We start from the raw sequence: 56418 nt of genomic DNA, 5'->3' as shown, positions 1-56418 counted from the left end.
CGGCCGGGCGCTGGCCCCGGATCGTGGCCGTGATCGACGAGTTCCAGTTCCTGTTCACCGAGCGGGACGCGGTCACCCGCGAGGCCGTGTCGCTGCTGGAGGACGTGGCCCGGCGCGGCCGCTCGCAGGGCATCCACCTGGTGCTGTCCAGCCAGGACGTGTCCGGCATCGAGGCGTTCTGGGGCCGTCCGGCGATCTTCGAGCAGTTCGTGCTGCGGGTGGCGCTGCCGCGCTCGCGCCGGGTGCTCGCCGACCTCAACGACGAGGCCCTGTCGCTGCCGCGCTGGCACGCGGTGCTCAACCACGAGTCCGGGATCCGGCACGGCAACGACATCGTCCGCATCCCCGACGCCACCGCCAAGGGCACCCTGGACGCGCTGCAGGCCGAGCTCTGGCTGCGCAACCAACCGGGCCGCTCCGGCTCGCCGCCCGTACCCCGCCTGTTCGACGCCTCGCGCGCGCCCCGGCTGGCCGACCTGCTGCCCCGCGAGTCGGGATATTTGTCAGGGCGAGTCGGGAAATCTGTCAGCCCGATCACCGAGGCCCTGGCCGGTGTGGGCCGGGTGGCGACGCTGTCCTCGGGCCTGGCCAGGGCGGGGGTCGCGGTGCTCGGGCAGGTGGTCGACGTTGCCGGCAGCGCCGCGTCCGTACCCATGACCGCCACCCCCGGCCGGAACATCGCGGTGATCTCCTCCTCGGTGGCGGACGCCGAGGCGGTGCTGGGCGCGGCCGCGCTGTCGCTGGCCGGGCAGCACGCCCCGGCCGACCACGAGCCGGACGATCCGCACGAGGCGGGCGGGGTCTCGCTGGCCACGGCCGGGGCGCGGTTCACCCTGGTCGCGCTGGTGCCGGAGGCGGTCGGGCCGGTCGCGGAGCTGGCCGAGCGGCTGGCCGGGTCCGGGCACCGGGTGGACACCGCCGGGCTGGACGGGTTCGGCGCGCTGGTCGCCGGGCTGGCCGCCGACGTGTCCGGCCGGCTGACCGGCGGCGAACCCCGGCCCGAGCCGCACTACCTGCTGCTCTACGGCGTGGACGGCGCCAGCGGCGTGCTCGACCAGAAGGACCCGGACACCTTCCGCAGCGGCCTGGACGGGCTGCGCCAGGTGCTGCGCGGCGGCCCGGAGACGGGGCTGCACGTGCTGGGCTGGTGGCGCAGCGTGCAGCGGCTGCGCGCGGTGCTCACCATGGGCGCCGGCGTGGACGACATCGGCTGCTGGGTGGCGTTCGACGTGCAGGGCAGCGAGCTCGGCCCGCTGGCCCCGGGGCCGGTGAGCTGGTCGCCCCGCCCGGCGCGCGGGCTGGTGTTCGACAGGTACACCCAGCAGCGCCCGGACGTGCTGATCGTGCCGGACATCTCGCCGGGGGGCCGGCCGTGACCGCGCCGGGCCATGGAGGGGACGCGGCCCGCCGGTACAAGGACATCACCGGCGGGATGAACGACGCGGTGGTACGCATGCGCCAGGCGGACGCCGCGCGGGCCGTCGAGCTGGAGGCCACGCTGGCCGACCTGCACGACGCCATGGAGGCCGCCGCCGAGCGCGAGCGGCTCACCGTGCTCGGCGTGGCCCTGCAGTGGGAGTCCGCCCTGGAGTCGCTGTGGAGCGAGGAGTGGCTGACGCTGCGCCCGCTGCCCAAACCCGACCCGAACGCCGCCCCCCGCGAGCTGGACTACCTCGACGCCGTGGTGGCCCAACGCTACGAGGCCCTCCGCGAGGCCATCCGCCGCCGCCCCCTCCTACGCCGCCGCTAACCCCGCCGCCACCCCGGCACCGTCCGTACCCGGCCGCCGCCGCCATTCCGCTCGCACACCCCGTTCGTACGCCGCACACAGGTTGTGGAGTGTGTGCGGCGGCAACTCTCGTTGTGCCGCCGGCGGGTTAGTCGTCGGGGTCGTCGTCGCGGGCGAGGAAGGTGGCGAGGCGGTCGATGGGCACCTCGAAGTCCGGGTTGAGGTCGACGAACGCGCGTAGGCGCTCGGCCAGCCAGTCCAGGGTGACCTGCTCGTCGCCCCGGCGTTGTTCGAGCTCCTCGATGCCCCGGTCGGTGAAGTACACGCCGACCTTATTACTACAGCCGGTGAGACCGGTGTGGCCAGGGTATGCTCACGCCCGGCGGTCTGTTTGGCCCGCCGAGCGGCTTGACGGTGGTTGGGGGCCGACGCTACCGTCCAGTAGGTCGATCAATGGGGCCTGTTGCTGTCGACGCGCACCAGGTCAGGTTGGGCGATGCGGTTTCTCGGCGTGACGGCGACCGTCGGGAAGGGGGACTCGCGGGTAGCGCGACGAACCGTTCGTTGAGCATGCATATACGCGGTGGGGTGGTCCGCGGTGACCGCCCGCGACCGCCCCGAGACTCCGGAGCCCGACCATGTCGCCACCCAGCCGGGATGAGCTCCGCGAGCAGCTTGCGGTCGTCGCCGAGGCCGCGCGGAACGCATCTTCCCGTGCGGCCGGGCGGCTGCGCGAGTTCGTCGAGTCCAGGCCGGGGGCCGGGCGGCTGGCCGCCATCTGGGCGGTCGTGGTGATCGTGGCGCTGGCGCTGGTGGGGATCGCGCTCGGACGGCGCGGCGCCTCCGAACCGGACAAGGGCGCCCAGGTCGCGCCGCCGGCGGTCACCTCGACCACCCGCGCGCCCGAGCGCGACACCTCCCCGGGCACCGGCGCGCCGCCCACCCCGGGCGCACCGCCCGAGCCGGGCCCGACCACGACGAGCTCCGCGCGGGCACCCGAGGGCGGCGGCCCACCGAGCCCGACCGACCGAACAGCTCCCTCCACCTCGTCCGCTCCGCCGCAGTCCGCCCAGCCGCCGTCCGCCCAGCCGCCGTCCCGGGTGCCGGGCGAGGGCGCCGAGCACGTGGTCGCCCGGGGCGAGACGCTCGCCGCGATCGCGGTCCGCTACGACGTGCCGTTCGAGCAGATCGCCACCGACAACGGCATCGCCGACCCGAACGAGATCCGCGCCGGCCAGCGCTTGTTGATCAAGGCGAAACCGGCCGGTGTCGTAGTCATCCAACCAGGCCGTACCCTGAGTGACTATGCGCGCAGCTCCGGTCGTGGGTTGGACGAGTTGGTGCGGATGAACCCACAGCTCACGAACCCGAACCGGATCCTGGCCGGCGGCAGGCTCAATGTCTGAGTCCCCGCCGGTGCCGCCGCCCGACCGGCCACCGCCGCCACCGCGCCGCCGGCCGCCGAGGGGCGCCCCGCCGCCCCCTGCCGAGCACAACGGCAACAGCAACGGAAATGGAAACGGCGAGGCCCGAGGTGGCGTGCCGCTGAGCAAGGCCGCCCGCCCGACCCCGCCGCCGCAAGGCCGCCCGGTCCAGCCTCCCGACATCCCCCGACCCGGCGGACGCCCCGACCCGCCGCCGCGCCAGCAGGACGGGCGCACCCCCAGACCCGGCGGGCGCCCACCCAGGCAGGACGGACCGCCCCGGCAACGCGCCGACGGGGCCGACGACGGCCGCCGCCCGACCAGGGCGCCGATGAACGGTGCCCCACCGCGCCGCCGCCCACCGCCGCCGACGCCGCTGGGCCCGGCCGCGCAGAGCGGCCCCCCGCCGCCCCGCCCCCCTGGCGCCCCACCCGGCCATCCGGGAGTCCCGCCCCAGGCCGCCCGCCCCGCCGCACCGGCCAGAACGCCCCCGGCACCCCGACCCGCCCAGCCCGACCGCGCCCGCCCGGCCGCCGCCTGGACCGACACCCTTCGCTCCAGGTTGGCCGCCACCGGCCAGGGCAGGCTGGTGGAGACCGGCCGCATCCGCCTCGCCGAGGGCAGGGCCAGGCTGGCGCAGGTCGGACAGTCCCGCCTGGCCACGGCCGGCCGGGCCAGGCTCGCGGAGGCCGGCCAGTCCCGGTTCGCCGAGCTGGGCAGGGCCGCGCTGGAGGCCGCCGGGCAGATCCGACCCGGCCCGAGGGTGCGCGGCGCGATCAGCGTGGCCAGCCTGCTCACGGTGGCGATCGTGCCGGGCGCCGCGATGGCCGGCGGGGCGATCACGGTGGCCGCCGACGCGTACTGCACCTACGGCTCGTTCTGCCTGTACTCCGGCCCGAACTTCAACGGTGCCAAGGTCGAGTACACCCGCGACCAGATGTTCTGCCAGGACAGCCTGCCCGCGCTGGACGTGCGCAGCGTGCTCCCGGACGGCGCGCGGTCCGTGGTCAACAACACCCGCACCGCGACCACCGGCCTGGGCGTGAAGATCTACAGCGCCCCCGGCAACCTCGTACTGACCACCGTGAGCCCCGGCGGCGAGATCAGGGACCTGGACGGCAACACCGCGCGCGCCATGCAGTCCCTGTGCGCGTACCCCAAGGGCAACTAGGACCCGAGCACCTCACGCAGCGTGCGGGCGAAGGCCTCGGGCTGCCCGGGGTAGCCGAACTCGTCTCCCGCGAAGCCGCCGTGGTGGCTCGGGAACACCGTCGCCTTCTGGCCGAGCAGCGCGGCCGTCGCCTCCGAGGTGCGCGCGGTGATGGTGCCCTCGGACTCTTCGCCCACCCCGATCACGACCCGCGTCGGGGCAGCGGTGAGCGCGTCGATGTCGGGTCGGTAGCTGCTGACCGCCCAGGACCGGTCGGAGAGCAGGGGGTCGTCGCGGGAGCCGTCGTCCTCGGTGGGCATCCCGAAGGCGGCGGGGTCCGGCGCGGGCTGGGCGAAGTACTCGTCGGTGAACTCGCCCCGCCAGGACGTCCACGCGATGAACGCCGCCATGCCGGCGTTCGAACCCCGTGCCAGGTAGGCGTCCCGAAGGCCGGCGCGGGCGCGCTCGGCGGCCTCGGCGTCGGGGAGCACCGGGATGAGCGGCGGCTCGTGCGCCACCAGGGTGGTCACGTCGTTGGGGTGGGTGGCCACGAGGGCTAGCGCGACGATCGCACCGCCGCTGCTGGCGAACAGTTCCACCGGGCCGGCGCCGAGCGCCTCGATGAGGGCGTGCACGTCGGCGGCGTGGAGCTGGGGCGTGTTGTCGACCCGGCCGTCCTTGCGGGTGCTGCGGCCGAGGCCGCGCGGGTCGTAGGTGACCACCGTGCGGTCGGGGAGGTGCGAGGCCAGCGTGGTGAAGCCGTTGGCCTCCATGGGAAAGCCGATCATGACCAGCGGCGGGCGCCCGTCGGCGGTCGGCAGCGGGCCGTGGACGTCGTAGGCGAGGTCGGCCTCGGGGGTCTGGAGGATCTGTGTAGTAGCCATGCCGGGTAGACCAGCCTCACGCCGAGAACTCATCGGGTGGCGCCGACGGACTAGGCCTGATCGTCCGCCCGCCGCCGCGCGTCGTACTCCGCCCGCGCCAGGACGATCTCCTTCTGGTGCGCCTCGGTCCAGGTGACCAGGGACTGGATCGTCTCGTGCAGGGTCACGCCCAGCGTGGTGAGCTCGTAGTCGACGCGCGGCGGCACCACCGGGTGCACGGTGCGCCGGACCAGGCCGTCGCGCTCCAGGTTCCGCAGCGTGGTGGTCAGCATCCGCTGGCTGATGCCGTCGATGCGGTTGCGCAGCTCGGTGAACCGCAGCGTGCTGCGGTCCAGCAGCGCGATCACCAGCAGCGACCACTTGTCGGCTATCCGGTCCAGGATCTGGCGCACCTCGCAGTCCTCCCGGGTGTCCCACTGCAGGACGTCGTACGGGTCGTCCGCGTCGGTGTCACCGAGGTGCGTCGGTGAGCCGAAAGTGCCTTCTTCCACGAACGCCGATGTTGCCGCAGGATGACCCATGGTTACAAGAGGGAACCGACCCTCACCGGCGTAACCAACAGTCGTCACGCAAGGAGCCGAGCCGTTGTCCACGTCCCCGCGTGCCTGGGGTGCGCTGCTGGTGCTGTGCGGCGCGATCTTCCTCGAGACGATCGACATCACCATGCTCAACGTGGCGCTGCCGGCGATCCGGGCGGACCTCGGGCTGTCCACCGGGATGCTGAGCGGGATGGTGAGCGCGTACGTGCTCGGCTACGGCGGGCTCATGCTGCTCGGCGGCCGGGTCGCCGACCTGTTCGGCCGGCGCCGGGTGTTCCTGGTCTCGCTGGGCGTGTTCGGGGTGTTCTCCGCGCTCGGCGGGTTCGCCGGCGAGGGCAGCGCGCTGCTGGTCGCCCGGTTCGTCAAGGGGGTGGCCGCCGCGTTCATGACCCCGGCCGGGCTCTCGATCATCACCACCAGCCTGCCGGAGGGGCCCAGGCGCGACCGCGCGGTGCTGGTGTACGCGGGCGTGGGGGCCGGCGGTTACGCGCTCGGGCTGGTCATCGGCGGGCTGCTGGCGGCCGTCGACTGGCGCTGGGTGTTCCTGGCCCCGGCGCTGCTGGCCGCCGTGATCCAGGCCGCCGCGCTGCCGCTGCTCGACGACGGCGGCCGGGGTGCCGATGCGGCCGGCCGGACCTCGGACGTGGCCGGCGCGGTCACCATCACCTCGGCGATGATGCTGCTGGTGTACGGGGTGGTGCGGCTGGAACACGCGGCCAGCGCGGACGCCGCCGGCTGGGCGCTCACCGCCGGGGTGTTCGCCGCCGGGCTGGCGCTGCTGGCGGTGTTCGTGGCGATCGAGCGGCGGTCGGCGGCGCCGCTGGTGCGGCTGGGCATCCTGCGCTCCGGGCCGCTGGTGCGGGCCAACGCCGGCGCGCTGCTGTTCGTCGGCTCGTTCTTCGGGTTCTTCTTCCTGGTCACGCTCTACCTGCAGGAGCTGCGCGGCTGGACGGCGCCGCAGACGGCGTTCGCGCTGCTGGCGGCCGGCATCGACGCGATCCTCGCGCCCACGCTCACGCCCCGGCTGGTGCGCCGCTTCGGCAACGTGCGGGTGATCTTCGGCGGGATGCTGCTCGGCGCGCTCGGGTACGCGCTGTTCCTGCCGGTAGGCCTGGACTGGACGTACCCGGCGATGTTCCCGACCATGCTGCTGCTCGGCCTGGCGTTCTCGCTGATCTACGGCCCGCTCACGATCGCCGCCACCGACGGCGTCCCCGACGCGGAACAGGGCCTGGCCAGCGGCCTGGTGAACACCTCGTTCCAGTTCGGCACCGCGCTCGGCCTCTCCATCGCCACCACCGTGAGCGTGGCCGCCCTCGGCGACGGCCGCACCCCCGACGACGCCCTGGCCGCCCTCCGCACCGCGCTCCTGGTTCCACTGGCCGGCGCCCTCCTGGCGCTGACCGTGACAGCGCCCGGCCTGCGCAGGCGGCACGCGGCGCTGGGCCGGGGGCCATGGCGCCAAGCCCCGGGCCGCCGGCCGGGCCTATGAACAGCCGGTGCTCGGCACGGTGAGGCCTTCGCTCGTCGAATCGGCCAGGCTCTGCTTCTCGAACCGGTCCAGTCGATATCTGGGTTTGGTCTCGGAGAAGGTGTGGTCGAGCGCGCAGTGGGAGGTGACGAGATCATGGACCTCGTCGCCGGTCACCGGGCAGGTGTGACTCTGAAATCGGCCATGGACTATCAGTAGTACACCGTTCGGCGCGAGCGCCGATTCGAAGGTGTCCCACGCGCGCAACAGAAGATCGCGATTCCAGTAGTAGAGAACCTCCGAGCACAGGATCAGATCGAACTGCCCGTCCGGCATCTGCTCGGGCAGCGTCGACCGATGGACGCTGACCTCGGGAAAGTCCGACAGGCGCCGGCGAGCGCGCTGAACGGCCAGTGCGGACGTGTCGACCGCGACGACCTCGTCACACCGTTGCGCCACCATCCGGGTCAGGACCCCGATGGAGCAGCCGACGTCCAACGCCCGCCTGAACCTGCGGCCGTCCAAGGAATCGATCGTCCGCTCGTACTTGGCGCGCTCGTACTCGCGTGTCTCGTAATCCCATGGATCCTCGTTGCGGGCGTACAGATACTCGAAATACCCCCTGTATACCCGAGGGACAAGACGCTGGGCCAACGTGGCTCCTTGGGGAGTAGATAATATAATGATCACCTCATGGGCGCCACGAGTGTGCCCGACCGATCTACCGAGTCGGTGGGATTTGTCTACGGTTTTTCTTCGGTCGAGTCGGCTCGATCGTGATCAGTGCGTAATATGCGACAGTTATACGCCCGTGATACGCGTGAGACGACTACTCGCGCGCGGGCACGGAACCAGGGCCTGCCGGGTCGCGGCCGATGCCGCGCAGGTCCAGGCCGGTGACCACGATGGCGAGCAGGGTGAAGATGAGGTCGCCGCCGCCGCGCTGCTGCAGGTGTGGGTCGATGATGGTGAGGACCAGCAGGAAGCGCCAGACGATGTCCAGGCAGGAGGCGGTGGCGCCGAACGGGCCGGGGTGTCCGAGCACGGGCTTGAGCGAGCGCAGGATCCGCAGCGACAGCCAGCCGAAGGCGAGCAGCAGGGGTATGCCGCCGACCCAGACGAACCACAGCACGCCGGATTCCAGGTAGATGACCTTGCGCCATCGTTCCGGGGCTTGGAGCACCCAGTTCGGCGAGACGCCGATCAGGGTGGTCAGCCAGTCGAAGTGCGGCAGGTACATGTGCAGCAGGTTGTCCAGCCGGCCCTGTTCGGGCTCGGGCAGCCAGGACAGGGCCGAACCCGTGCTGTACTCCCCGATGCCGCCGAGGCGGCCGAGGAACGCGGGTGCGCCGATGACGAACGCGACCAGGGCCAGCGGGGCGAACTTGCGGGACTGGCGGCGCAGCTCGGGGAACCGCCAGGCCAGCAGCGCGAAGCTGACCGCGGCGGCGATCCAGGTGGAGAACTGCCCGGCGGCCAGCACGCCGGTGCCGAGGATCACCGCGAGGATCAGCCGCTCGCGGCGCCCGAGCAGGCCCCGGGTGCCGCAGCACAGCACCAGGATCAGGCTGATGATCACGAAGTCGCCGGTGGCGATCGGCGAGCCCAGGGTGGCGGTGCCGCGTTCGCCGAGGGCCTCGTTCGGCGCGGCGGCGTTGCTGTCCGAGCCCGCCCACAGGGTGGTCAGCAGGGCCAGCACCGGGCCGAACTTCAGCGTCTGCAGCACCGCGATGAGCGCGATCGTGGCGCCGGGCCAGACGATGAGCCGGATGGCGCGCAGGATCCGCGCTTCGGTGGTGATCGTGTAGCGGACCAGGAAGTAGATCCCGACCAGCTTGGTCATCGGCAGCAGCGAGGCGTACTCCTCGCCGGTCGGGACCAGCCCGCGCAGCGTCAGCGAGGCCAGCGGCCAGACGGTGGCCATCAGCAGGAACACCGCCAGCGGCACGTCCACCGGCGGGTAGAACCGCGGCCGGATCGCATCGCCCCGGAGCAGCCGCAGGTACCCGCCCGCCATCGCGCCGCCCATCACCATGACCAGCAGCGCCTCGTTCGGCCGCAGCAGCGGCAACAGCGCCTCCCGGCCGATCCCGGCCAGGAACGGCAGCGTGGCCAGGTAGGCGTAGGTGGCAAAGCTCGGGTACAGCCCCGACGTCACGGCCACGAGCAGCGCCAACATCCCGCCGACGAACCCGTACGCCGCGACCGGGCTCACCGCTCCGCCCAGTACCGCCGCCACGCCCGTCGCGAGCACCGCAACGACGACCAACCAGGTCGACCGCCGATCCTCGGCCGCCGCGCCGGTCACACCCACCGAAGGCCGCAGACCCGCCTCACTCATCGGGCAACCGCGTGAATCGTTCCAGTTCGGGCCGGTCCGTGGTGCGCACGCGGGGGAGTATCGCCTCGGACGGTCCGGGGATCCTGCCGTGCTTCTCCGGTATTTCTTCTCTTTCCGCTCTATCTAGCGCGGATTGTCTGTTTGACCGACAATGCTGCGAACTCCTGCCCCGGCGTGTCGAGGCAGAGATCGAGAGGACGGGATCCGCCCTGATGTCGTGGCACGGCGCGTGGCCAGGAGTGGACCGACCGGTCGACGGGCAGGGTGCCCGCCCGGCGCCGACGAGCGTCCTCGCGGCGCGCGCGAGGTTGTGTTCCGACCAGATCGTCCACTAGGCGTCCAGGTCATCGTGGAACGAGGGAGACTTGTGACGGCGGACAACGAGGTGTGCGGGCCCGGTCGGCCGCGCTACCGCGTGCTGGGGCTGGTCACGGTGTGCGGCGAGGACGGTCCGTTGCCTCGGCTCGCGCCGAAACCGCTGGCGGTGCTGGCCGCCCTGCTGCTGCGACCGAACCGGGTGGTGGCCTACGAGCGGCTGATCGGGCTGGTGTGGGGGACGCGGCCGCCGCCCAGCGTCCAGGGCCGGCTGTACGGCTACGTGTCGGAGCTGCGGGCCCGGCTGGGACAGGATGTGATCGTCCGAGCCGGTGGCGGTTACCTGGTCAACGTCGGACCCGGTGAGCTGGACCTGCAGGTGTTCACCGATGAGGTCACCGAGGCGCAGGCCGAGCTGCGGGCGGGTCACGCGGCCGAGGCGGCTCGGCGGCTGCGCTCCGCGTTGGCGCTGTGGCACGGTCCGGCACTGGGCGGGGTGACCGCGCCGCTCATCGACAGCGAACGTCCAGGGCTGGAGGAACGCCGGCTCACCGCGTTCGAGGAGCTGTTCGAGGCCGAGCTGGCCGCCGGACGCCCCATCCAGGTGGTCGACGAGCTCCGCCAGCTCGCCTCCGAGCATCCGTTCCGGGAGCGGCTGGCGGCCCAGCTCATGCTCGCCCTGCACCGAGGCGACCGCCGTACCGAGGCCCTGGGCGTCTACGCCGAGATCCGCCGTCGCCTGGTCGACGAGCTCGGCATCGAACCGAGCCAACGGCTGCGTGACATGCAGGTTCAGATCCTCAACGGCAGCACCGACGAGGCACGGGTGGCCGAACCGGACGCGAGGGAGCAGGTGCGGCCCGCCACCCTGCCCCGGGACGTGGACGGCTTCGTCGGCCGGGCGGACGCGATGGCCACGCTGACCGCCCGGCTCACCACCGACGGCGGCGGCATCTGTGTGATCAGCGGCCTGGCCGGGGTCGGCAAGACCGCGCTGGCGGTGCACTGGGCGCACACCGCGCGCGAGCACTTCCCCGACGGCCAGCTCTACCTCAACCTGCGCGGCTACGACCCCGATCACGATCCGCTCGCCCCGGCCACCGCGCTGGGCCAACTGCTGACGGCGCTGCAGGTGCCGCCGGCGCACATCCCGAGGACGGTGGATGAGCGCGCCGCGCTGTACCGGTCCATGCTCGCCGACCGGAAGATCCTGGTGCTGCTCGACAACGCCCGCGACCCCGGACACGTGCTGCCGCTGCTGCCGCCGTCCGGGTCGGTCATCGTCACCGGCCGACACCAGCTCACCGAGCTCATCACGCAGACCGGTGCCCAGGCGCTGCGGCTGCCGCCGCTGACCGACAGCGAGTCCCGCGCCCTGCTCGCCGCCGCGCTGGGGTCGGATCGGGTGGTCGCCGAATCGGTCTCGGCCACCGAGCTGGTCCGGCTGTGCGCGGGGCTGGCGCTGGCGTTGCGCATCGCCTCCGCCAACATCGCCGCCAGCCCCCGGGCCAGCATCTCCGGGATGGTCGGCGAGCTCACCAGCAGCGACCGGCTCGCCGCGCTGGCCCTGGACGGCGCCGAGCAGAACGTCGTCGCCTCGGCGTTCGCCGCCTCGTACGACGCGCTGAAGCCCACCGAGCAACGCCTGTTCCGCCTGCTCGCGCTGATCCCCGGGCCCGACTTCACCGCACCGGAGGCCGCCGCGCTCGCCGCCGTCCCGCTGGACGAGGCCGTCCGGCACCTCCGAGCGCTGGTCGCCGCCTGCGTCGTCGAGCACCACACCGACGGCCGGTACCGGTTCCACGACCTGATCAGGCTCTACGCCGCCCAGCGGGCGCGCACGAACCCGGACCACGAAGCGGCATGGGCACGGCTGGTCGAGTACCACCTGTGCGGGACGACCGTCGCCACCGTGCGCGACCAGCCCGGCATCATGCCCCTGCTGCGAAGCCGCCTCACCGTGCCGGACTGCGCCCACGCCGAGCACCAGGCGCCGGATGCGGTGGGCACGGAGGAGCTGGTGAACACGGCGGCGGTGGCGCTGGGCGCGGCCACCGCGGGCCCGCATCCCGCCGCCTGGCTGCTCATCGACCACCTCCGCATCCGCTACCACCGCACCGGGCAGCGCCCGGAGTGGCTGGAGATCGCGCCGGCGCTGCTGGACGCGGCCCGCGAGCACCGCGAGCTCGACACGCAGGCGCTGCTGCACCGCAGCATCGGTACCTCGTCGTTCCGGACCGGGCGGCAGGAGCCGGCCGTGGACCACCTGCACGAGGCGATCCGCATGGCCAGGGACTGCCGCTGGACGGAATGCGAGGCCGTGTCGCTGGCCGACCTCGGCGTGGTCCTCGCCTGGACCGGGCGCCTTGCCGAGGCCCGCGAGCACACCGAGCGCGCCCTTGCCCTGTTCTCCGAGCTCGGCTCGGCGAGCGGGGAGTGCCGGGCGTTGCGGAACCTCGGCGGCCAGTACTTCTTCCTCGGTGACCTCCGGTGCGCCGAGGAGTACTACCGGCGCGCGCTCGCCGTGAGCGAGCGGCACGGGTTGGAACTGGCACGGGCCGCCGACCTCATGCACCTGGGCTCGGTCCGGATGTGGCGCGGCCACCTCGCCGAGGCCGAGGACCTGTTCATGCGTGCGCTGGAGCTGTTCGGCAGGTTCGAGTCCCTCGGTGGGCTGGCGGCCGTACACCCCCGGCTGGCGCTGCTGTTCCGGGAGACCGGCGACCACCCGAGGGCACAGCGGGAGGCCACCACCGCGCTGCGGCTCAGCCGGGAGAGCGGCGACAAGATCCTCGAAGCCAGCGCGTTCACGCTGCTCGGCGACGCGGAGATGAACCTGGGCGAGTACGCGACCGCCCACGGCCACCTGCAGGCCGCCATGGACATCGTCCGAGGCGGCGACTTCTACTGGCACCAGGCCGAGACGCTGTCCGTGCTCGCCCGCCTCAAGATCCGCACTGGGGACCGGCCCGGCGCGCTGGACTGCGCCGAGCGGGCCTCCTCGGCCGCGCGGCGGGGCGGCTACGTCCAGGCCAGGGCGGCCGCCCTGGTGACACTGACCGAGGCCTACCTCCACGCCGGCGAGCGCGAGCTCACCCTGGCCACCGGCCGCGAGGCCCTGGCCCTGATCCGGCGCTGTGACCTGGGCAACGACGAACGCCGGCTCCAGCGACTGCTCACCGAGGCCGGCCTCTCCACCCCGTGACATAAGGCCTGGTCAGAACCCGTGAGTGGTTAGCGTTGCTATGACAACGCTAACCACTCACGGGTGGTGAGCTGGGGTTTTAGTCGTCGGCGAGGGCGGCGGCGATGAGCTCGGCCTGTTCGACCTCGTGGACCTTGCCGGAGCCGGCGGCGGGCGCGGCCATCCGGCGGCGGGAGATGCGCTTGATGCCGGCCAGGCGCTCGGGGTAGAACTCCGGCAGCGCCAGGCCGAAGAACGGCCACGCACCCTGGTTGGCCGGTTCCTCCTGCACCCAGCGGATGTCGGTCACGGTGGGGTAGCGGTCCAGGGCGGCGCGCAGCTTGCGCTTGGGCAGCGGGTAGAGCTGCTCGACGCGGATGACGGCGATGTCCTCCCGGCCGGCCTTCTCCAGCGCGGCGACCAGCTCGTAGTAGAGCTTGCCCGAGCACAGCAGGATCCGGTTCACCCCGGAGACCGGCCCCTCGCGGCCGGCGAACTTCGGGTCGTCGAGCACCGAGCGGAAGTGGCCCTCGGTGAACTCCGCGAGCGGGCTGACCACCTGCTTGGCCCGCAGCATCCACTTCGGCGTGAACACGATCAGCGGGCGCCGGATACCGTCCAGGGCGTGGCGGCGCAGCAGGTGGAAGTAGTTCGCCGGGTCGCTGGGCAGCGCCACGGTCATCGACCACTCCGCGCACAGCTGCAGGAACCGCTCGATCCGCCCGGAGGAGTGGTCCGGACCCTGGCCCTCCAGCCCGTGCGGCAGCAGCAGCACCACGTCCGAGGTCTGGCCCCACTTGGCCTCGCCGGACGAGATGAACTCGTCGATGATCGACTGGGCGCCGTTCACGAAGTCGCCGAACTGCGCCTCCCAGAGCACCAGCGCGTCCGGGTTGGCCACCGAGTAGCCGTACTCGAAGCCCAGCGCGGCGAACTCGGACAGCGCCGAGTCGTACGGCAGGAACCGGCCCTGCTCGGGCGAGAGGTTGCGCAGCGGGTAGTACTCGTCGCCGGTCTTGCGGTCGATCACCACGGAGTGCCGCTGCACGAACGTGCCGCGCCGGGTGTCCTGGCCGGCCATCCGGATCAGCCGGCCGTCCATGGCCAGCGAGCCCAGCGCGAGCAGCTCGGCGAACGCCCAGTCCACGTTGCCCTCGCGGGACATCTTGTAGCGCCGCTCCAGCACCGGCTTGACCCGCGAGTGCACGGAGAAGCCCTCCGGCAGCTCCACGTGCGCGTCGCCGATGCGGTGCACCACCTCCAGCGGCACGGCCGTCTCCAGCCGGGGCGGCAGCGCCTGCTCCTCCTCCACGGACGGGCTGGGCGTGATCGCGCCGCGCTCCAGCTCGCGCACCTCGTTGAAGACGTGTTCGAGCTGGTTGGAGAAGTCCTTGAGCGCGTGCTCGGCCTCCTCCATGGAGATGTCACCGCGCCCGATCAGCGACTCGGTGTAGCTCTTCCGGACGCTGCGCTTGGCGTCGATGATGTCGTACATCGCCGGCTGGGTCATCGAGGGGTCGTCGCCCTCGTTGTGGCCCCGGCGCCGGTAGCAGATCATGTCGATCACGACGTCGTTGTTCCACCGCTGCCGGTACTCCACCGCCAGCTTGGCCACCCAGACGCAGGCCTCCGGGTCGTCGCCGTTCACGTGGAACACCGGGGCGCCGATCATCTTGGCCACGTCGGTGCAGTACTGGGAGCTGCGCGAGTGCTCGGGCGCGGTGGTGAAGCCGACCTGGTTGTTGACGACGATGTGCACGGTGCCGCCGGTGCGGTAGCCGCGCAGCAGCGCCAGGTTCAGCGTCTCGGCGACCACGCCCTGTCCGGCGAACGCGGCGTCGCCGTGAAGCATCGCCGGCAGCACGGTGAAGCCCTCCGGGCCCTTGTCCAGGATGTCCTGCTTGGCCCGGACGATGCCCTCCAGCACCGGGTCCACGGCCTCCAGGTGCGAGGGGTTGGCGGTCAGGGACACGGTGGTCTCGCCATCGCCGAACATCCGGAAGTACTTGCCCTCGGCGCCGAGGTGGTACTTCACGTCGCCGGAGCCGTGCGCCTGGCCGGGGTCCAGGTTGCCCTCGAACTCCCGGAAGATCTGGCTGATCGGCTTGCCCACGATGTTGGCCAGCACGTTCAGCCGGCCCCGGTGCGGCATGCCGATGACGACCTCGTCCAGCTCGTCGGCCGCGGCGGAGTCGAGCACGGCGTCCAGCAGCGGGATGACGGTCTCGCCGCCCTCCAGCGAGAACCGCTTCTGGCCGACGTACTTGGTCTGCAGGAACGTCTCGAACGCCTCGGCGGCGTTCAGCTTGGAGAGGATGTACTTCTGCTCGGCCACCGGCGGCTTCTGGTGCGGGCGCTCGATGCGCTCCTGCAGCCAGTCGCGCTGCTCGGGGTCGGAGATGTGCATGTACTCGGTGCCGATGGTGCGGCAGTAGGCGTCGCGCAGCACGCCGAGCACGTCGCGCAGCTTCATGTGCGCCTTGCCGGCGAACCCGCCGACCGCGAACTCCCGGTCCAGGTCCCACAGGGTCAGCCCGTGGGAGAGCACGTCCAGGTCGGGGTGCTTGCGCTGCCGGTAGTTCAGCGGGTCGGTGTCGGCCATCAGGTGCCCGCGGGTGCGGTAGGACTCGATCAGCTCCAGCACCCTGGCGGTCTTGTCGACGGCGCCCTCGGGGATGTCCTGCACCCAGCGGATCGGCTCGTACGGCACCCGCAGCGAGGCGAAGATCTTGTCGTAGAACGCGTCCTCGCCGAGCAGCAGCTGGTGCACCCGGCGCAGGAACGCCCCGGACTCCGCGCCCTGGATGATCCGGTGGTCGTACGTCGAGGTCAGCGTGATGATCTTGCTGACGCCGAACTGCGAGAGCTGCTCGTCGCTGGCGCCCTGGAACGCCGCCGGGTACTCCATGGCGCCGACGCCGATGATGGTGCCCTGGCCGGCCATCAGCCGGGGCGTCGAGTGGTTCGTGCCCAGGGTGCCCGGGTTGGTCAGGCTGATCGTGGTGCCGGCGAAGTCCTCGGCCTTGAGCCCGCCGGTGCGGGCCTTGCGCACCATGTCCTCGTAGGCGGTCCAGAACTGGGCGAAGTTCATCGCCTCGCAGCCCTTGATGGAGGCCACCACCAGGGTGCGCGAGCCGTCCTTGCCGGGCAGGTCGATGGCCAGCCCGAGGTTGACGTGGTCGGGCTGCACGACGGTGGGCTTGCCGTCCTGCTCGGCGAAGTGCCGATTCATCACCGGGAACTCGGCCAGCGCCTGGACCAGCGCGTATCCGATCAGGTGGGTGAAGGAGATCTTCCCGCCGCGGGTCCGCTTGAGCTGGTTGTTGATCACGACGCGGTTGTCCGCGAGCAGCTTGGCCGGCACCGCGCGCACGCTGGTGGCGGTGGGCACGCCCAGCGAGGTCTGCATGTTCTTGACCACCACGCTGGCCGCGCCGCGCAGCGGGCTGACCTGGCCGCTGGCGCCGGCGGGCGCGGGGGCGGGCTTGGCGGCGGCGCGGGAAGTGGTGCCGGCGGCAGGCTTGGAGGAGGGGGGTGTGGTGGGCGGGGGTGTTGTTGGTGCGGGGGTGGCGGTGCTGGTCGGTGCGGGGGCCACCTGGCCGTTCGCGTCCGCGGCTGTGGTCGTGGGGCGCTGGCCGGCCTCGGCGCCCGCGCCGGGGCGGTAGTCGGCGAAGAAGTCGTGCCATGCCGGGTCGACGGACTGGGGGTCGTCGAGGAAGCGCTGGTACATCTCCTCCACGAGCCACTCGTTGGTGCCGAACTGGGCGGTCGGGAACGGCGGGTTCGACGCGGCTGACGAACTGCTGGTGGACACGGTTGGAGATCGCCTCGCTTGACTAGTTCGGGTTGCCTGGCCAGCGACCCCAGGTTAGTCGCTTCGGGTGGATCCGCGTAGCGACCGAGCGCGCGGTGCCGGCACCCCCGCGTTCACCAGGGCGACCCGAGGTACTCGAAATATTTCGTATAGAAGAGTTTAATCTTCACGGTTCGTTCGCCGGTCTCCGCCCGGACAAGGAGGCGACGTGGACGCCGCTGATGGGGTCGAGAGGTTCGGTTACCGGCAGCAGTTGAGGCGTTCGCTGCGGTTCGGCGACCTGCTGGTGTACGGGCTGATCTTCATGGTGCCGATCGCGCCGTTCGGCATCTTCGGCAGCGTGTTCTCCGGGTCCGGCGGGATGGTCGCGCTCGCGTACCTGGTCGGCATGGTGGCGATGATGTTCACCGCGAGCTCGTACGCGCAGATGTCGCGGGCGTTCCCGATGGCCGGCTCGGTGTACACCTACGCGGGGCGGGGGATCGCGGCGCCGGTCGGCTTCCTGGCCGGCTGGGTGATCGTGCTGGACTACGTGCTGGTGCCGGCGCTGCTGTACCTGGTGGCCGGGGTGGCGATGAACACACTGGTGCCGGTGATCCCGGTGCCGGTGTGGCTGGTCGCGTTCGTGGTGCTCAACACGGTGGTCAACTACCTGGGCATCGAGATGACCGCGCGGGTCAACAAGGTCATGCTGGCGGCGGAGCTGGCGGTGCTGGTGATCTTTCTCGTGGTCGGGGTGGTGGCGCTGGCCTCGGGGCGCGGGGGCGGGTGGTCTGCGCTGTCGCCGTTGTACAACGCCGCGACGTTCTCCTGGCCGGTGGTGTTCGGGGCGGTGTCGCTCGCGGTGCTGTCGTTCCTGGGCTTCGACGGCATCTCGATGCTCGCGGAGGAGAACAGGGACGCGGCGCGGTCGCTGGGGCGGGCGATGGTGGCCGCTTTGTTGCTGGCCGGGGTGTTGTTCGTGGTGCAGACCTGGGTGGCATCGCTGCTGGTCGCGGACCCGGACCGGCTGCTGGCGGAGGGCGACCCGGGGAGTACCGCGTTCTACGACGCGGCGCGGGTGGCCGGCGGTGGGTGGCTGGCCGGGCTGACCGCGGCGGCCACCGCCGTGGCGTGGGGGTTCGCCAACTCGCTGGTGGCGCAGGCGGCCACCTCGCGGCTGCTGTTCGCGATGGCCCGGGACCGGCAGCTGCCGGCGGTGCTGGCGCGGGTGTCATCCTCGCGTCAGGTGCCGGTGAACGCGACGTTGCTGGTCGCGGCGGTGTCGTTGGTGCTCGGGCTGTACCTGAGCAGCCGTGACGACGGCATCCCGCTGATGACCTCGTTGGTCAACTTCGGTGCCATGACGGCGTTTCTGGTGCTGCACGTGTCGGTGGTGGTCCACTTCGTGATCCGGTCCGGGAGCAGGGACTGGCTGCGTCACCTGGTGGTGCCCGTGCTGGGGTTCGCGATCCTGCTGTACGTGGTGATCAACGCCAAGGTCGCGGCCCAGGTCCTGGGCTTCGTGTGGCTCGGCGTCGGCGTCCTGGTCCTGCTCGTCCTCCTGGCCACCGGCCGCCGCCCTGCGCTGTCCGGTATGTCCCCAGAGTCCGACCCCGCGTGAGCTCGCGCCGAGACTGCGCGCCGCACACCCGGTTCGTGGCCCGCACAACTGCTTCAGTGCGTGTGCGGGGTACGGAGTGGGTGTGCGACGCCCGAGTCAGGCCTCCGGGGTGCCGGCGCGCCAGAAGGCGGCGTAGCGGCCGTTGGCGGCCAGCAGGGCGGCGTGGGTGCCTTGTTCGACTATCTGGCCGTCGGCCAGGACCAGGATGCGGTCGGCGCGGGCGGCGGTGGCCAGGCGGTGGGCGACGATCACGGTGGTGCGGCGGCGGTGTTCGGCCCCGGCGCCGGGCGCCCGGCCGGTGAGGCGGTCGCTGGCGGCGAGCACAGCGGCCTCGGTGGCCGGGTCGAGCGCGGCGGTCGCCTCGTCGAGCAGCAGCAGGTCGGGGTCGACCAGCTCGGCGCGGGCCAGGGCGACCAGTTGGCGCTGGCCGGCGGACAGGCCCTGGCCGCGTTCGCCGACGGGCTGGCGGAAGCCGGCGGGCAGGGTGGCGATCATGTCCAGGGCGCCGACGGCCCTGGCGGCGGCCTCGATCCGCTCGGGCGGGGCGTCCGGGCGGCCGTAGGCGATGTTGGACGCCACGTCCCCGGTGAACAGGTGCGCCTCCTGCGGGACCACGCCGAGCCGCTGCCGGTACGCCGAGAGCGGGTAGCGGCGCAGGTCCACCCCGTCCACCAGCAGCCGGCCGGACGTCACGTCGTAGAACCGCCCGAGCAGCTTGACCACCGTGGACTTGCCGGCCCCGGTGGCGCCGACCAGCGCGACCGTCTCGCCGGGCGGGATCCGCAGCGAGACCTCACGCAGCGCGTCCCGCTCGGCCGCCGGGTAGCGGAACCCGACGGTGTCGAACTCGACCTCGCCGCGCAGCCGCGCCGGCACCTCCACCCGGTCGTCGGGCGCGGCGGCCGGCACCGAGGTCGGGGTGCGCAGCAGGTCGCCGATCCGGGTCAGGCCGACCCGCGCCTGCTGGTAGCCGTCGAACACCTGGGAGAGCTGCTGCACCGGGGTGAAGAACATGCCCAGGTAGAGCAGGAACGCGGCCAGCACGCCGGGGGTCAGCTCGCCGGCCGCCACCCGGGACGCGCCGACCCCGAGCACCGCCGCCTGGGCCAGCTCGGAGAGCAGCGTGACGAACGGGAAGTAGGTGGCGATGTAGCGCTGCGCGCGCAGCCGGGTCACCCGGTAGGCCATGCTCAGCGCGCTGAACTCGGCGGCGCTGTAGTCCTCGCGCACGTACGCCTGCGAGACCCGCAGCCCGGTCACGTTCTCCTGCAGGTCGGCGTTGACCGCGCTAACCCGCTCGCGGGCCTGCGCGTATGCCTCGGTGGCCAGCTTGCGGAACACCACGGTGGCCGCCGCCAGCACCGGCAGCCCGGCCAGCGCGACCAGCGCCAGCCCGGGGTCGGTGAGCAGCAGCGCGCCGGCCACGCCGAGGATCGTGAGCAGGCTGACCACCGCCTGCGCCAGCCCGGTCTGCAGGAACGTGGACAGCGCGTCCACGTCGGTGGTCATCCTGGTCATGATCCGGCCGGACAGCTCGCGCTCGTAGTAGTCCAGCCCGAGCCGCTGCAGGTGGGCGTAGCTGCGCACCCGCAGCAGGTAGAGCACGCTCTCCCCGGCCCTGGCCGTCACGATCGTCTGCGCCCTGGTGACCAGCCAGTCCGCCGTCACGACCAGCACGCCGATCACCGTGGCCAGCAGGAGAACGCCGGGCGCGTGGCCGACGATCCCGCCGTCCACCGCCAGCCGGGCCAGCGACGGGTACGCCACGCTGGCCATCGCTCCCGCCGCGACCAGCACGATGCTCAGGGCCAGCAGCCCGCGCACCGGGCGCAGCAGCCGGCGCAGCGTGAAGCCGGGGTCCGGCGCGGTGGCGTCCGCTCCGTTCAGCACCGGGCGGTCGGTCGGCTCGGGCAGGGCGTTCACCGAGGCCAGCAGCGCGGGCGACGGCGGAACCGAGCCCACCCCCGGCCACTCGCCGGCTTCGGGCCGCCGCGTCGGCGCGTCGCCCTCCGGGGGTTCCGGCCACAGCTCCGCGCCGTCGCGCGGGCGGCCGGACCGGTGGCCGTTCCCGCTCACCGACAGCAGCGCGCCCCGGGCGTCCAGCTCGGCCTCGGTGCCGGCGTCGACCACCCGGCCGCCGTCCAGCACCACGATCCGGTCGGCCAGCGCGAGCGTGGAGCGGCGGTGCGCGATCAGGATCGTGGTCCGCGCGGCGGTGACCGTGCGCAGGGTGGCGTGGATGGCGGCCTCGGTGGTGGCGTCCACCGCCGAGGTGGCGTCGTCCAGCAGCAGGATGCGCGGGTCCGACAGCAGCGCCCTGGCCAGCGCGATCCGCTGACGCTGCCCGCCGGACAGGGTCAGCCCGCGCTCGCCGACCACCGTGTCGTAGCGATCCGGCAGGTGCTCGACGAACTCTTCCACCTGGGCGGCGCGGGCGGCGGCGCAGACCTCCTCGTCGGTGGCGTCCGGGCGGCCGTAGGCGATGTTGGCGCGGATGGTGTCGGAGAACAGGAACGCCTCCTCGAACACCACCCCCAGCTCGCGGCGCAGCGCGGACCTGCGCAGCCGGTCCAGCGGGACGTCACCGATGCGGATCTCGCCGGCCTGCGGGTCGTAGAACCGGGGCAGCAGCATGGCCACCGTGGACTTGCCGGACCCGGCCGAGCCGACCAGCGCGACCGTCTCGCCCGGCTCCACCCGCAGCGAGACGCCGTCCAGCACCGGCTCGTCGCGGGTGTAACCGAACCGCACGTCGGCCAGCTCGACGGACAGTCGACCCGCCGGCAGCTCCTCAGGGTCGTCCGGGTCGGTGACCTCGGGCTGCGACTCGATCAGCTCGTACACCCGCTCCACGCCGGCCCGCGCGAGCTGCCCGGTGACGATCAGGCTGCCCATCATCCGGGCCGGCCCCACCAGGTTGCCGACGTACGCGGAGAACGCCAGGAAGGTGCCGATGGTGATCTGCTCGTTCAGCGCCAGCCAGCCGCCGAAGCCGAACACCGCGATCAGCCCGAGCGAGGGCAGCGCGGCCAGCGGCGGGGACAGCCGCGCGGTCAGCCGGGCCGAGCGCAGCCGCTCGCCGAACAGCCGCAGCGCCTGCCGCCGCAGCGTGCCGACCTCGCGCTCCTCCTGCCCGAACCCCTTGACCACCCGGACCCCGGTGACCGTCTCCTCCACCTGCTGGGCCACGTCGGCGGCCCGCTGCTGCGCCGACCAGGTGGCCGGGAACAGCATCCGCCGGGTCCGCGCGGTGATCAGCAGCGACGCCGGCACCATGACCAGCGCGACGGCGGTGAGCAGCGGCGACAGCCAGAGCATGGCCACGAACGAGGCGAGCAGCAGCACGGCGGCGCCGGTCACCATGGGCACGAACGAGAGCAGCCCCTGTACCTGCTGCAGGTCGCTGATCGCCCGCGACACGATCTGGCCGGTGCGCATGGCGTCCTGCTTGGGTCCGTCCAGGCGCTGCACCGCCGCGAACACCGCCCGCCGCAGGTCGTGCTGGACGTCCAGGGCGAGCCGCCCGCCCAGGTAGCGGCGCAGGAACGCGGCCACGAACCGGATCACGGCCAGCCCGAGCAGGGCGCCGACCAGCGCGGGCAGCGCCTCGGTCTGGCCGCGCACCGAGTCGTCCACCGCGACCTTGCTCAACAGCGGCCAGGCCGCCTCCAGGCCGACCCCGAAGATCGCCGACGACATCGCCGTGATCGTCACCCCGGGGTGGCGCCAGCAGGCCCGGGCCAGCCGGCGGATCCAGCCGGGTTGGCCGGGCGCGCGGTCCGAGGGCTGTTGGGCCGGTTGGGGGAGCCACTCGCGCCAGGACAGCGCGGTGCGGCGCGCGCCGGTCGGGGCAGGCCGCTGCTCGGTTGTCGCGTCCGTGTGTTCGTCCTTTCCGCTGACAGGCCCAGGTACGCACCCGGGCCTGTCAGCCAGGTTATGTCAGCCCACCGACAACGGCCCGTCGCGCGAGGGCGACCGCCCGTCGCACCAGGGGGCCCCATGCTGCGTTCCCGAGGGCCACCCCCTACGGTCGGGGCGATGTTGGCAATCACCGAAAACGCAGCACAGGCCATCAACGCCCTGGTGTCGCGGGGCGAGATGCCAGAGGGATCGGGAGCCCGGATCGCCGCGGACGACGCGGGGCAGGGTCTCGAGCTGGCCCTGGTGCCGGGGCCCGCCGCGGACGACGCGGTGGTTCAGGGCGCCGGCGCCACCGTCTACCTGGAGCCCGGCGCGGCGCAGGTCCTCGGCGACAAGACGCTCGACGTGGAGCGGTTCACCGAGGCCGACGGGGAGGAGCAGTTGCGGTTCGCCATCGTTCCGCAGCACCCCGACCCCGCCGGGCAGGCCTGACAGACCTTCAGACGTCAGTTGGTTCGGGCTCGTCGCCGGTGGCCTCCCGGTCGCCGGCGGCGTCCCGGAATGCGGCGGTGACCTCGGACACCCTGGGGTCGGCGCGGAGTTCGTCCAGGGTGGACGGCAGCGGCAGCCGCCAGTTCGGGTACTCGTCCACGGTGCCCGGCAGGTTGGGCTGACGCGGCTCGCCCAGGACGTCGTAGGGCGAGATCAGGCGGAGTCGGCACGGGGTGCTTGCCAGCATCCGGTGCATGGCCAGCGTGATGTCCCACTCGGACGGCTCGGGGCTGACGGAATCCGCGACTCGCCCTGACAAATCTCCCGACTCGCGGAGGTGTTGGACCCACTCGGTGCGTTCGTGGGCGGCGTGCGCGTGCGCGGAGTCGGGGTCGGTCAGGATGCCGAGGTGGGCGCGGGTGCGGACGTGGTCGGCGCGGAGGAAGCCGGCGACCGTGGGCAGGTCGTGGGTGGAGAGGCTGGCGGCGGCGCGTTCGGGCCAGGCTGCGGGCGGTAGGAGCTTGTCGTCGTGGTCGTCGCGGGCGAACCAGGCGACGGCGCAGCCCAGCATGCCGCGCTCGGCGAGGGCGGTGGTCACCTCCGGTTCGACGGTGCCCAGGTCCTCGCCGACGATCACCGCGCCGGCCCGGTGTGCTTCCAGGGTGAGGGCGGCGAGCATCGCGTCGGCGTCGTAGCGGACGTAGGTGCCTCGGTTGGGCTCCTCGCCGGGCGGGACCCACCACAGGCGCCAGAGGCCGGCCACGTGGTCGACACGCAGGCCGTCGGCGTGGGTGAGGACCGCGCGGAGCATGTCCCGGTAGGCGGCGTAGCCGGTGGCCGCCAGGCGGTCCGGGCGCCAGGGCGGCAGGCCCCAGTTCTGGCCGCGCGGGGTGAAGTCGTCGGGGGGTGCGCCTACCGTCACGTTGGTGGCGAGGACGTCGGCGAGCGCCCAGGCGTCGGCGCCTTCCGGGTCCACGCCGACGGCTAGGTCGTGGAGGATGCCTACGGGCATGCCGGCGGCGGTCTCGCGTACGGAGGCGAGCTGGCGCGCGCACTGCTCCTGGACCCAGGCGTGGAAGGCCACCCTGGGCGCGAGGTCGCCGGCCGCGGCGCGGGCACTCGACGGGTCGCGGTACTCCGGCGGCCAGTCCGTCCAGCGGGCGCCGTGGCGTTCGGCCAGCGCGTTGTAGACGGCGAAGTCGGGCGGATCTTCCGGTGACGGACGACCAGTCGCGCGCCAGAGCAGCTCCAGCGCGGACCGCTTGGCCGCCCACACCAGGTCGTGGTCGATGCGCGCGCCCGGCGGCGCCACCCGCAGCGCGTCCACCTCGGCCCTCGTGGCGGCGTCCGCCTGGTGATACGCGTCGACGTCCTCGATGCGCAGCGCCAGCGGGTTGGCGAACCGCCGGCTGGACGGGGTGTACGGCGAGGGCTGCACCGGATGCGTCGGCCCCGGCGCGTGCAGCGGGTTGAGCAGCACCGCGCCCGCGCCGTGCTCGCGGGCCGTCCAGGAGACGAACTCGCGCAGGTCACCGAGGTCGCCGATGCCCCAGGAACGGTCCGAGCGCAGCGCGTACAGCTGCAGCTGCCAGCCCCAGGCCCTCGGCGCCTCCGGGGCTCGGGGCGGCGCGACGATCACCGTGACGTCATCGCCGGCACCCGAAGCGCGGTACCAGCCGGGGGCCAGGTCGGCGGGCAGTTCGTCGCGCACGTCCCGGCGGGTGCCGTCCTCGGCGACCAGCTGGCGCGCCCCGGGCAGCGGGCGCGGCGGCTCACCGGTCCGCACCGCCACGGTGGCCGGCGCGGCGGCGCGCTCGGCGACGGCGGCCAGCTCGCGGCGACGATCCGCCGCGGTCGCGGAGTCCACCCCGAGCAGGCCGAGCACCCGCACCACCACGTCGGGGTCGACGCTGACCGGCCGGCGGCGGTCGTCCAGGTACTCGGTGGCCACACCGTGCGCGGCGGCCAGCCGGCGCAGGGCCTCGTCCACCCTCAGGTGACGTCGCGGCGGCGGGCGGCGGCGATCCCGCCGAGCACGGCCAGCGCCGCGTACCCGGCGAACACCAGCAGCGCGCCCCACCAGGGCAGCGAGCCCCTGGTCAGGGAGGCGCCGAACAGCCCGTCGCCGGCCAGCTCGGCCAGCGCGGCGGTGCCCGACCCGGCCGGCAGGTAGTCGCCGATGTTGCCGAGGTCGCTGAGCGCGACGAACAGGTTGATGATCCGCTCGCCGAGCAGCACGTACAGCAGCAGCAACACGATCGCGCCGAGCTGGTTGCTGATCAGCATGCCGACGCCGACGCCGAGCACCGCCCACAGCGCGAACACCGGCAGCGAGGCGGCGCTCACCGCGAACACCGGCCCGGTGTCCACGCCCGCCAGGTTAGCGCCGCCGATCAGCGTGCCGAGCAGCCCGAACACCGAGGCCACCAGCCCGTACACCGCGCCGACCAGCGCGGCCACCGCCGCCTTGGCCACCACCACCTGGCCCCGGCCCGGCGCGGTGAGGAACGTCGTGGTGATGGTGCGGTGGCGATACTCCGCCGTGGCGCAGACCGCCCCGAAGACCATGGCGAACTTCGAGGCGAAGAAGTCGAGGCCGAACACCTGGGTCAGCGCGGGGCTGAACGACAACCCGGCGCTGGCCGCCGCCGCCAGCGCGTACAGCCCGCTGAGCAGCGCGGCCGGGATCAGCAGCCCCCACCATGCCGAGGTGGACAACGTCTTGCGCAGCTCCGCGACGATCAGCCCGCGCAGCGCCGGCACCGACCAGGGTCCGGCGTCGACGGTCCGGGCGGCCGGCACCGAGGGCGCCGAGGGCAGCGAGCTCATCACCGGGCTCCTTCCTGGCCGGACTCCGCCGGTCGGCCCGACGACACCGGCTCGGCTGGGGGCGGTGCGGCGGGCGGTGGCGCGGCGGGTGGCACCGGCGGCGTGAGCTGGCCGGCGGTCGGCGCGTTCGGCTGGAAGTGCCCCGAGGTGAGCTGCAGGAACCGCTCCTCCAGGTCGTTGCGCTCCCCGGTCAGCCCGTAGATCGCCACCCCGGCGGCCAGCGCCACGTCCCCGACGACCGTGCTCGTCGTCCCGGTGACGGTCAGCCCACCGTCCGCCCCGGACTGGATGTCGGTGATGCCGCGCTCGGCCAGCGCGGTGGCCAGCTTCGCCGGGTCCGCGCAGCGCACCTGCACCCGCTCGACCCCGTTGCCGCCCAGCTCGTCCGGCCGCCCCTCGTACACCTGGGCGCCCTGACTGATGATCACGACCTTGTCCACGACCTGCGAGATCTCCGCCAACTGGTGGCTGGAGATGAGCACCGTGCGCCCGGCCCCCGCGAACGAGCGCAGGAACCCCCTCAGCCACGCGATCCCCTCCGGATCCAGGCCCGCGCCCGGCTCGTCCAGCATCAGCACCTGCGGGTCGCCGAGCAGCGCGGTGGCCAGCGCCAGCCGCTGGCGCATGCCCAGCGAGTAGCCGCCGACCTTGCGATCGCCCGCGTCGGTGAGCCCGACCAGCGTGAGCATCTCGTCCGCCCGCTGGTCCGGAACCCCGATCGCGGCCGTATACCCGAGCAGGTGCGCGCGGGCCGACCGGGCGCGGTGGAACCCGTGCGCATCCAGCACACCGCCCACCACCCGCCCCGGGTTGGCCAGCGCGTCATAGCGCGCACCGTTGATGGTGACCTCGCCCTCGGTGGGCGTCACCAACCCCAGCGCCGCGCGCAGCGTCGTCGTCTTGCCGGCCCCGTTCGGCCCCAGGAAACCCGTGACCTGCCCAGGCTCCACGGTGAAGCTGAGGTCACGCACCGCCTCGACCGGGCCGAACCGCTTGGTCAGGTTCCGGACCACCACGCGTCCGCTGCCGTCGTTGATACTGCGGCCGTTCATCGGGCCCATACTGCCTGATAGCAATACCCGTGAGTGGTTAGGGTCGTCATAGCGGCCCTAACCACTCACGGGTTGAGCGCGGCGGCGAAGACCTCGCGGGCGTGCGCGCCGATGCGGTCCAGCACCGTGCGGGCGTGCGCGACCGCCCCGGTCATCCAGCAGAAGCCGTGCGCCATCGTCTCGTTGCGGCAGTCCAGGACCTCGACCCCGGCCCCGGCCAGGGCCGCCGCGTAGGCAAGGCCCTCGTCGCGCAGCGGGTCGAACCCGGCGGTGACCAGCGCGGTCGGCGGCAGGCCGGTGAGGTCGTCGGCGCGCAGCGGGGACACCCTCGGGTCGGTCACGTCCTCGGCGCCGGTGAGGTAGCGCGCGCCGAACAGGTCCAGGTCCGTGGCGGTGAGCAGATAGCCGTCGGCGTGCTCGATCCGCGACGGCCACCGTCCGGCGAAGTCCAGCACCGGGCACAGCAGCAGCTGCCACGCCAGCACCGGGCCGTCCCGCCTGGCCTGCTGGGCGACCACGGCGGCCACCGTGGCGCCGGCGCCGTGCCCGGCCACCCCGATCCGCGCCGGGTCGCCGCCCAGCGCGGCGGCGTGCTCGGCGAACCAGTCCGTGGCCGCCGCGCCGTCGCGCACCGCGGCCGGGAACGGCGAGTCCGGCCCCGACCGGCACCGCACCGAGGCGACCACCGCGCCGGTGGCGTTGGCCAGCGCGCGGCACGGCCGGTCCGCCAGGTCCAGCCCGTCGTCCCCGCCACCGCCGCCGTACCCGAGCCCGTACCCCAGCTCACCGCCGTGCAGGTACACCAGCACCGGCAGCGGGTCCGGCCCGTCGCCGATCGGGCGGTAGGCCCGCGCCGGCAGCCCGGTCTCCGGCCCGGGCACTGTCAGCCGCCACACGTCGTCCACCGGCTCCGGATCGCCCTGCAGCGCCATCACCGTGGCCATCACGTCGTCGTCCGCCACCTGGGCAGGCGCCATCGTCAACCCGTCCGCACGCAGCGTGTCGATCACGCGGCGGACCTGGGGGTCGAGCGCCATGGCACCGCCTCCCGGCGACGGTGGGGTGGCTCGGGACCGAACCATGCCGGGTCCCGCCAGGTCAACCAAGTCACCCGTCCGAGAATCCGCTGCCCGGAAGGGGGTCGGCCGCCAAACCAGACTGGTTTTGTGGTGAAATAGACGCATGCGTGACGCGGAGCTCCTCGACCCGTTCTGGGTCTCCCGCCGCGCTCACCACTTCGACCAGTGCTGTCGCCAGGGCTGATTCGTCACCCGCCCACTCGCGACACCTGGAGCCCGTCGAAGTGATCACCCGCTCTGCCCTGCACGAACTGCGCCAGCTCACCCGCCGCGTCGCCGCCGAGGTCCGCGACGGCCGCCACGAGGTCCACGTCGACCCGGAGCACCGCTGGTACCGCCTGCTCTCCAGCGACGGCTACGTCGACGTCTGGCTGATCGGCTGGGCCCGCGAGCAGTCCGCCGAACTGCACGACCACGCCGGCTCGCTGGGCGCGCTGACGGTGGTGCGCGGCGCGCTCACCGAACACCGCTGGGTGCCCACCGACCGCGACCTCCGCACCCGAACCCTGCGCACCGGCGCCAGCGTCGGCTTCCCGGCCGGCTACGTCCACGACGTGACGAACACCGCCGTCGAACCCGCAGTCAGCGTGCACGCCTACTCCCCGCCGCTGACCGCCATGTCGTACTACCGTGTCGAGCCCGGCGGCCTGCTCCGCCGCACCCGCAGCGTGCTGACCACCGAGCCGGAAGCCGTGACCGCATGACCATCGACGAGATGCTCGCCAACGCCCGCGCCCGCCTGCACCGCCTCCCCCCGCACGCCGCCGCCCAGGCGGTGGCCGACGGCGCCCTCCTCATCGACATCCGCCCCGACTGGCAGCGCTCCTCCGAAGGCAGCATCCCCGGCGCCATGCTCATCGAACGCAACCACCTGGAGTGGCGCCTCGACCCGACCAGCGACTCCCGCATCCCCGAAGCCGTGAGCCACGAAGTCCCCGTGATCATCGTCTGCTCCGAGGGCTACACCTCCAGCCTGGCCGCCGCATCCCTCCAAGACCTGGGCCTACACCGCGCCACCGACCTGATCGGCGGCTTCCAAGCCTGGCGCGCCGCCAACCTCCCCACAAACCGGTAAACCCCGCCCAAACCCGTCCGCGAGTCGGGATTTTTGTCAGGGTGAGTCGGGATTCTTGTCAGACCCGCCCCGACGCGTCACCTCCGCCCCGCCCGCCGCCGCCTCGAACGTCGCCGACCCCGCCACCGCGCGAGGTAGTACGCCAGATAGTCCCGCCAGCGCAGCCGCCCATAGTCGATCACGGCCGCCCCCGCTCGGCGGCGTCCGGAACCCGGGCGGCACACCGGAAGCACGGCATGCCCGTCCCCGGGCCGACGATGTCCATCTGGTCCACCCGGATCGGCTCGCCGCACCGCGCGGTCACCGCGTCGCCCGCCCGAACCGCCTCCCCCGGCACCAGCAGGAACACGTGCGTCACCCGCCGCGTGTCACCGATGCCCGGGATATCCGCCAGATACCGCCCCAACAGCCGGACCGGCGCCCCCAGCGCGGGATGCGCCATCCAGCACACATCGGTGATCTCCGGCCGCCGCACCAGCCGGTCCACGACCCGCCGCGCCTGGACCGGCGTGGACGCCGCGAGTTCGAGAACGGGGCTCCCCCGCCGCCGCACGCGCACCAGGAAGTCGCACTTGCGGGGCTCGGCCATCGCGTCCTCGCCGGTCGGTGGGAGTGGGTGACGGCGGCCCCGGCCGGGGTTCGGGGCACGACGGGGCCGCCGTCGGCTGTCGGGCTCACCGGCTACAGTGCTCGGCACCTCGGTGAACCAGCTCATGCGGAGTAAGCTACGACTGAGCGCGCTCAAGAAGCGAACGTTGTAACCGCACCACTACTCACCGTCACTCCCAAGGGAGAAAACCGTGGTCGCCCCGTCCAGCAGTCCCACCGCGCTCAAGTGGTGGTTCGCCGTCGAGATGCGCCGGATGCGCGAGAACCGCAACCTCACCCGCGACCAGGCGGCCGCCGCCATCAAGGGCAGCCCGCAGAACGTCGGCCACATGGAGACCGGCCGCATCCTGCCCAAGCCGCTGGAGCTGGACCGCCTCCTGGAGCTCTACGGCGTGCCCGAACGCGCCGGCTTCTTCCAGGACCTGCGCCTGCGGGCGAAGCGCGGCACGGACTGGTGGATCGACTTCGCCGGCTCGGTGCCGGAGAACTTCGACCTGTTCTTGGGCTTGGAGACGACCGCCGTGCAGATCGAGAGCTGGGACGCGCACGTGGTGCGTGGCCTGTTCCAAACGCCGGCATACGCGGAGGCGCTCATCCACGCCGGGCGTCCCGAGCTGCCAGCGGCCGAGGTCGCCGGCCTGGTCGAGCTGCGCATGGGCCGCCAGCGCGAGGTTCTGGAACGCGACGACCCGCCGCTGGTCTGGTCCGTGATCGCCGAGCCGGCGCTGCGCTGGCGGGTCGGCGGCCGAGAGGTGTTACGCGCCCAGCTCGACCACCTGGTCGCACTGGTCGAGCGGCCGAACATCGAGGTGCAGGTACTGCCCCTGGACGTAGGCGCGCACGCCGGCACCGAGGGCACGTTCCACCTCTTGTCCGCCCCGCCGGAGCTGCGGAACTACCCCGGCTGCGTTTATGTCGAGGACCGCATCAGGAGCCACTACTACGAGGACCAGGAGCAGATCACCACCTACCGCAACATCCTCACCCGGCTGCGAATTCAGGCCACCAAACCCGAGGACACTGTGCCGTACATCCGGCAACTAGCGGAGGAGCTGTGATCGGCCATGAGAGATCGGGACGCCTTGACCGCCGCCACGAACTGGCGCAAATCCAGCCATAGCGGCAAAGCGGACGGGGGCTGCGTCGAGGTCGGAACGGCGCCCGGCCTGGTTGGCGTCCGTGACACCAAGCTCGGCGCCGCCAGCCCGGTCCTGGCGTTCGCCCGCGCGGAATGGGCGACGTTCGTAGCGGGCGTCAAGGCCGGTGAGTTCGACGCGTGAGCACAGGGCTCCGGGCAGCCGTTACCTGCCCGGAGCCCCGAGCATTCTCCGGAACGCCGCCCGCTCGGCGCATCTGTCGTAGCCGGTCCCGCACGCTCGGTCACCGCGAGGCCGATCGAACGCTGACAAAATCCGCGACTCACCCTGACAAAAACCCCGACTCGCGGGAGGATGCGCGCGAACGTGGGACGCCGACGACGACGCCACCCGGGGGCCAGTATGAGCACGCCGACTAACTCGCCCGCGAGCATGCACGAAGTTCTCACCCGGTGGGCGGCCGCGCGGCCGGAGGAGGAGGTGCTGCGGTACGAGGGCAGCGTGCGGACCTGGGCAGGGTTGGCGGAGCGGGTGGCCAGGTGTGCCGGCGCGTTGCGGGCGGAGGGGGTGCGGCCGGGGGCCAGGGTCGCGGTGCTGGACCTGAACCATCCGTCGTGCCTGGAGCTGACGCTGGCATGCGCGCAGGTGGGCGCGGCGAACACGGTGGTCAACTTCCGGCTGGCGCCGGCCGAGGTGGCGTATGTGATCAACGACAGCGCCGCCGAGGTGCTGTTCGTCGGCCCGGAGTTCGCGCCGCTGGTGGACGGGGTGAGGGACAAGCTGCCCACGGTGCGCCGGGTCGTGCGGATCGCCGACGAGTACGAGGACTGGCTGGCCGCCGAGCCCGACCACGAGGTCCACCCGGCCGGCCCCGACGACTGCTTCCTGCAGCTCTACACCTCGGGCACCACCGGCTTCCCCAAGGGCGCGATGCTCACCCACCGCGGGATGCTGGCGCACGCCGAACACGTGGCCACCGACTCCGACGCCGGCCCCGGCAGCACCCTGCTGGTGGCGATGCCGCTGTTCCACGTGGGCGGTTCCAGCTACGCGCTGGTCGGCCTGTACGCCGGCGCGCGGATGGTGATGACCCGGATGCCGGACCCGGCGCTGCTGGTCGACGTCCTGGAACGGGAGCGGATCAGCCACACGTTCTTCGTCCCGGCCCTGATGGCGATGATGGCCAAGGTGCCCGGCGTCACCGAGCGCGACTACTCCACGCTGCGGGTGCTCTGCTACGGCGCCTCGCCCATGCCGATGCCCGTGCTGCGCGCCTGCATGGAGATCTTCCCGAACGTGTTCATGCAGGTCTACGGCATGACCGAGGCTAGCGGCGTGGTCAGCCTGCTCGGCCCCGACGAGCACGCGGACACCGCGAACCCGCACCGGCTGCTGTCCGCCGGCAAGCCGATCACCGGCGTCGAGATCGAGGTGCGCGACCCGGTGACCGGCGAACCGGTCCCCACCGGCGAGCCCGGCGAGGTGTGCGTGCGCACCGAGCAGCTCATGTCCGGCTACTGGAACAAGCCGGAGGCCAGCGCGTCGGCCGTGGGCGACGACGGCTGGTTGCGCACCGGCGACGGCGGGCACCTCGACGCGGACGGCTACCTCTACATCACCGACCGGATCAAAGACATGATCATCAGCGGCGGCGAGAACATCTACCCCGCCGAGATCGAGCGGGTGCTGGCCGAGCACCCGTCGGTGGACGACGTCGCCGTGATCGGGGTGCCCGACGAGCGGTGGGGCGAGGTGCCCAAGGCCGTCGTGGTCGCCGCCGAGGGACACGCCGTCGACGAGGCCGAACTGCTCGACTACTGCCGCGCCGAGCTGGCCGCCTACAAGTGCCCGAAGTCGGTCGACGTGGTCGCCGAGCTGCCCCGCAACCCGACCGGGAAGATCCTCAAGAAGGACCTGCGCGCGCCGTACTGGGAGGGCCGCGAGCGCCGCGTGGTCTGACTCGACGGCGCATCATAGCGGCCGCGTTCGCGACGCGCCCGGCGGCCGTACCTCGGAGGATTGGTTCGATCGCACGTTCGGGCGGACCCGTGGTGATCGGCTGATCATGGGTGGTGTGGTGGGGCAGAACGCCCCAACCAGCCCGGGAGGTGCCCGTGACGCCGACCGATGCATTCGAGCCCGCCGACCGCCGGCGCGCGGGCGACGTGACGGTTCACCGGAGCCAGGGGCGGCGCCGCGTCTGGCTGCGCCCGCCGGTGTACCGGGCGCTGCGCAGCGCGCACATCGCGACGTCCGTGGCCTGGCTGGGGATCGTGCTCGGCAAGCTGGTGCTCGAGCTGGGTGTGCTGACCGCCGCGTCGGGCCGGCGGGCCGAGTCGCTGTTCACGGCGGCCACCGCGATCACCAGGGCGTTCCCGCCGCTGGTGTTCGCCACCCTGGTGACCGGCGTGCTGCTCGGCCTCGGCACCCGCTGGGGCCTGCTGCGCTACTACTGGGTGGTCACCAAGCTCGCGCTCAGCCTGGCGGTGGTGGTCACGGCGGTAACGCTGGTCGAAGGCCTGGCCCGCAGCGCGATGCCCAGCTCCACCGACGAGCTCGACCCCGGCGCCACCGTGCTCACCGCCCCCGCCGAACTGCTGGCCTGGCTGACCGGCGCCTACGTGGCGATGCTGTTGGTCGCGACGGTGGTGTCGGTCTACAAGCCGTGGGGCCGGGTCCGCTGGCGACAGGGGAACCTGTAACAAAGTTTTGCCACCGGCGACCTCTGTGCTTACAGTCTCGCCATGAAACTGAGTGCCCCGGTCATGTACGCCGGCAACCCGGTCGAGACGACCGACCAGATCGTCGCGATGGAGCGTGCCGGCCTGGACGTCGTCTGGCTGGCCGAGGTCTACACCTTCGACGCCCCCACCTTCATGGGCTACCTGGCGGCGAAGACCGAGCGGGTCGAGATCGGCTCGGGCATCATCCCGATCTACAGCCGCACCCCCACCCTCACCGCGATGACAGCCGCCGGCCTGGACGCGGTGTCCGGCGGCCGCGCGGTGCTCGGCCTGGGCTCGTCCGGCCCGCAGGTCATCGAGGGCTGGCACGGCGTCCCTTACGACAAGCCGCTGGCTCGTACCAGGGAGATCGTCGACATCTGCCGCGCGGTCTGGCGCCGCGAGGTGATCGACCACCACGGCATCTACGACATCCCGCTGCCGCCCGACCAGGGCATGGGCCTCGGCAAGGCGCTCAAACTGATCAACCATCCGGTCCGCGACCGGATCCCGATCTGGCTGGCCGCGCTGGGCGACAAGAACGTCGAGATGACCGCCGAGATCGCCGAGGGCTGGCTGCCTTTCCTGCTGATCCCGGAAAAGCTCGACGCGGTCTGGGGCGATGCTCTCCGCGCCGGAAAAGCCAAACGACCCGCCGAGCTGGGCCCGCTACAAATGACCGGCGGTGGCATTCTCGCAATGGAGGAGCCGTATTTCGAGCCCGCCCGCGCGGCCGCCCGTAACCTCACGTCGCTCTACGTCGGTGGAATGGGTGCGCGCGGGAAGAACTTCTACAACACGGTCATGCAGCGCTACGGCTACCCCGAGGAAGCCGCCACCGTTCAGGACCTCTACCTGGACCGCCGCAAGGAAGAGGCCGCCGCCGCCCTTCCCGCCGAGTTCATCGACTCGTCCAACCTGATCGGCCCGCCCGAGTTCGTCCGGGACCGGATCGCCGCGCTCCGCGACGCCGGCGTGACCCACCTGCACGTCACGCCGATCGGCTCCGACCCCGCCAAGCTCATCGGCCAGCTCAAGGAATGGACATCCTGACCCGCTCGCCGGGCTGAAACCGTCGCCGGTACTCCGCCGGACTCAACGCCAACACCCGCAGAAACGCCCGCCTCATCGCCTCGGAACTACGGTATCCACAGGCGCGGGCCGTGGCCGCGATCCCGTCATTCGTGTCCTCCAGCCGCCGCCGCGCCGCCTCCAGCCGAACCCTGTCGACGTATCGCCCCGGAGGCATTCCCACCTCGGCGGTAAACGCCCGAGCGAACTGCCGGGGCGACAAATGCGCGCGCTGCGCCAGGGTCTCGACCGACAGGTCCTCGTCCGGCCGCTCCACGATCCATTGTTGGATCTCGCGCAACGGCTCCCGCCGCGCCAGCTGAGCGGCCAGCTGCGCGCTGAACTGTGCCTGGCTGCCCGGCCGGCGGAGAAAGACGACGAGATTGCGGGCCACCGCAAGTGCCGCGTCATGGCCGAGATCGTCCTCGACCAGGTCCAGCGCGAGGTCGATGCCGGCGGTCACCCCGGCGGACGTCGACACCTCGCCGTCCCTGACGAAGATCGGCTCGGTCTCGACGAGGGTGTCCGGGTAGCGGGCGGCCATGGTCGCGCAGTAGGCCCAGTGCGTGGTGGCCCGGCGCCCGGCGAGCAGGCCGGCCTCGGCGAGCAGGAACGCGCCCGTGCACACCGACACCAGCCGCGCGCAGCGAGCGCCGTGTACGCGCAGCCAGTCGACCAGCGCCGGGTTCGGCGTCCGGGTGCCGCAGCCGCCCGGCACCAGCAGCAGGTCGGGGGAGACGCCGGGAAGGTCCGAGTCGGGGGTGATCAACAGCCCGCTGGAGCTGCGCACCGGGTGCCCGCCGAGGCTCGCCGTGCGCACCTCGTACCCCGCACCGTCCCCGCGCGCGGCGCACCACTGGTTGGCGCCGGTGAACACCTCCAGCGGACCGGTGACGTCGAGGCTCTGCACGCCGTCGAACAGGACGATGAGCACCGAACGCGCCGTCATGGACCCAGCGTGCCGCCCGCGCCCGATGTCATCAACGTCGAATATCCCACCTTTCCTGCCATCGCTCGGCGGCGAGCAGCTCGGCGAGCGGCAGGTCGGGGTCTTCGGTGACGGACCGCAGGGCGGTCAGCGTGGGGTGCCCGGCCAGGAGCAGGGCGACGTCGCTGTCCGGCTCGATCCGCTCGGTCCGCTCGACCATCCCCACCCGCAGCCCGGCGCCGTCCTCCTCCACCCGGCCCTGCACGACGCCCCGGGCGGCGAGCGAGGCCACCCGGAGCGGCCCGAGCCGGTCGGCGGGCAGGTTCGGCACGTTGAGCGTGAGCACGGTGCCCTCCGGGGTGTCCGAGAGCAGGTCGAGCACGGCGGGCACCAGGCCGGTCGCGGTGTCCCAGTGCGGGACCGCGTCGTTCCACGCGGTCTCGTAGTCCAGCGAGACGGCGAGCGCCCGTACCCCGAACCGCCCCGCGGTGAGTGCCGCGCCCACGGTGCCGGAGTGCATGATCGCGCGCCCCAGGTTCGCCCCCGGGTTGATCCCGGACAGCACCAGCGAGGGCGGCTCGGGGAACCAGCCCAGGGCCGCCGCGTACGGGATGAACGCCGGCGCCGCCGCCACGCCGTAGGCCGGCACGCCGTCCAGCCCGGGCAGCTCGTGCCGGGTGATCGGCACCTGGCCGTTGCTCCGCGAGGTGGTGACCGCCGCACCGGCGCCGCTGGCCTCACCGGCCGGCGCGGCCACCACCACCCGCAGCCCGGCGGCCACCGCCGAGGCGGCCAGGGCGTGCAGCCCGGGGGCGTCGATTCCGTCGTCGTTCGTGACCAGCACCCAACTCACGCCCTGACGTTACGTCACTCGGTTTCGTCTGGCTGGGCGTCGAAGGCCCGGTTACCGTCCCTGCATGCCGAGCGATCGACTGCCCAGGAGCGGCGCGGTGAGCGCGGTGCGCGCCGGTGACGAGCTCGACTGGGCCAGCGTGGGCCGCTGGTTGCGCGCCGAGGTCCCCGAGCTGTCCGGCCCGCTGAACGTGCTGCAGTTCCCGCACGGGCGGGCGAACCTGACCTACCTGCTGGAGGTGGGCGGCACCCGGCTGGTGCTGCGCCGGCCGCCGTTCGGCAAGATCGCCCCGGGCGCGCACGACATGCGCCGCGAGTTCAAGGTGCTGTCCCGGCTGTGGCGGGTGTACGACCGCGCGCCGAGGGCGTACGCGTTCACCGAGGACGGCTCGGTGGCCGGCGCGGACTGCTTCGTCATGGAGTACCGCGACGGCGAGGTGATCCGCGACAGGCTGCCGGCGTCCATGCGCGACCACGAGGACCTCGGGCGGCGGCTGCTGTTCGCGCTCACCGACGCGATGGCCGAGCTGCACCTGGTCGACCCCGCCGACTGCGACCTGGAGGACCTGGGCCGCCCGGAGGGGTTCGTGGCGCGGCAGGTGTCCGGCTGGGCGCGCCGCTGGGAGCTGTCCGCGCCACCGGACGGCGACCCGCTGATGGTGCGCGTCGGCGAGCGGCTGGCCGAGACCATGCCCGAGACCCAGTCGCACGGCATCGTGCACAACGACCTGAAGATCGACAACTGCCAGTTCGACCCGGACGACCCGGACCGGGTCAAGTCGGTGTTCGACTGGGACATGGCCACCCTCGGCGACCCGCTGGTCGACCTGGGCACCCTCCTGCACTACCTGCCCGAGCGGGGCGACCCGGACAACGTGCAGGGCGGCGTGCGCTACCCGAAGGAGCTGGAGCTGCCCAGCCAGGACGAGGTCGCCGCCCGCTACGCGGAACGCACCGGCGCGGACACCTCGGGCATCACCTGGTACCTGGCGTTCGCCCGGTGGAAGACGGCCACCGTGTACCAGCAGCTGGCGAACCGGTCGCTGCGCGGGGAGAGCCAGGACGCGCGCAACGCCACGCTCGGCGATACCGTGCCGGTGCTCGCACGCAGCGCCTCGGAGCTGCTCGACGCGCTCGGGTAAAGCGACCCGCTGGGGGGCACATGGACACCTACCGGGCGGTGGCCGACCGGGCGCGGGCCCGGGCGGTGGCCGCGACCGACTCGCCGTTCACCATCGAGGTGCGGTTCCTGGGCGGGCTGTCCGCCGCGCAGCGGGAGGCGTTCACGGTGGCCGCGGACAGGTGGTCACGGGTGATCGTGGGGGACCTGCCCGGCGTCACGGTGGACGGCGAGGAGATCGACGACGTGCGCATCGACGCCGAGGGCACCTCGATCGACGGCCCGAAGGGCGTGCTCGGGGAGGCCGGCCCGACCCGGCTGCGGCCCGCCTCGGCCGGCGCCGCCGCGCTGCTGCCGGTGACCGGGACCATGCGGTTCGACGCCGCCGACCTGGCCGAGATGGAGCGGGCCGGCACGCTGCGCGACGTGATCACCCACGAGATGGGGCACGTGCTGGGCTTCGGCACGATCTGGGCGCGCAAGGGGCTGCTGGCGGGCGCGGGCACGAACGACCCGACCTTCACCGGCGCCGGGGCCGTCACCGAGTACGCGGCGCTGCGCCAGGTCGCCCCGAGCCGCCCGGTGCCGGTGGAGAACACCGGCGGCCCGGGCACCCGGGACGGGCACTGGCGGGAGTCCGTGTTCGGCAACGAGCTGATGACCGGGTACATCGGTGCCGCCGGCAACCCGCTGAGCCGGCTGACCGCCGCCGGCATGGCCGACCTCGGCTACCAGGTGGACCTGGCCGCCGCCGAGCCGTACCCGTTCCCGCCGTCCGGCCCGGCCACCGAGCGCGGCCCGGAGACCGACGCCAGGGTCCGCCGCACCGAGCCCACCGTCCTCGGCGAGCCTCAGTAGGCCTGCGGAATCTCCCTGGTCGCATTCGCGGTTCCGTCGGGCCGAGCCGGCCGCACATGCGGCTCAACGAAGCCGATTTTCCGCGCCGCGGTTCCGCGGAACCGCCTTCGTCAGTCGCGCGCCGACGCGGCGGGGCCGGGGTGCAGCTGCGGGCCGGTCACGCCGCAGTGCATGCACTCGGGCAGCCGCAGCGGCTCGGCGGCCGGCTCTCCGGGAGGCGGCTCCGGCACGGCGACCGCCCGGGCCGGGCGCACCAGCACGGCGGACAGCACCGCGCCGAGCACCAGCAGCCCGGCGCCGATCAGCATGGCCTTGCGGAAGCCGGCGTCGAACACCGGCGCGTTCGTGTAGTCCGCGCCGCCCAGCCCGGCCGCCACCGGCACGATCGCCACCGCGAGCAGCCCGGCCGAGCGGGCCACCGCGTTGTTGATCCCGGACGCGATGCCGGCGTGGTGCTCGTCCGCGGACGCGAGCACCGTCGCGGTCAGCGGCGCCACCGTGGCGGACAGCCCGAGCCCGAGCGCCACCGTCGCCGGCAGCACATCGACCAGGTACGACGCGCCCGGCCCGACCCGGGTGGCGAGCACGAACCCGAGCGCGGACAGCAGCGGCCCGACGGTCATCAGCGGCCGGGGGCCGATCCGGTCGGCCAGCGCGCCGGCCCGCGCGGAGAGCAGCATCATCAGCGCGGTGACCGGCAGCAGCGAGGTGCCGGCCACCGTCGGGGAGAACCCGGCCACCGTCTGCATCTGCAGCACCAGCAGGAAGAAGAACACCCCGAGCCCGCCGTAGACCAGCAGCGTCACGATGTTGGTGGCACTGAACAACCGGTCTCGAAACAGCGACAGCGGCACCAGCGGATGCGGCGAGCGCGCCTCCACCACCAGGAACAACGCCAGCGCGACCACCCCGACCAGCCCGGACACCGCCACCCCCGGCGTCAGGCCCGACCCCGCCTCGGTCAGCGCGAACGTGACGGCCCCCAGCCCGAGAGCACCGAGCACGGTCCCCGTCACGTCGATGCCGCCGACCGCGTCCGGGTCCCGGCTCTCCGGCACGTGCCGCAGCGTGATCAGCACCACGGCGGCCGCCACCGGGACGTTGATCCAGAACACCGCCCGCCAGGTCCAGTCCACCAGCGCGCCGCCGACGAACGGGCCGATCGCGCCGGCCACCCCGCCCAGCCCTGACCAGGCGCCGATCGCGCGCGAGCGGTCCTCCGGGCAGAACGACGCGGCGATCAGCGCCAGGCTGCCCGGGGTGAGCAGCGCGCCGCCGATGCCCTGCAGCACCCGCGCCGCGACCAGCACCGGGGCGGTCGGCGCCAGCCCGCACAGCGCCGAGGCCGCCGCGAACCAGACCACCCCGATGACGAACACCCGCCGGCGGCCGAACCGGTCGCCCAGCGCGCCGCCGAGCAGGATCAGCGCGGCCAGCGACAGGGTGTAACCATTGATGATCCACTGCAGGGTGGCGAAGTCCGCGCCCAGGTCACGCCCGAGCCGGTCCAGCGCCACGTTGACCACCGTGGAGTCGAGCATGGCCAGCCCGGACCCCCCGATGGTGGCCGCGAGCACCCAGCGCCCGCCCGCCTGGTTGACCCGCAGTCCGGCGGTCACCGGAACCTCACGCCTCGCCTTCGAGCCGGTCGCGCAGCTTGTCCAGGGTCTGGGCGAGCAGCCGGGACACGTGCATCTGGGACACCCCGACCCGCTCGGCGATCTGGGTCTGGGTCATGTTGCCGAAGAACCGCAGCATCAGGATGTTCCGTTCCCGCTCGGGCAGCTCGGCGAGCAGCGGCTCCAGCGACTGTCGGTAGTCGACCCGCTCCAGCTCCGCGTCCGCCTCCCCGAGCAGGTCGCCCAGGGTGGTGCCACTCTCGTCCGAGGAGAGCATCTCGTCCAGCGACGCGCCGCGGTAGGCCTGCGCGGCCTCCAGGCCCTCGAGCACCTCGTTGGTGGGCAGCCCGAGCCGCTCGGCCAGCTCGCTGGGCCTCGGCGCCCGGCCCAGCCGCTGGGACAGCTCGGCCACCGCGGCGTTGATGGAGACGTGCAGGTCCTTGAGCCGGCGCGGCACCCGCATGGCCCAGCCCTGGTCACGGAAGTGGCGGCGCACCTCACCGCTGATGGTGGGCACCGCGAAGGAGAAGAAGTCGCTGCCCCGGTCCGGCTGGAACCTGTCCACCGCGTTGATCAGGCCCACGGTGGCCACCTGGACCAGGTCCTCCAGCGCCTCGCCCCGGTGCGCGAAGCGGCGCGCGATGTGCTGGGCGACCGGCAGGTAGCCGGTGACCAGCCGGTCGCGCAGCTCCTCGCGGCGCGGGTCGTCGCGCTCCAGGACGGCGTACTCGGACAGCAGCGGGGCCAGGTGCGCGTACTCCGCCTCGGCCGCCGGCCGCGCGTTGTCGGCGTCCGTACCAGCGGTTTCGCCGCTTGCCGCACCGCTCGGCGCGTTATCGGTCGGGTCGGCGCGCGCCCCGACGTCCGCCTCGCCGTTGGGCGCGCCGCTGGCCTTGCTCCGGCCGGCGCGGGCGGGGGGCGCGGTGCGGTCGGAATCGCCGGGCTGTGATGCCGACGAACTCACCGCACCGCACCGGAGTGCTTGATCAACCGGATGACCAGCGCATCGGGCTCGCCGTCGACCCCGCGCGCGGTGCTGACCTCGTCGGCGAGGGTCTGCAGCACCCGCCAACCGAAGCTCTCGGTGCTCACGGTTGCCTCTGGCGGGGCGTCGGGGGTGCTGACAATGACCTCGATGAGCTCCTTGCCGATGACGAACTTGCAGCTCAGCAAGCTGTCCTCGGGGCTGAGCGCGACCAGGGTGGCGCACGCCTCGTCCACCGCCATCCTCAGGTCGGAGATGGCGTCGAGGTCGTAGTCGGCACGGCCGGCAAGGTCGGAGGCGACGGCACGGACGGTGGGGATGAGCGCGGGCCTGGCCGAGATGCGGATCTCGACCACCGCCGCGCCGGGCTCGGCGAGGGACACGAGCCGATCCTGCCTCTGGAATGAGTCGCACGCTAATCCGGGGGTACCGTTCGTCGCGTGGGCCTCATACCCCATTAGGGTATTCCGAACGACCGTTCATGGATCTTCCACGACCGCTGGTCGTTTGCACTTGCATCCGCAACATGCGGCGCTCTCGGCACGGTTAAGTAGTGTCAGATATCAAGGGGGCTGCGCGGAGTGGCGGACATGGTGGCGAGCGAAGTGCTCTGGGGCCAGGTACCTGCCCCGGATCCGAACCGTGCGCTGCCCCCTGGCCTGCTGCGATGCCGCCGGGTGGTGGCGGTGACCGTGCACCTGCCCGAGTTCCTGCTCGCCGCGTCCGGGCTGCTGCAGCGCCTCGGCGCCGCCGGGGTGCGGACCGACGTGCTGGTCGCGGCCGCCACCGACGAGCGCGCCGATCTGGCCGCCGGCGCCGCCATGGACCGGCTGCGGGTCCCTGACCTGGCCCGACACCGGCTGTCGCTGCCCGTCCCGATCGGCCCGGACCGCGCCGACGACCTGCTCGCCGCGCTGAGCGAGCTGGTCGGGTTCGACCCGGAGTCCGGCGTCTACTGCATGGCGCCGGCCGCCGACGGCGAGGCCTCGCCGGGCCAGGCGGTCGCCGTGGTGGCGGAGGCGGCGCGGCGGATCCGCAAGGTATACGGATTGCCGCTGGTCCGGTTCACCACGACGCCGAACGCCGACTCGACGCGGATCGAGCTGGACCCGAAGGAGTGGGCGCGCAAGTGCGAGGCGCTCGCGGCGTGCGCGAGCGACGTGGCCCCGCTGACCGGTTACCGCGAGTACTTCGGGATCTGAGGCACGCCCTTCAGCCGGGCACGGCTCGGTGAGACCGCCGCTCCAGGATCGCCCGGCGCTCGGACTCCGCGAGCCCGCCCCACACCCCGAACGGCTCCCTGGTGCGCAACGCGAACTCACGACACGGCTCGATCACCGGACAGTGTGAGCACACCTCTTTGGCGCGGGCCGTGCGACGGGCACGGGACGGGTTGCGCTCCCCGTCGGGATGGAAGAACCTCGCGCTGTCCATGCCCCGGCACGATCCGAGCCGCTGCCACTGCCACTCGTGCTCCGAAGGCCCAGGCAGACGGGATAGGTCGCTCACGGATGATCACCTCGTTCCCGGGGTCGAAAGACCCCAACCCCGACCCCTGTTCCCGGGCCGGGGCTAACTCAAACGTGGGATCCAGGCCATGTTTAAGAAGCCCATCGACCTGGACTTCTTAAACACGGCCTACCCCGAATCCGACCCCGCTCCGGCGAGCGCACCCGGCACCGACTCCGCGATCTTGAACAGGTCGATCAGCCCGGCGATCTCCAGCGGCCGCAGCACCCGCCGGCTGGAGCACACCAGGCGCAGCTCGCACCCCCGCCGGGACGCCTCGTCGCGCGCCTCAAACAGCGCCGCCAGGCCGCTGGTCCCCAGGAACTCGATGCCGTCCAGCTCGATCACCAGCAGCCGGGGTTCGAGCGCGAGCGCGTCCGCGACGCCGTCGCGCAGCATCGGTGAGGTGAGCATGTCGACCTCCCCGGCCACCCGCAGCAGCGAGGTGCCCGGCATCGGCTCCTCGATCTGGATGCTGATCGGGTCCTCGGCCGACGGATCGGTCACAGCCGCACGGTAGGCCTCTTACCCGGCGCTAACAAATCGTGGCACCGTCCCTGCGTACGTGGACGCCGGGTAACCCCCCGCGAGTCCCGCGTCTGGGCACACTGAGTCCCGCGTTTCGGCACACCCGCGCCCGGCGGCCGTGCCCGGCGTCGGCGGGTGTGCCCAGACGACGGACTCAGGGTGCTGAAACGCGGGACTCGCGGGGGGAGGGAGGGCGGGTGGTCAGTGGGTCAGGCGGTGGTTGCCGTCGGGGGTGCGGCGGGTCAGGCCGAGGCGGGCCAGGCGTTCCAGCAGTGGGACGGCGACGCGGCGGCTGGTGCCGAGCGCCTGGCGGGCCTCGCTGAGGGTGAACTCACGGTCGCCGAGGCCGGTGAGGACCTCGGCGGCGGCGTGCTCGGCGCCGGGCAGCAGGTACACCCCGTCGGTGATCTTCGTCAGCTCGCCGGCGCGGACCAGGGTGGCCAGTTGTTTGGGGCCGAGGCCCAGCTCGGCGAGGCGGTTGGCGTCCGGGGCGGCGAACCGGTCGACTTCGAGGCCGGCGCGCACCTCGGCCAGGGCGGCGCGCAGGGCGGCGGGGAGGGCGTCGGCGGGGTCGTCGGACGCGCGGCGGACCCGGCCGTCGCGGGATACCAGCTGGCCGGCGGCGGGGGGAAGGTCGAGCAGGGCCTCCACCAGGCGGGTCTCCGGCAGGTCGAGCAGCCGGCGGGCGGCGCCGAGCGGCAGCCCGGGGTCGAGCGGGTCGGCGGCGTCGTGCGCGGCGACGGAGGCGAGCAGGCGGTCAGCGAGCGCGACGGCGTGCTCGCGGTCCAGCAGCCAGTCCCCGGCGCGCACCACGCGGGCGTCGCGGTCCAGCTCACGGGCGTCGAGCGCGCCCATGGCGGCCAGCTCGGCGGCCCTGACCAGGCCGCGCCTGGCCACCTCGCCGACGGCGTCCGGGCCGCCGGTCATGCCGTTCAGCACCGCCGCGCGCCGGGCCGCCGCGCCGCGCCTGGCCAGCGGGGGCGGGCGGACGTCGAGCACCGTCAGGCCGGCGGTGATCCGGTGCCGGCCGGGGTCGCGCAGCAGCGCGCGGTCGCCGACCCGCAGCGGCAGCGCCGTGCGCAGGGTGAGCCGGGCGGTGTCCCCGTGCGGGCGGCCGCCGCTGCCGAGCGGGCGGGCCCGCACCGGCACGGCGGCCGCCCCGATGTGCAGGCTGAGCTGTTCGGGCAGCTCGCCGGCGGGCTCGGCGCCGGCGTGCAGCCGGACGTCGACCACGTCGGTGGTCAGCCAGCGGCCCGGGGTGACCAGCACGTCGCCGCGCCCGACCGTCTGGCGCGGCAGCCCGCGCAGGTTGACGGCCACCCTGGCCACCCCCGTCGCGGCCGGCACCGACTCGCCCAGCGACTGCAGCCCGCGCACCCCGACCCGGCGCCCGCCCGGCTCCAGCAGCAGTTCGTCGTCCACCGCGATGCGCCCGCCGGCCAGCGTCCCGGTGACCACCGTGCCGGCGCCGCGGATGGTGAACGCCCGGTCCACCCACAGCCGCACGTCGGCGTCCGGATCGGGCGCGGGCAGCCGCGCGACCAGCTCGTCCAGCGCGGCCCGCAGCTCGTCCAGCCCGGCGCCGGTGGCCCCGGAGACGCACACCGCCTTCATGTCCGCCAGCGGGGTGCCGGCCAGGTGCTCGCGCGCCTCGTCGCGCGCCAGCTCGGGCTCCATCAGGTCCGAGCGGGTGATGACCAGCAGCCCGTGCCCGGCGCCGAGCGCGGCCAGCGCGTCCAGGTGCTCGGTGGACTGCGGCATCCAGCCCTCGTCGGCGGCCACCACGAACATCACCGCCGGCACCGGTCCGACCCCGGCCAGCATCGTGCCGACGAACCGCTCGTGCCCCGGCACGTCCACGAACGCGACGGTCTCGCCGCTGGGCAGCCCCGTCCAGGCGAAGCCCAGGTCGATCGTCATGCCCCGGCGCCGCTCCTCGGCCCAGCGGTCCGGCTCCATCCCGGTCAGCGCGCGCACCAGCGTCGACTTGCCGTGGTCCACGTGCCCCGCCGTGGCGATGACGTGCATCCGGCTCATCCGTCCGCGCCACCGGTGGCCACCGTGCGAACCGCCGTGAACAGCCGCTCGTCGGCCTCCTCGGGCAGCGCGCGCAGGTCGAGCAGGCAGCGCCCGCCCTCCAGCCGACCGAGCACGCTGGTCCGCCCGGCTTGACGCTCGGGTTGACGCTCGGGTTGACGTAGCGCGGCCGCGTACCGCTCGGGCAGTGCCACCGCCGCGCTGGGCAGGCTCACCCCGGGCGCGCCGCCGCCGCCGACGGTGGCCTCCGAACCGACGGCGACCGCGTCCACCCCTTCCGCGCGCAGCCGGGCGGCCAGCGTCTCGGCGCGTTCGGCCAGCACGGCGGGGTCGGCGTGCAGGGCGCGGGCGGTCGGCGTCGGCGGGCCGGCCAGGGTGGCCTCCAGCGCGGCCAGGGTCAGCTTGTCCACCCGCAGCGCGCGGGCCAGGGGGTGGCGGCGCAGGCGCTGCACCAGGTCGGCGCCGGCCCCGGGGGAGCCGAGCAGCAGCCCGGCCTGCGGCCCGCCGAGCAGCTTGTCCCCGGACGCGGTGACCAGCGTGGCGCCGTCGGCGAGCACGGTGGCCGCGTCCGGCTCGTCGGGCAGCAGCGGATCCGGCGCGAGCAGCCCCGACCCGATGTCCACCACCAGCGGCGGGCCGCCGAGGCCGGCCAGCTCGGCCACCGACACCGACGAGGTGAACCCGGTGATCTGGAAGTTGGACGGGTGGACCTTGAGCACGAACCCGGTGTCCGGCCCGATCGCGTCCTCGTAGTCGCGCGCGTGCACCCGGTTCGTGGTCCCGACCTCGCGCAGCCGGGCGCCGGTGGCCGCGAGCAGGTCCGGGATGCGGAACCCGTCGCCGATCTCCACCAGCTCGCCCCGGGCGATCACGATCTCGCGCGGCGTGCCGGACGCGGCGCCGGCCCCGGCCAGCGCGGTGGCCACCAGGGCGAGCGCGGCGGCGCCGTTGTTCACCACGTGCACCGCACCGGCGGCCGGCACGGCGGCGGCCAGCGCGTCCAGCGCACCGCGACCCCGCCGGCCGCGCGCCCCGGTGCCCAGGTCCAGCTCGACGTCACAGCTCCCGGCGGCCACCCCCAGCGCGGCGACGGCGGCCTCGGACAGCGGCGCCCGGCCCAGGTTCGTGTGCAGCAGCACGCCCGTCGCGTTCAGCACCGGCGTGAGGCTGCCGGCCGCCGTGTCCGGCAGCGCGGCCAGCGTCGCGTCCACCACCCGCTCCGGCGCCAGCTCGCCGGCCCGCACCCGCCGCTGCGCGTCCGCGACCACCCGCTTGACCAGCGCCCGCCCCAACCGCCGCTGCGCCTGCGCCAGCTCCGGCGCGGCCAGCACGGTGTCCGTCCGGGGCACCGCCCGCCGCACATCGCTCACCCGGTGAGACTAGCGCTGGTCGGGGCCCCGCTCAGGGAGGCGGTTGAGCACCTCTCCGACCATCTGCGTGAGCGAACGCAGCTGTGCGTCCACCGAGTCGAACCGGGCCGTGTGCTCGACCAGCTTGGTGTCCACCGCGCGAAGCTCGTCGCGGAACTCGTTCACGTCGTCGTCCAGACGAAGGGCGAGCCAGCGGGTCTCGGCGTGCTCGACCGCGAGCTTGCGGAACCGCCGATCCAGCTCGTCCTCGTCAGCCATGCACGCACGCTAACAGTGTGCCACCCCCGCGCGTGGCCTTTATCCACAGGACCGATCGCCCGAGCGGTCGCTCCGGGCGCGCCGAAGCGAGCGCGCGCGGCTAGCCTCATTCCCATGACCGCCGCGCCGCCCACCCGCAGGCTCACCGAGTACAGCCACGGCGGGGGGTGCGCGTGCAAGCTCGCCCCCGGCCTGCTCGCCGACGTGCTGGCCGGGCTCACCCCGCAGGCCCACCCCGACCTGCTGGTCGGCACCGAGACCGGGGACGACGCTGCGGTCTGGCGGCTGGACGCGGACCGCGCGCTGGTCGCCACCACCGACTTCTTCACCCCGCTGGTGGACGACCCGCGCACCTGGGGCCGGATCGCCGCGGTGAACGCGGTCTCCGACGTCTACGCCATGGGCGGGCGCCCGCTGTTCGCGCTCAACCTGGTGGCCTGGCCGTCCACCGAGCTGTCCACCGACCTGCTCGCCGAGGTGCTGGCCGGCGGGGCGCAGGCCGGCGCCGAGTGCGGGTTCGCGGTGGTCGGCGGGCACAGCGTGGACGACCCTGAGCCGAAGTACGGGCTGGCCGTGGTCGGCGAGGTGCACCCGGACCGGATCCTGACCAACGCCGGCCTTCGCGACGGCGACGCGCTGGTGCTCACCAAGGCGCTGGGCACCGGCATCGCCAGCTCCGCGGTCAAGTCCGGCGTCGCGCCCCCGGCCGTGGTCGAGCTCGCGATCGCGTCCATGACCACCCCGAACGCCGCCGCCTCCGCCGCCGCACTGGCCGCCGGCGCCACCGGTGCCACCGACGTGACCGGCTACGGCCTGCTCGGCCACCTGCGCAAGATGGCCGAGGCGTCCGGCGTGGACGTCACCCTCGACGTGGCCTCGGTCCCGGTCATCCCCGGCGTGCGCGCGCTCGCCGAGAGCGGCGTGCTCCCCGGCGGCTCGCGCCGCAACCGCGACTGGGTCGCCGACCGCGTCACCGCCACCGGCGTAGACGAACTGGACGTCCTGCTCCTCTCCGACGCCCAAACCTCCGGCGGCCTCCTCTTCGGCGCCGCCCCCGAAGCCGCCGCGGCCGCCGCCGCCGAACTGGGCCCACCCGCCGCCGTCATAGGCCACGTCCACCCCGGCGCCGGCCACATCACCCTCCGCTAGCCCCCCGGCCCAGACCGCCCGCGAGTCGGGACATTTGTCAGGGTGAGTCGGGATATTTGTCAGGGCGAGTCCCGCGCCGCCCCTAGGACAGCCCGCCGTCCACGACGATCTCCTGCCCGGTGACGTACGACGCGTCGCCCGACGCCAGGAACGCGACGACGCCGGCCACCTCGTCGGGTGTGCCGAGCCGGTTCAGCGGCACCGCCTCGGCGATCCGGCGCATCCGCTCGGCCATCTCGTCGCCGGGCAGGTACGCCGGGCCGGGCACCGAGATCGCGCCGGGGGACACCGCGTTCACCCGGATCCCCCGTGGCGCCAGCTCGGCCGCCGCCGTGCCGACCAGCGACAGCACGGCGGCCTTGGAGGCGGCGTAGACGCCGGTCCCCGGCCGGCGCCAGGCCGGGTCCACCGGCGCCAGCCCGCACAGCACGACCGACGCGCCGTCCCGCAGATGCGGCAGCGCCCGGCGCACGGTGAAGAACGCCCCCTTGGCGTTGACGTCGAAGACCTCGTCGAAGAACCCCTCGGTCACGTCCGGCAGCGCGGCGAACCGCTTGACACCGGCGTTGACCACCAGCACGTCGATCCGCCCCAGCTCGCGCACCACGGTGGCATAGAGCGCGTCGAGATCCGCCACCCGAGCCACGTCGCCGGGCACCGCGAGCACGCCCCCGCCGATCCTCCCGGCCGCCGTCCGCAACCGAGCCTCGTCACGCCCGGTGATGGCGACGCTGGCGCCGTCGCGGTGCAGCCGCCTCGCGGTGGCCAGGCCGATCCCGCTGCCGCCACCGGTCACGACGGCCACCCGCCCACGGGCGCCGTCTACTAGCGTCATGCAAGTACCTTACCCGGGACGGCCCGTCGTGGCCATACGGATCGTCACGACCACGACGGCCGCGCAGGCCACGGCGGCCACCAGCCCGTCGGAGCGGCGCGCGCCGGCGTCGTCCGGGCGGCGGGTGACGGCGAGCACCAGCGGCAGCACGGTGACCGAGGCGATCACGTACCCCAGGTGCACCGCCGGCTCGGCGTAACCCCGCCCGAACCCACCGTCCGCCCCGACCAGCCCGGCGACCTCGACCCCCGCCCTGACCAGCAGCGTCAGCTCCAGCATCAGCAGCCCGCCGAGCAGCCCCACGCCGAGCCGCCCGCCGCGCACCGCGCACCCCAACGCCCAGCAGCCCAGGAACCCGGAGTACAGCGGCACGAACACCGCCAGCGCCGTCACGGCGCCCGAGGGGCCCGTTGCCGCCGGTTGCGCGCGCCGCGCCGCTTGGTCAGCCACACCGTCACCCCGGTGACGCCGAGCAGCACCGGCGCCAGCCCGAACAACAGGAACACCACCCGGGGAACCGGCGACACCAACGTCCCGAAGTGCAGCCCGTAGTAGAACCCGCCGTCCCACAGCCGCTGCGTGGCCGGCACGTCCGGCCCCTCCGGCGCCCAGTCCTGCACGCCGCCGCCGTGGCTGTCCACCGTGACCGAGATCGGCCCCGACCAGTTCCAGTACCGGTACGGGTCGAAGTCGTGCCGCAGCCGGAACGAGTACGCACCGCCGGGCTGATCGACCTTCGAGGCCGTGAAACCGGCCACCTCGGCGCCCGGGTGCGCGGCCAGCGCGGCGTCGCGGGCCTGCTCGAAGCTCAGCATCGGCCCGCCGCCCCGCGCCGGATCCGGCGGGTCTTCGCGCGCCTCGCCGGGCACCAGCGCGAAGTACGCCTGCGCCGGCCACTCGAAGAAGAACGCCGCCCCGGTCACCCCCCACATCAGCAGAAACGGCACCGCGACGATCCCGACCACCCGGTGCAGGTCCAGGTCGCGGACGTACCCGCCGCGCCCGCGCCGCACCAGGAACCCGGTGGCCAGCGCGCGCAGCCCCGGCCACCAGACGACCGCGCCGGAGACGGCCAGCAGCACCAGCAGCGCGCCGAGCACCCCGAGCAGGTAGTAGCCGAGCGTGGCGTTCTTGCCGAACGCCTCGGGCAGCGGCGTCTTCAGCCATGCCTGGTAGCCGGGCATCCCCTTGCCGGTGAGCCCGTAGTCGTGGATGTTCAGCATGAACAGCACGAAGTCGGGCAGCTCGGGGCCGATGCCGTTGATCCGCCCGCTGCCCGGGTCGACGAACGCGTCCAGGTAGTCCCTGCTGTTCGCCGGGCCTCGTACCAGATAGATCCCCTCGTACTCCTGCACGCCGTTGGCCGCCAGCTCCGGGTGCGTGGCCCGCACCATCCGCAGCGCGTCGATCTGGCTCATCGGAGAGGCGCTCGGGGTGGCCACGTACCGCTCGGGGTGCGCGGCGCGCGCGATGTCGTTGCCGTAGAGCAGCACCGCGCCGCTGGTGCACTCCAGCAGCAACAGCAGGCCGAGGACCAGCGACGTCCACCGGTGGATGCGGATCCACCAGCGGTTGATCGGTCCGTGCGGGCGCCGGACGCGGCGGACGGGCCGGCGCCTCGGGGGTCCGTCGGGGGCGCCGGCCGGGTCACCCTCGGTGACGATCAGCTCGCTCGACATCGAGGATCCCTCACTCTAGGTTAGCTTTACCTAATTCACGGCAGGCTAACCTTCGCACCCGGGGCGGGGGAACCTCTCGCCTCGCCGCCGGAAGGGGTGACGATGGACACCGTGCGCTACCGGCTGGCCGACGGTGCCCCGGCCGTGGGCTGGTCGCCCGCGCGCCGGCGCGGCCGGTTCGCCGCCTGGCTGCTGGACGTGGCGCTGTTCGTGGTCACGCTCGGTGTCGGCTGGTCGGTGTGGGCGTGGCGCGGCTGGGCGCGCGGCACCACGCCCGGCAAGGCGATGCTCGGGCTCACCGTGTTCGGCACCGACACCCGCCGGCCGGCCGACCGGACCCGGATGGCGATGCGCGCGCTGGTCTACCAGTCGCTGGCGCTGCTGGTGGGGGTGGCCACGCTCGGGCTCGGCTGGCTGTACTGCGTCGGCGGGATGCTCGGCGCCACCAAGCGCACGCTCTACGACGAGTGGTCGCGGGTGATCGTGCTCGAACGGGATCGAGCTGGCGGAGGCGGACGGGAATCGAACCCGCCTGACCGAGATGCTCGGCCACGTCGGTTTTGAAGACCGCGGGGACCACCAGGCACCCTTACGCCTCCGCCCGAAACCCTAACCGCGCCGCGCGTGCGATGCTGCCCCGGTGCCTGATCAGTTCAGCGTGACGGTGACCGTGCGCAGCTATGAGATCGACATGGTGGGCCACGTCAACCACGCCGTGTACCACCAGTACGGAGAGCACGCCCGCGGCGAGCACTTCCGCAAGGCCGGGTTCGACTTCGAGGCGCAGCGGGCCGGCGGCATGGCCGTGGTGCTGCTGGAGTCGCGGATCAGGTACCTCAGCGAGCTGGTCCTCGGCGAGGAGGTCGAGATCAGCTCGAACATCGAGTTCGGCACCGGGAAGACGTTCCGCATCGCGCACGTCCTGCGGCGCGCGGACGGTTCCCCGGCCGCCGAGATCGACTGCGTGCTCGGCCTGCTGGACACCACGGCGCGCCGGCTGATGCCCGAGCCCAGGGCGCGCTTCGCCGCGCTGCTCGCCCATCCCGAACTGCTCGGGATCGACGGCTCGGGGGGTTAGTCTCGCGGGGTGGACGGCATGGTGCGCGCGGGCATCCTGGTCACCGGGAGTGAGCTGCTGACCGGGCGGGTCACCGACCAGAACGGGCCGTGGCTGGCCGAACGGCTCGGCGCGCTCGGCGTCGACGTGGCCGAGGTGCTCGTGGTCGGGGACCGGCGCGACGACCTCGCCGGCGGGCTGCGTTTCCTGGCCGACGCGCGGCTGGACCTGATCGTGACCAGCGGCGGCCTCGGCCCGACCGCCGACGACGTGACCGCCGAGGTGGTCGCGGACTTTGCCGGCGTCCCGCTGGTGGTCGACGCCGCCGTGGAGGCGCGCATCGCGGAGATCCTGCGCAGGTGGGCGGCCCGGCACGGGTTCGCCGGCGACGCGCTGACCGCCGCGAACCGCAAGCAGGCCACCGTGCCGGTGGGCGCCACGGTGCTCGACCCGGTCGGCACCGCGCCCGGCCTGGTGGTCGCGGCGCCCGGCGGCCCGCTGGTGGTGGTGCTGCCCGGCCCGCCGCGCGAGCTGCGCGGGATGTGGCCCGCCGCGCTGGACACCGCCCCGGTTCGCGAGCTGCTCGCCGGCGCGCCCGCGTTCACCGGCGTGCACCTGCGGATGTTCGGCCTGCCCGAGTCCGAGATCGCGCAGACGCTGCGCGAGGTGGGCGCGGACGTGGACCTCTCCGGCCTGGACATCACCACCTGCCTGCGCCGCTCCGAGCTGGAGGTGGACCTGCGCTACAGGTCCGTCGACGCCCGGGCGGCCGCCGAGAAGCTGGTCGCCGAGATCGAGCGCCGCCACGGCAGGTACCTGGTCAGCACGGACGGTTCGACCACCGACGAACTGGTCGCGCGCCTGCTGACCGGCCACTGGATCGGGCTCGGCGAGTCCTGCACCGGCGGGCTGCTGGCCGGCCGGCTGACCGACCGCGCCGGCGCCTCGGCGTACCTCGCGGGCGGTGTGGTCGCCTACTCCAACCAGGCGAAGACCGCGCTCCTCGGCGTCCCCGCCGAGCTGATCGAAACGCACGGCGCCGTCTCGCCGGAGGTCGCCCGCGCGATGGCCGACGGTGCCCGAACCGCATTCGGCGCTGACGTCGGCGTCGGCATCACCGGCGTGGCCGGCCCCGGCGGCGGCACCGAGACCAAACCCGTCGGCTACGTCTGCCTCTGCGTGACCACCGCCACCGGCCAACTCCGCGCCGCCGACCCCGTCCTCCCCGGCAACCGCACCGACATCCGCGAGCGCGCCACCGACACCGCCATGCACCTCATCCGCCGCACCCTCACCTGACCGCCCGCCCCCCCGCCCGCCCCGAAAACCGCCCGCGAGTCGCGGATTTTGTCAGGGTGAGTCGCGGATTCCGTCAGCCGTTGTCCAAACGCGGCCGGTACCGTCGGCGGTTCCAGCGTGTGTCGCGGTGCCCGATCCGCACCGATCCGCCGCCGGCCGGACCTGACAAATCCCGCGACTCACCCTGACAAAAGTCCCGACTCGCGGACGGTTTTCGGGGTGGGCGTGCGCGGACGGGGGTCTGGATCGGTTTGGTACGCGTGAGCGCTGGCGCGGGCGGATCGGGGATGGTACGCATGCCGAACGTATGCGTTTCATATGCATTGGAGGAGGCGCGATGTTCGTGCGCGAGCCGGCGGCACCGCCGTTGGATCAGGCGGTGGTCGAGGCGCTGGGCCGGGTGCAGACCTCCACGCTCGGCCACCTGCGCGACTACGGGTTCCCCAAGGGACTGGTGCCGATCCGCCGGCCGCTGCGGTTCGTCGGCTCGGCGTTCACGGTGCGGCTGCCGCACCTGGACTCGACGGCGCTGCACGTGGCCGTGGACGAGGTCAGGCCGGGGGATGTGCTCGTGGTGGACCAGTCGGGGGACGGGCGGTCCTGTTTCGGCGGGATGGTGTCGTACACGGCGGCGACCAGGGGCGCGGTCGGCGCGGTGATCAGCGGGTCGATCAACGACGTGGACGAGATCCTGGAGCTCGGGCTGCCGGTGTTCTCCGCCGGGGTGTCCGCGCTGACCACCAGGATCCTGGGCATCGAGGGCGCGATCAACGTCCCGGTCACCGTCGGCGGGGCCGTGATCAACCCCGGTGACGTGGTGTTCGGCGACTCGGACGGGGTGGCCGTGCTGTCCCGCGAGGAGGCGCTGGGCATCGCCGAGACGCTGCGGGAGAAGGAGGCCGCCGAGCCGGAGCTGCGCCGCAAGATCGCCGAGGGCACCCGGCTGGCCGAGTGGTCGGGCGCGCTGGCCGCCTTCGAGGCCGGCATCACCGAGCCGGCGCGGTGACGGCGTGGCGGGCGGTCAGGCCGGGCACCAGGTAGGCAGCGTCGACACCCGCGCCCCTGCCGGCGGGGTGCGGTGGATGATCGGCGCCGGGCTGCTGCTTCCGGTGACGTTCGTGATGAGCATGGACCGGGCCGCGATGACGGCGGCCGCCCCGGTCATCCAGAAAGAGCTGGAGTTCTCCGTCACCCAGATGTCGGTGATCCTGACCGCGTTCTGGTGGGCGTACGCGCTGTTCCAGGTGCCGGGCGGGCTGGTGACCCGCCGCTTCGGCCCGCGCCGCACGCTCGCCGTGGCCGGGCTGTGGTGGTCGGTGTTCACCTTCATCACCCCGTACGGAGTGATCTTCCTCGGGTTCGTGGTGATCAGGGCGCTGCTCGGGGTCGGGCAGGCGGCGGACTGGCCGGCGTCGGTGTTCACCCTGCACCGGTGGTTCCCCAGACAAGAGCAGTCCCGGGGCAACTCGCTGCTGCTCTGCGGGCTGTACCTGGGCAACGTGATCGGCACCCCGCTGGTGGTGTGGATCATGACGACGTTCGGCTGGTACCAGGTGTTCCACGTCTTCGCGGTGCTCGGCGCGATCCTCGCGGTGCTGTGGTGGTGGCTGGTGCGCGACGAGCCGCGCGATCACCCGCACATCACGCCCGCCGAGGTGGCCCACATCGAGAACGGCCGGCCCGTCGAGGAGATCTCGCGCAAGGCCGCCCTCCCGTGGCGGGCGTTCTTCGGCTCGACGCAGTTCTGGGCGATCGGCGCGCAGTACGCGTTCCTGCTGCTCATCCAGGGGTTCTTCGCCACCTGGCTGCCGACCTACCTGGTCCAGGAGCGCGGGCTCTCGCTCAAGGAGATGGGGTTCCTGGGCGCGCTGCCCTGGGTGGCCATGTTGATCGGCGTGTTCGGCACCGGCGCGCTCAACGACAGGTGGCTGCGCCGCTGGCCGGGCCGGATCTGGCTGGCCACCGCCGGCTACCTGGTGGCCGCCGCGTTCCTGGTGCTCGGCGCGCTGACCGCGAGCGTGCCGCTGATGATGGTGTTCCTGTGCGTGAGCCTGGGCGCGGTGGGAACGGTGCAGGTGCAGGTCTGGGCCGCCTGCCAGGACCTGGGCGGCGAGCACTCCGCGACCGTGACCGGCTGGACGAACCTGTGCGGCAACCTGATCTCCGCCGCCGGCCCGCTGTTCACCGGGATCCTGGTCGGCATCGGAGGAAACTGGCTGTTGGCGCTGATGATCCTGGCAGTGGCCGGCGTGCTCGGCGCCGGCTGCTGGTTCCTGGTCCACCCGGAACGGCCGCTGCGCGCGGCCTCGTCCTGAGAAGGGAAGACACAACCATGACAGTGCAGGTCGCCGTCGCCCAGTTCGCCGCCGGGGTGGACAAGGAGGAGAACCTCAAGCTGGTCCGGGAGGCGATCGCCACCGGGGCGGACGCCGGCGCCGAGCTGGTGGTGACTCCCGAGGTGGGGATGTACTACGACCACAGCAACGCCGGCACCGTCCGCAACGCCGAACCGCTGGACGGCCCGTTCCTCACCTCGGTGCGCGACGCGACCCGGGCCGCCGGTGTGACCACCGTGGTCGGCCTGGTGGAGCGGCTCTCCGACGACGAGGCCCGCGCGTCCAACACGCTCGCGGCGATCGCGCCGGACGGCTCGCTGGTCGGGGTCTACCGCAAGGTGCACCTCTACGACGCGTTCGGCTACGCCGAGTCCGACAAGATCCGCCCCGCCGAGATCGTCGAGCCGCTCACCTTCGACCTCGGCGAGATCCGTTTCGGCGCGATGACCTGCTACGATGTCCGCTTCCCCGAGATGGCCCGCACCCTGGTGGACGCCGGCGCCACCGCGATCGTGCTGCCCGCCGCCTGGGCCGTCGGCCCGGCCAAGGAGGACCACTGGGCCACCCTGGTCCGCGCCCGCGCCATCGAGAACACCTGCTACGTCGTCGCCAGCGGCCAGACCGGCCCGCACTGCACCGGCCAGAGCATGATCGTCGACCCGATGGGCACCGTGCTGGCCTCCGCCGGCGAGCGCCCCGGCACGGCCACGGCCCGCCTCGAAGCGGCCAGGATCGACCAGGTCCGCCGGGTCAACCCCTCCCTCGCCAACCGCCGCTTCCAAGTCCTCCCGAGGTAGCGGCCTCCGCGAGTCGGTATTTTTGTAACAGCGAGTCGCGGATTCGGTCCGTCCGAATCATCGAGGAGAGGACCGACGATGAGGCAACCCAGCTCGCCGCCGCGCGAGCGCGCGGAGCTGCCCGTCGTCTCGCGCCCGCCGGACACCACCGCCGCCGACTTCGCCTACCGCTACGTCAAGGCGCTGATCGTCGACCTGACCCTGCCGCCGGGCGACATCGTCACCGAGATGGACATCGCCACCGTCACCGGCCTGTCCCGCACCCCGGTCCGCGAGGCGTTCCTGCGGCTGGACGCCGAGCGGCTGATCCGGCTGCTGCCCCGGCGCGGCGCGCTGGTCGCCCCGATCACCGCCCGGCAGATCCGCGAGCTGTCCCGGACCCGGCTGGCGCTCGAGCTCTACGCCGTGCAGGAGATCCACGACCGGGACATCCAGGTGGCCGCCGAACTGTGGCCGCTGGTGCACCGCCAGCACACCCTCACCGCCGAGGCCGCCGGCTACCCCGAGATCATCGCCTGTGACCGGGAGTTCCACACCACCCTGGTCAGCGCGGTCGGCAACACCGAGCTCACCGAGCTGTACCGCTCGATGGGCGACCGCCAGCAGCGCACCGGCGTGGCCGCCTTCATGGCCCATCCCGGCCGCGCCGAGTCCGCCGTCGAACACCACCGGCAGATCGTGGACGCCCTGGAACGCCGCGACCTTGCCGGTGCCCAGGCGATGCTCCGCGAGCACCTGGACCGCCACGCCGACGAGCTCGAGCGCTACCTGCCGTAAACACCCGTGAGTGGCTAGGGCCGTCATAGCGGCCCTAGCCACTCACGGGTCGTGCGGTGGACGGTCGAACCCGGGGGTCTTGC

The 56418-nt window shown here is 73.1% G+C and carries 52 protein-coding genes, 1 tRNA gene and 1 pseudogene (2 of these 54 running past the window's edge); 26 read left to right on the top strand and 28 right to left on the bottom strand.

The window, feature by feature from the left end; genetic code table 11:
• Together N912_RS56535 and N912_RS0134800 are read left to right on the top strand one after the other, a co-directional pair.
• On the top strand, positions 1 to 1376 hold the 3' portion of the coding sequence (locus N912_RS56535; protein WP_037068125.1) for an FtsK/SpoIIIE domain-containing protein. 1567 nt of this gene lie to the left of the window's left edge; the window shows 1376 of its 2943 coding nt (coding positions 1568-2943); its start codon lies beyond the left edge, outside the window; its stop codon occupies positions 1374 to 1376.
• Positions 1373 to 1750: a hypothetical protein gene (locus N912_RS0134800; RefSeq protein WP_028926052.1), complete on the top strand. Its 378-nt coding sequence runs from the start codon at positions 1373 to 1375 to the stop codon at positions 1748 to 1750. The genes N912_RS56535 and N912_RS0134800 overlap by 4 nt, the downstream gene beginning before the upstream one ends.
• A 127-nt stretch (positions 1751 to 1877) precedes the next feature.
• Here N912_RS0134800 and N912_RS64710 read toward each other — a convergent pair whose 3' ends face one another.
• The gene (locus N912_RS64710) at positions 1878 to 2054 is read right to left on the bottom strand and encodes a DUF6104 family protein (RefSeq protein ID WP_169748010.1); all 177 of its coding nucleotides are present in this window, start codon (positions 2052 to 2054) and stop codon (positions 1878 to 1880) included.
• A 313-nt stretch (positions 2055 to 2367) separates the two neighbouring features.
• Between N912_RS64710 and N912_RS0134790 the strand changes: the two genes are divergently transcribed.
• On the top strand, positions 2368 to 3135 hold the full coding sequence (locus N912_RS0134790; protein ID WP_028926051.1) for a LysM peptidoglycan-binding domain-containing protein: 768 nt from the start codon (positions 2368 to 2370) through the stop codon (positions 3133 to 3135).
• On the top strand, positions 3128 to 4324 hold the full coding sequence (locus N912_RS66570; protein ID WP_156994234.1) for a peptidase inhibitor family I36 protein: 1197 nt from the start codon (positions 3128 to 3130) through the stop codon (positions 4322 to 4324). Before N912_RS0134790 ends, N912_RS66570 begins: the two co-directional genes overlap by 8 nt.
• Here the strand turns inward: N912_RS66570 and N912_RS0134780 are convergent.
• Both N912_RS0134780 and N912_RS0134775 read right to left on the bottom strand, forming a co-directional pair.
• Positions 4321 to 5187, bottom strand: a complete 867-nt coding sequence (locus tag N912_RS0134780) for an alpha/beta fold hydrolase (RefSeq protein WP_028926049.1) — start codon at positions 5185 to 5187, stop codon at positions 4321 to 4323. The two genes, N912_RS66570 and N912_RS0134780, sit on opposite strands and share 4 nt — an antisense overlap.
• 50 nt (positions 5188 to 5237) lie before the next feature.
• Positions 5238 to 5678 (bottom strand): winged helix-turn-helix transcriptional regulator, encoded by a 441-nt coding sequence (locus tag N912_RS0134775; RefSeq protein WP_028926048.1) that lies wholly within the window; start codon positions 5676 to 5678, stop codon positions 5238 to 5240.
• Between the two features lie 94 nt (positions 5679 to 5772).
• Between N912_RS0134775 and N912_RS56530 the strand changes: the two genes are divergently transcribed.
• Positions 5773 to 7218, top strand: a complete 1446-nt coding sequence (locus N912_RS56530; RefSeq protein ID WP_051581220.1) for an MFS transporter — start codon at positions 5773 to 5775, stop codon at positions 7216 to 7218.
• Here the strand turns inward: N912_RS56530 and N912_RS56525 are convergent.
• The gene (locus N912_RS56525; RefSeq protein WP_064745482.1) at positions 7213 to 7851 is read right to left on the bottom strand and encodes a class I SAM-dependent methyltransferase; all 639 of its coding nucleotides are present in this window, start codon (positions 7849 to 7851) and stop codon (positions 7213 to 7215) included. The genes N912_RS56530 and N912_RS56525 overlap by 6 nt on opposite strands.
• A 175-nt stretch (positions 7852 to 8026) precedes the next feature.
• Positions 8027 to 9538 (bottom strand): hypothetical protein, encoded by a 1512-nt coding sequence (locus tag N912_RS56520; protein ID WP_211261510.1) that lies wholly within the window; start codon positions 9536 to 9538, stop codon positions 8027 to 8029.
• 367 nt (positions 9539 to 9905) lie between these two features.
• Here N912_RS56520 and N912_RS56515 point away from each other — a divergent pair, with 367 nt between their 5' ends.
• A complete protein-coding gene (locus N912_RS56515) occupies positions 9906 to 13058 on the top strand; it encodes an AfsR/SARP family transcriptional regulator (RefSeq protein WP_051581218.1) in 3153 nt (1050 codons plus the stop codon).
• A 79-nt stretch (positions 13059 to 13137) separates the two neighbouring features.
• On the opposite strand, the gene N912_RS0134750 is transcribed toward N912_RS56515, so the two are convergent.
• Positions 13138 to 16767 (bottom strand): multifunctional oxoglutarate decarboxylase/oxoglutarate dehydrogenase thiamine pyrophosphate-binding subunit/dihydrolipoyllysine-residue succinyltransferase subunit, encoded by a 3630-nt coding sequence (locus N912_RS0134750; RefSeq protein ID WP_028926047.1) that lies wholly within the window; start codon positions 16765 to 16767, stop codon positions 13138 to 13140.
• A 292-nt stretch (positions 16768 to 17059) separates the two neighbouring features.
• Here N912_RS0134750 and N912_RS0134745 point away from each other — a divergent pair, with 292 nt between their 5' ends.
• The gene (locus N912_RS0134745; RefSeq protein ID WP_028926046.1) at positions 17060 to 18454 is read left to right on the top strand and encodes an APC family permease; all 1395 of its coding nucleotides are present in this window, start codon (positions 17060 to 17062) and stop codon (positions 18452 to 18454) included.
• Between the two features lie 96 nt (positions 18455 to 18550).
• On the opposite strand, the gene N912_RS56510 is transcribed toward N912_RS0134745, so the two are convergent.
• On the bottom strand, positions 18551 to 22153 hold the full coding sequence (locus N912_RS56510) for an ABC transporter ATP-binding protein (RefSeq protein WP_084211492.1): 3603 nt from the start codon (positions 22151 to 22153) through the stop codon (positions 18551 to 18553).
• Positions 22154 to 22492: 339 nt separating this feature from the next.
• On the opposite strand from N912_RS56510, the gene N912_RS0134735 reads away from it, so the two are divergent.
• Complete coding sequence (locus tag N912_RS0134735; protein ID WP_028926045.1) at positions 22493 to 22807, top strand: iron-sulfur cluster assembly accessory protein; 315 nt, start codon at positions 22493 to 22495, stop codon at positions 22805 to 22807.
• A 7-nt stretch (positions 22808 to 22814) separates the two neighbouring features.
• On the opposite strand, the gene malQ is transcribed toward N912_RS0134735, so the two are convergent.
• From malQ to N912_RS0134715, 4 genes are all read right to left on the bottom strand, one after another.
• A complete protein-coding gene (gene malQ, locus N912_RS56505; RefSeq protein ID WP_051581216.1) occupies positions 22815 to 24797 on the bottom strand; it encodes a 4-alpha-glucanotransferase in 1983 nt (660 codons plus the stop codon).
• Positions 24798 to 24799: 2 nt separating this feature from the next.
• Entirely contained in the window at positions 24800 to 25636 is an 837-nt protein-coding gene (locus tag N912_RS0134725) for an ABC transporter permease (protein ID WP_028926044.1), read from the bottom strand.
• Positions 25636 to 26688: an ATP-binding cassette domain-containing protein gene (locus N912_RS0134720; protein ID WP_425415343.1), complete on the bottom strand. Its 1053-nt coding sequence runs from the start codon at positions 26686 to 26688 to the stop codon at positions 25636 to 25638. The genes N912_RS0134725 and N912_RS0134720 overlap by 1 nt, the downstream gene beginning before the upstream one ends.
• Before the next feature lie 65 nt (positions 26689 to 26753).
• Positions 26754 to 27725, bottom strand: coding sequence for an alpha/beta hydrolase fold domain-containing protein (locus N912_RS0134715; protein ID WP_028926042.1), 972 nt, complete (start codon positions 27723 to 27725; stop codon positions 26754 to 26756).
• Positions 27726 to 27991: 266 nt separating this feature from the next.
• Here N912_RS0134715 and N912_RS0134710 point away from each other — a divergent pair, with 266 nt between their 5' ends.
• Both N912_RS0134710 and N912_RS0134705 read left to right on the top strand, forming a co-directional pair.
• Positions 27992 to 28471 (top strand): cysteine dioxygenase, encoded by a 480-nt coding sequence (locus tag N912_RS0134710; RefSeq protein WP_028926041.1) that lies wholly within the window; start codon positions 27992 to 27994, stop codon positions 28469 to 28471.
• The gene (locus tag N912_RS0134705; RefSeq protein WP_028926040.1) at positions 28468 to 28842 is read left to right on the top strand and encodes a rhodanese-like domain-containing protein; all 375 of its coding nucleotides are present in this window, start codon (positions 28468 to 28470) and stop codon (positions 28840 to 28842) included. The genes N912_RS0134710 and N912_RS0134705 overlap by 4 nt, the downstream gene beginning before the upstream one ends.
• Positions 28843 to 29020: 178 nt before the next feature.
• Here N912_RS0134705 and N912_RS61000 read toward each other — a convergent pair whose 3' ends face one another.
• A complete protein-coding gene (locus tag N912_RS61000; RefSeq protein ID WP_156994233.1) occupies positions 29021 to 29557 on the bottom strand; it encodes a hypothetical protein in 537 nt (178 codons plus the stop codon).
• Positions 29558 to 29642: 85 nt separating this feature from the next.
• Here N912_RS61000 and N912_RS0134695 point away from each other — a divergent pair, with 85 nt between their 5' ends.
• From N912_RS0134695 to N912_RS0134675, 5 genes are all read left to right on the top strand, one after another.
• The gene (locus tag N912_RS0134695; protein ID WP_028926039.1) at positions 29643 to 30509 is read left to right on the top strand and encodes a helix-turn-helix domain-containing protein; all 867 of its coding nucleotides are present in this window, start codon (positions 29643 to 29645) and stop codon (positions 30507 to 30509) included.
• 6 nt (positions 30510 to 30515) lie between these two features.
• Positions 30516 to 30731 carry a DUF397 domain-containing protein gene (locus N912_RS0134690; protein WP_028926038.1) on the top strand — a complete coding sequence of 72 codons (216 nt, stop codon included), beginning with the start codon at positions 30516 to 30518 and terminating at the stop codon, positions 30729 to 30731.
• A gap of 219 nt (positions 30732 to 30950) precedes the next feature.
• On the top strand, positions 30951 to 32507 hold the full coding sequence (locus N912_RS0134685; RefSeq protein ID WP_051581214.1) for a long-chain-fatty-acid--CoA ligase: 1557 nt from the start codon (positions 30951 to 30953) through the stop codon (positions 32505 to 32507).
• Positions 32508 to 32662: 155 nt separating this feature from the next.
• Positions 32663 to 33250, top strand: a complete 588-nt coding sequence (locus N912_RS0134680) for a hypothetical protein (protein WP_028926036.1) — start codon at positions 32663 to 32665, stop codon at positions 33248 to 33250.
• 42 nt (positions 33251 to 33292) lie between these two features.
• Positions 33293 to 34324: an LLM class F420-dependent oxidoreductase gene (locus tag N912_RS0134675; RefSeq protein ID WP_028926035.1), complete on the top strand. Its 1032-nt coding sequence runs from the start codon at positions 33293 to 33295 to the stop codon at positions 34322 to 34324.
• Here N912_RS0134675 and N912_RS0134670 read toward each other — a convergent pair.
• The gene (locus tag N912_RS0134670; protein WP_028926034.1) at positions 34305 to 35291 is read right to left on the bottom strand and encodes a GlxA family transcriptional regulator; all 987 of its coding nucleotides are present in this window, start codon (positions 35289 to 35291) and stop codon (positions 34305 to 34307) included. The two genes, N912_RS0134675 and N912_RS0134670, sit on opposite strands and share 20 nt — an antisense overlap.
• 31 nt (positions 35292 to 35322) lie before the next feature.
• Positions 35323 to 36123, bottom strand: coding sequence for a 5'/3'-nucleotidase SurE (surE, locus tag N912_RS56495; RefSeq protein WP_037068120.1), 801 nt, complete (start codon positions 36121 to 36123; stop codon positions 35323 to 35325).
• 64 nt (positions 36124 to 36187) lie between these two features.
• Here surE and N912_RS0134660 point away from each other — a divergent pair, with 64 nt between their 5' ends.
• Both N912_RS0134660 and N912_RS56490 read left to right on the top strand, forming a co-directional pair.
• Positions 36188 to 37264: a phosphotransferase family protein gene (locus N912_RS0134660; protein ID WP_037068118.1), complete on the top strand. Its 1077-nt coding sequence runs from the start codon at positions 36188 to 36190 to the stop codon at positions 37262 to 37264.
• Positions 37265 to 37284: 20 nt separating this feature from the next.
• On the top strand, positions 37285 to 38100 hold the full coding sequence (locus tag N912_RS56490) for a leishmanolysin-related zinc metalloendopeptidase (protein ID WP_051581213.1): 816 nt from the start codon (positions 37285 to 37287) through the stop codon (positions 38098 to 38100).
• 110 nt (positions 38101 to 38210) lie between these two features.
• Here the strand turns inward: N912_RS56490 and N912_RS56485 are convergent, their stop codons facing one another.
• The 3 genes from N912_RS56485 to N912_RS0134640 all read right to left on the bottom strand — a co-directional run bounded on the left by N912_RS56485 (position 38211) and on the right by N912_RS0134640 (position 41087).
• On the bottom strand, positions 38211 to 39719 hold the full coding sequence (locus tag N912_RS56485; RefSeq protein WP_037068116.1) for an MFS transporter: 1509 nt from the start codon (positions 39717 to 39719) through the stop codon (positions 38211 to 38213).
• A 7-nt stretch (positions 39720 to 39726) separates the two neighbouring features.
• Entirely contained in the window at positions 39727 to 40467 is a 741-nt protein-coding gene (locus tag N912_RS56480) for a SigB/SigF/SigG family RNA polymerase sigma factor (RefSeq protein ID WP_037068237.1), read from the bottom strand.
• Positions 40468 to 40679: 212 nt separating this feature from the next.
• Positions 40680 to 41087, bottom strand: coding sequence for an ATP-binding protein (locus N912_RS0134640; protein WP_028926032.1), 408 nt, complete (start codon positions 41085 to 41087; stop codon positions 40680 to 40682).
• Positions 41088 to 41294: 207 nt separating this feature from the next.
• Between N912_RS0134640 and N912_RS0134635 the strand changes: the two genes are divergently transcribed.
• Positions 41295 to 41906, top strand: coding sequence for a hypothetical protein (locus N912_RS0134635; protein ID WP_156994232.1), 612 nt, complete (start codon positions 41295 to 41297; stop codon positions 41904 to 41906).
• A gap of 10 nt (positions 41907 to 41916) precedes the next feature.
• Here N912_RS0134635 and N912_RS0134630 read toward each other — a convergent pair whose 3' ends face one another.
• The 5 genes from N912_RS0134630 to N912_RS0134610 form a co-directional block, all read right to left on the bottom strand.
• The gene (locus N912_RS0134630; protein ID WP_028926030.1) at positions 41917 to 42213 is read right to left on the bottom strand and encodes a WhiB family transcriptional regulator; all 297 of its coding nucleotides are present in this window, start codon (positions 42211 to 42213) and stop codon (positions 41917 to 41919) included.
• A gap of 129 nt (positions 42214 to 42342) precedes the next feature.
• Complete coding sequence (locus tag N912_RS0134625) at positions 42343 to 42720, bottom strand: STAS domain-containing protein (protein ID WP_028926029.1); 378 nt, start codon at positions 42718 to 42720, stop codon at positions 42343 to 42345.
• A 222-nt stretch (positions 42721 to 42942) separates the two neighbouring features.
• Entirely contained in the window at positions 42943 to 44769 is a 1827-nt protein-coding gene (selB, locus tag N912_RS0134620) for a selenocysteine-specific translation elongation factor (protein ID WP_028926028.1), read from the bottom strand.
• A gap of 5 nt (positions 44770 to 44774) precedes the next feature.
• On the bottom strand, positions 44775 to 46148 hold the full coding sequence (gene selA / locus N912_RS0134615) for an L-seryl-tRNA(Sec) selenium transferase (RefSeq protein WP_028926027.1): 1374 nt from the start codon (positions 46146 to 46148) through the stop codon (positions 44775 to 44777).
• A gap of 9 nt (positions 46149 to 46157) precedes the next feature.
• Positions 46158 to 46406 (bottom strand): hypothetical protein, encoded by a 249-nt coding sequence (locus tag N912_RS0134610; RefSeq protein WP_028926026.1) that lies wholly within the window; start codon positions 46404 to 46406, stop codon positions 46158 to 46160.
• A gap of 114 nt (positions 46407 to 46520) precedes the next feature.
• Here N912_RS0134610 and selD point away from each other — a divergent pair, with 114 nt between their 5' ends.
• The gene (selD, locus tag N912_RS0134605) at positions 46521 to 47555 is read left to right on the top strand and encodes a selenide, water dikinase SelD (protein WP_084211470.1); all 1035 of its coding nucleotides are present in this window, start codon (positions 46521 to 46523) and stop codon (positions 47553 to 47555) included.
• A gap of 82 nt (positions 47556 to 47637) precedes the next feature.
• On the opposite strand, the gene N912_RS0134600 is transcribed toward selD, so the two are convergent.
• The 4 genes from N912_RS0134600 to N912_RS66005 all read right to left on the bottom strand — a co-directional run bounded on the left by N912_RS0134600 (position 47638) and on the right by N912_RS66005 (position 50380).
• Positions 47638 to 48390, bottom strand: coding sequence for an SDR family NAD(P)-dependent oxidoreductase (locus N912_RS0134600; RefSeq protein ID WP_028926024.1), 753 nt, complete (start codon positions 48388 to 48390; stop codon positions 47638 to 47640).
• A gap of 9 nt (positions 48391 to 48399) precedes the next feature.
• Entirely contained in the window at positions 48400 to 48783 is a 384-nt protein-coding gene (locus N912_RS0134595; RefSeq protein ID WP_028926023.1) for a hypothetical protein, read from the bottom strand.
• On the bottom strand, positions 48780 to 50069 hold the full coding sequence (locus tag N912_RS0134590) for a PepSY-associated TM helix domain-containing protein (protein WP_028926022.1): 1290 nt from the start codon (positions 50067 to 50069) through the stop codon (positions 48780 to 48782). The genes N912_RS0134595 and N912_RS0134590 overlap by 4 nt, the downstream gene beginning before the upstream one ends.
• A gap of 116 nt (positions 50070 to 50185) precedes the next feature.
• Complete coding sequence (locus N912_RS66005) at positions 50186 to 50380, bottom strand: hypothetical protein (protein ID WP_245645630.1); 195 nt, start codon at positions 50378 to 50380, stop codon at positions 50186 to 50188.
• On the opposite strand from N912_RS66005, the pseudogene N912_RS67130 reads away from it, so the two are divergent.
• Positions 50307 to 50483 (top strand): annotated as a pseudogene (locus tag N912_RS67130) (RDD family protein); the annotation flags it as partial. The gene N912_RS66005 and the pseudogene N912_RS67130 overlap by 74 nt on opposite strands.
• 89 nt (positions 50484 to 50572) lie before the next feature.
• On the opposite strand, the gene N912_RS0134580 reads toward N912_RS67130, so the two are convergent.
• Positions 50573 to 50668 (bottom strand) — tRNA-Sec (locus tag N912_RS0134580).
• A 41-nt stretch (positions 50669 to 50709) separates the two neighbouring features.
• On the opposite strand from N912_RS0134580, the gene N912_RS0134575 reads away from it, so the two are divergent.
• The 6 genes from N912_RS0134575 to N912_RS0134550 all read left to right on the top strand — a co-directional run bounded on the left by N912_RS0134575 (position 50710) and on the right by N912_RS0134550 (position 56335).
• A complete protein-coding gene (locus tag N912_RS0134575) occupies positions 50710 to 51147 on the top strand; it encodes an acyl-CoA thioesterase (protein WP_028926020.1) in 438 nt (145 codons plus the stop codon).
• 18 nt (positions 51148 to 51165) lie between these two features.
• Positions 51166 to 52425: a competence/damage-inducible protein A gene (locus N912_RS0134570; RefSeq protein WP_037068235.1), complete on the top strand. Its 1260-nt coding sequence runs from the start codon at positions 51166 to 51168 to the stop codon at positions 52423 to 52425.
• Between the two features lie 337 nt (positions 52426 to 52762).
• Positions 52763 to 53431, top strand: a complete 669-nt coding sequence (locus N912_RS0134565; protein ID WP_028926018.1) for an RraA family protein — start codon at positions 52763 to 52765, stop codon at positions 53429 to 53431.
• 4 nt (positions 53432 to 53435) lie between these two features.
• Positions 53436 to 54740 (top strand): MFS transporter, encoded by a 1305-nt coding sequence (locus N912_RS56475; protein WP_051581211.1) that lies wholly within the window; start codon positions 53436 to 53438, stop codon positions 54738 to 54740.
• A 17-nt stretch (positions 54741 to 54757) separates the two neighbouring features.
• A complete protein-coding gene (locus tag N912_RS0134555; protein WP_028926017.1) occupies positions 54758 to 55558 on the top strand; it encodes a carbon-nitrogen hydrolase family protein in 801 nt (266 codons plus the stop codon).
• A 78-nt stretch (positions 55559 to 55636) separates the two neighbouring features.
• Positions 55637 to 56335: a GntR family transcriptional regulator gene (locus N912_RS0134550; protein WP_028926016.1), complete on the top strand. Its 699-nt coding sequence runs from the start codon at positions 55637 to 55639 to the stop codon at positions 56333 to 56335.
• A 42-nt stretch (positions 56336 to 56377) separates the two neighbouring features.
• Here the strand turns inward: N912_RS0134550 and N912_RS0134545 are convergent, their stop codons facing one another.
• Positions 56378 to 56418, bottom strand: partial view of a YybH family protein gene (locus N912_RS0134545; protein WP_169748009.1) — the 3' portion only. 397 nt of this gene lie beyond the right edge of the window; only the last 41 of its 438 coding nucleotides appear in the window; the start codon falls outside the window, past its right edge; it ends in the stop codon at positions 56378 to 56380.

Source organism: Actinospineispora acaciae DSM 45401 (genome assembly GCF_000620785.1).
GTDB lineage: Bacteria > Actinomycetota > Actinomycetes > Mycobacteriales > Pseudonocardiaceae > Pseudonocardia > Pseudonocardia acaciae.
Note: the sequence above shows the minus strand (reverse complement) of the source record. Positions and strands in the feature narration are given on the sequence as shown.

What these genes read in the sequence shown, in the direction of transcription:
- N912_RS0134790 (WP_028926051.1), top strand. Translation starts at nt 2,368, where the DNA reads ATGTCGCCACCCAGCCGGGATGAGCTCCGCGAGCAGCTTGCGGTCGTC.
- N912_RS66570 (WP_156994234.1), top strand. Translation starts at nt 3,128, where the DNA reads ATGTCTGAGTCCCCGCCGGTGCCGCCGCCCGACCGGCCACCGCCGCCA.
- N912_RS0134780 (WP_028926049.1), bottom strand. Translation starts at nt 5,187, where the DNA reads ATGGCTACTACACAGATCCTCCAGACCCCCGAGGCCGACCTCGCCTAC.
- N912_RS56520 (WP_211261510.1), bottom strand. Translation starts at nt 9,538, where the DNA reads ATGAGTGAGGCGGGTCTGCGGCCTTCGGTGGGTGTGACCGGCGCGGCG.
- N912_RS0134750 (WP_028926047.1), bottom strand. Translation starts at nt 16,767, where the DNA reads ATGTACCAGCGCTTCCTCGACGACCCCCAGTCCGTCGACCCGGCATGG.
- N912_RS56510 (WP_084211492.1), bottom strand. Translation starts at nt 22,153, where the DNA reads ATGTCGTCGGCGATCTTCGGGGTCGGCCTGGAGGCGGCCTGGCCGCTG.
- N912_RS0134735 (WP_028926045.1), top strand. Translation starts at nt 22,493, where the DNA reads ATGTTGGCAATCACCGAAAACGCAGCACAGGCCATCAACGCCCTGGTG.
- N912_RS0134725 (WP_028926044.1), bottom strand. Translation starts at nt 25,636, where the DNA reads ATGAGCTCGCTGCCCTCGGCGCCCTCGGTGCCGGCCGCCCGGACCGTC.
- N912_RS0134720 (WP_425415343.1), bottom strand. Translation starts at nt 26,688, where the DNA reads ATGAACGGCCGCAGTATCAACGACGGCAGCGGACGCGTGGTGGTCCGG.
- N912_RS0134715 (WP_028926042.1), bottom strand. Translation starts at nt 27,725, where the DNA reads ATGGCGCTCGACCCCCAGGTCCGCCGCGTGATCGACACGCTGCGTGCG.
- N912_RS0134705 (WP_028926040.1), top strand. Translation starts at nt 28,468, where the DNA reads ATGACCATCGACGAGATGCTCGCCAACGCCCGCGCCCGCCTGCACCGC.
- N912_RS61000 (WP_156994233.1), bottom strand. Translation starts at nt 29,557, where the DNA reads ATGAGCTGGTTCACCGAGGTGCCGAGCACTGTAGCCGGTGAGCCCGAC.
- N912_RS0134690 (WP_028926038.1), top strand. Translation starts at nt 30,516, where the DNA reads ATGAGAGATCGGGACGCCTTGACCGCCGCCACGAACTGGCGCAAATCC.
- N912_RS0134685 (WP_051581214.1), top strand. Translation starts at nt 30,951, where the DNA reads ATGAGCACGCCGACTAACTCGCCCGCGAGCATGCACGAAGTTCTCACC.
- N912_RS0134675 (WP_028926035.1), top strand. Translation starts at nt 33,293, where the DNA reads ATGAAACTGAGTGCCCCGGTCATGTACGCCGGCAACCCGGTCGAGACG.
- N912_RS0134670 (WP_028926034.1), bottom strand. Translation starts at nt 35,291, where the DNA reads ATGACGGCGCGTTCGGTGCTCATCGTCCTGTTCGACGGCGTGCAGAGC.
- N912_RS0134660 (WP_037068118.1), top strand. Translation starts at nt 36,188, where the DNA reads ATGCCGAGCGATCGACTGCCCAGGAGCGGCGCGGTGAGCGCGGTGCGC.
- N912_RS56490 (WP_051581213.1), top strand. Translation starts at nt 37,285, where the DNA reads ATGGACACCTACCGGGCGGTGGCCGACCGGGCGCGGGCCCGGGCGGTG.
- N912_RS0134635 (WP_156994232.1), top strand. Translation starts at nt 41,295, where the DNA reads ATGGTGGCGAGCGAAGTGCTCTGGGGCCAGGTACCTGCCCCGGATCCG.
- selB (WP_028926028.1), bottom strand. Translation starts at nt 44,769, where the DNA reads ATGCACGTCATCGCCACGGCGGGGCACGTGGACCACGGCAAGTCGACG.
- N912_RS0134610 (WP_028926026.1), bottom strand. Translation starts at nt 46,406, where the DNA reads ATGGCTGACGAGGACGAGCTGGATCGGCGGTTCCGCAAGCTCGCGGTC.
- selD (WP_084211470.1), top strand. Translation starts at nt 46,521, where the DNA reads ATGACCGCCGCGCCGCCCACCCGCAGGCTCACCGAGTACAGCCACGGC.
- N912_RS0134600 (WP_028926024.1), bottom strand. Translation starts at nt 48,390, where the DNA reads ATGACGCTAGTAGACGGCGCCCGTGGGCGGGTGGCCGTCGTGACCGGT.
- N912_RS0134590 (WP_028926022.1), bottom strand. Translation starts at nt 50,069, where the DNA reads ATGTCGAGCGAGCTGATCGTCACCGAGGGTGACCCGGCCGGCGCCCCC.
- N912_RS0134570 (WP_037068235.1), top strand. Translation starts at nt 51,166, where the DNA reads ATGGTGCGCGCGGGCATCCTGGTCACCGGGAGTGAGCTGCTGACCGGG.
- N912_RS0134565 (WP_028926018.1), top strand. Translation starts at nt 52,763, where the DNA reads ATGTTCGTGCGCGAGCCGGCGGCACCGCCGTTGGATCAGGCGGTGGTC.
- N912_RS0134555 (WP_028926017.1), top strand. Translation starts at nt 54,758, where the DNA reads ATGACAGTGCAGGTCGCCGTCGCCCAGTTCGCCGCCGGGGTGGACAAG.
- N912_RS0134550 (WP_028926016.1), top strand. Translation starts at nt 55,637, where the DNA reads ATGAGGCAACCCAGCTCGCCGCCGCGCGAGCGCGCGGAGCTGCCCGTC.